Source organism: Novosphingobium profundi (genome assembly GCF_020524485.1).
GTDB lineage: Bacteria > Pseudomonadota > Alphaproteobacteria > Sphingomonadales > Sphingomonadaceae > Novosphingobium > Novosphingobium profundi_A.
Map to the genome: position 1 here is coordinate 56,628 of NZ_JAIVLF010000004.1, position 57,043 is coordinate 113,670.

The following is a 57,043-nucleotide window of genomic DNA, read 5'->3' on the forward strand; positions in this document are numbered from 1 at the left end:
TCCAGCCCCGCCGCCACATAATCGACGTTGTGCAGGTCCGCGAGCGCGCCGTTCATCGCATCGAACAGGGCGCTGCGCTCGGCCGCGTCGACTTCGGGCACCGAGGCATCCCAGAAGATGCGCCCCTCGACCATGTCCATGACGTAGAACCAGGTGCCGATCACGGCTTCGTCGGTACACAGGCCGAAGACGCGCGGGACGGGATAACCAGCGGACGCGAGCCCTGTCAGGACGCGCGCCTCGCGGTCCACCGCATGCGCCCCCTTCAGCAGCACACCGGGCGGCTTGCGGCGCAGCACGTAGCTGCGCGCAGGCGTGTCGAGCCGGTAGGTCGGGTTCGACTGGCCGCCCTTGAACTGGCGCACGCTGAGCGGCCCCTGGTAGCCTTCGATATGCGCCTCAAGCCAGGCTTCGAGGCGGGCCTCGTTGAAGCCGTAGCCTTCGCGCACTGCCGTGGTGCCAAGGTTGTCCTCGCCCTGCGTGCTCATGTGCGGCTCACGTGCTGCTTCTTGATCTTCTTGGCGAGCGACCACTTGTGGACCTCTGTGGGCCCATCGTAGATCCGGAAGGCGCGCACTTCGCGGAAGATCTGCTCGACCACGGTGTCGCCCGAGACCCCCGAGCCGCCCATCACCTGCACGCTGCGATCAGCAATGCGCATCAAGGCCTCGCTCACCGCGACCTTGGTCATCGAGCTTTCGGTGGTGCCGTGCGCGCCGGTATCGAGAACACCGGCGCACCAGTCGATCATCAACTCGCTCTGGCGCAGGTCGATCTCGTTCTCGGCGAGCATGAAGCCCACCCCCTCGTGGTCGACGAGGAGCTTGCCGAAGGCCTTGCGGGTGCAGGCATAGCGCGTCGCGATCTCGTGCGCGCGGCGGGCCGAGCCGTGCCAGCGCATGCAGTGCGACAGGCGCGCCGGCGAAAGGCGCACCTGCGCATAGCGAAAGCCCTCGCCCGCCTCGCCCAGCATTTGGTCGGCAGGCACGCGCAGGTTCTCGATGGCGACCACCGCGTGGCCGCCGGGCATCGAACTGTCGATGGTGTCGAGCACGCGCTCGATGCGGATGGCGGGATCGGGCAGGTCGGCAAGGAACATGCAGGCGCCTTCCTCGGCCTTGGCCATGACGATGCCGACCTTCGCCCCTTGCGCGCCGGTGATGAAGGCCTTGCGCCCGTTGATGACCCAGTGGTTGCCATCGAGCCGGCAGGTGGTCTGCATCATCGTCGGGTCCGAGCCCGCGCCGCCGTCCTCGGCCGGCTCGGTCATGAAGAAGGCGCTGCGCGCCTCGCCCGACACGAGCGGCGCGAGAAAGCGCGCCTTCTGATCGGGGCTGGCGACCTTGCCGAGCAGGAACATGTTGCCTTCATCGGGCGCCATCGTGTTGAGCGCAACCGGCCCCAAGGGCGAGAGCCCGGAGGCGCGCAGCACCTTGGCCGTATCGACCTGCGAGAGGTGCAAACCATCCGCAAGGATGTGCGGTGTCATCAGCCCCGCCTCGCGGGCCAGCGCGCGCATCTCGGCGACGAGGTCCTCGCTCGGGCCGTGGCCGTGCGTCTCGATGCGCGGATCGCTCTCGAAGGGAATGATCGTCTCGCGCACGAAGGCTTCGACCTTCTGGGCGAGCTCCTCTCCGGTTTGCGTCATGGTCTTGGGGTCCTTCGCGAATTCAGGGAATGGGAGGGGGCTCACAAGGTGGAGACGAGATGGCCGCCGTCGATCTCGAGCACCGAGCCGGTCATGTAGCTGGAGGCCTCAGAGGCGAGCAGGAGCAGTGCCCCGTCAAGCTCTTCGGGCTGGCCAAGACGCCGCTGCGGGATGCGGCGCAGCATGGCCTTGCCCGCTTCGCTTTCCCAGAATTCGGCGTTGAGATCGGTCGCGATATAGCCCGGGGCTAGCGCGTTGACGCGCACGCCATAGCGCGCCCATTCGAGCGCCAACGTGCGGGTAAGCTGGATCGCGCCCGCCTTGGAGACGGCATAGGAGACCACCCCGCCCGCCTGACGCAGGCCCAGGATCGAGGCGATGTTGATGATCGAACCACCCTTCCCGCGCGCTTTCATGGCACCTGCCACGGCCTGCGATACAAGGAACATGCCCTTGAGATTGGTGTCGATCACCGCGTCCCAGTCGGCCTCGGCGTGGCTCAGCGCGGCGCCATCGCGCACGATGCCGGCGTTGTTGACGAGGATGTCGACCCGCGAGAGGAGGTCGCCCAGCGCCGCGATACTGGCCGGGTTGGCCACGTCGAGCGCGACGGTTTCGCACAGGCCGCCCTGGCTGCGGATCTCCTCGGCCACGCCTTCCAGCGCCTCAGCCCGGCGCGCGCCGATCACGACCTCGGCCCCGCTGCGCGCCAGGACCTGCGCGAAGTGGGCACCCAGCCCGCCCGAGGCCCCGGTCACGAAAGCGACCTTTCCCGATAGATCGAACAGGTTCTCCATGCGCCTCACGCCCCGCCGTCAGTAGGACTTGGGAAGGCCGAGCACGCGCTCGGCAATGAAGCACATGATGAGCTCGCGGCTGACGGGCGCGATGCGCGGCAGCATCACTTCGCGCAGGTACCGTTCGACATGGTACTCCTTGGAATAGCCCATGCCCCCGTGGGTGCGCACGGCCTGGTCGCAGGCCTCGAAGGCGGCGTCGGCGGCGAGGAACTTGGCGCTGTTGGCCTCGGCCCCGCAGGACTTGCCGCCATCGTAGAGGCGCGCGGCGTGCCAGATCATCAGGTCGGCCGCCTCCAGCGCCATCCAGTTCTGCGCCAGGGGATGCTGGATCGACTGGTTCTTGCCGATCTGGCGGCCAAAGACGACGCGCTCGTTGGCATAGTCCACCGCCTTGGAGAGCGCCCGGCGCCCGACGCCCACGGCCTCGGCAGCGACCAGGATGCGTTCGGGGTTGAGGCTGTCGAGCAGGTAGCGAAAGCCCTTACCCTCCTCGCCGATGCGATCTTCCTCGGGCACTTCGAGGCCGTCGATGAAGATCGAGTTGGAATCAACCGCAGCCCGGCCCAGCTTCTCGATCCCCGTGATCGCGATACGGCGGCGGTCGAGTTCGGTGTAGAACAGGGTCATGCCATCGGTCGGCTTGGCGTACTGCTCGATGGGGGTGGTGCGGGTGAGAAGCAGTATGCGGTTCGCCTGCTGGGCGGTTGAGGTCCACACCTTCTGCCCGTTGACCACGTACTTCGTGCCCTGCTTCACCGCGCGGGTGGTGATGTGCGTGGTGTCGAGCCCGGCATCGGGTTCGGTCACGCCGAAAGCCACCTTGTCGCGCCCTTCGACAAGCGCGGGGATGAAGCGCTCCTTCTGCTCCTGCGTGCCGTGGTTGAGGATCGGGTGGGGCCCGAAGAGGTTGATGTGGATGGTCGAGGCCGCGGCCATGACACCAGCCGAATTCGCCACGGTCTGCATCATCAGCGCGGCATCGGTCACGCCCAGCCCGGCGCCGCCGAACTCCTCGGGCATGGTGATGCCCAGCCACCCGGCATCGGCCATGGCGGTGTGGAATTCGTGGGGAAACTCGTGCTTGCGCTCCTTTTCGAGCCACCAGTCATCGTCGAACCCGTCGCACACCGCGCGCACCGAGTCGGCGATCTGAACCCGTTCTTCGCTCCACTCGATACCGGCGGGGAGTTCGTCGATCCGCATTGTCGCTAGTCCTTGAACATGAGGGGCGCGCGTCAGGCGCGCGCGGGATAGGAGTTAAACAGGCCCGCCTTGGCGAGCCGGGAGGGAAGCGGGCGGCCCACGATCCGTTCGGCCAGGGCGACGACCTCGACGAGGCGCGCCAGGTCGATGCCGGTGGCCAGCCCCATGGATTCGCACAGAAGCACCAGCTCCTCGGTCGCGATATTGCCGGCAGCGGCCGCGTTGCCCGCAAAGGGGCAGCCGCCGAGGCCTCCGACCGAGGCGTCGAAGCGCGAGGCCCCCATTTCGAGCCCGGCCAGCGCGCAGGCAAGGCCAAGGCCGCGCGTGTCGTGGAGGTGGAGCGCGATGGGTTGGCCGGGCCAGCGTTCGCGCACGGCGCCCATCGCGCGGCGCACCGCATCGGGCGTGGCCGAGCCTATGGTGTCGCACAAGGTGACGTGGCTGGGCGCGTGTCCGCGCGCGGCGAGCAGATCGAGCAGGGGCGCTGTGCGTTCCACCACCCGGGCCGGGTCGATGGCGCCTTCGTAATTGCAGCCAAAGGCGGTGAAGATGTAGACTGGACCGTTGTTCAAGCCATGGGCTTCGAACAGGTCGAGCATCTGCTCCTGTTCGGCAAGGTACTGCTCGGGCGTGCGGTTGTTGTTCTTGAACAGGAACGTGTCCGAGGCGCTGGCGCTGAGCGTCGCCATCAGGTCGAGCCCGCTGTTGGCCGCGCGCAGGAACCCGTTCTTGCTCAGCCACATGCCGCGGTAGCGCACGCCCTCCTTGCGGTGCACGCGCTCCGCGATCTCTTCGGCATCGGCCATCTGCGGCATGACCTTGCGGCTGACGAACGAGGCGCAGTTGATCTCGGCAAGGCCGGTTTCGGCCAGCGCCTCGATGAGTTCGACCTTGGCGGCAACGGGAATGCCAGGCGGTTCGGCCTGAAAGCCTTCGCGCGGGCCTTCCTCGAGGATTTCAACGAAACGGGGCAGATCGCTCATGGGGATTCTCCTCGCCTACTTTCCGGTCCAGACCGGCGCGCGCTTCTCGCGGAAGGCGGCCAGCCCCTCGGCGGCGTCCTGGGTGAGCGGGATCAGCGCGACCTGGCCTTCCATGTGGGCGAGCGCCTGCTCCACGCTCATGTCGGCAATCGCGCGCAGGGCGTGCTTGCCAAGCCGGATCGCGGTGGGCGACTTGTCGACGAGGCGGGCGAGCAGCCAGTCCACCTTGGAGTCGAGTTCCTCAGGCTCCACCACGTAGTTGACGAGGTCGATGGACAGCGCCTCATCCGCGCTGATCGGCTCGCCGGTGAAACACATCTCGGCAAAGCGGCGGCGCGGGATCAGCGATTGCAGCAGCGCGGCAACCTGCATCGGAAACAGCCCCACCTTGACTTCGGGCAGGCCGAAACGCGCCGTGCTCGCCGCGACGGCCATGTCGGACATGGCGAGGAGGCCCATGCCGCCTGCCAGGCACCAACCCTGCACCCGCGCGATGAGCGGGACCGGCAGGCGCGCAGCCGCGCGCAGGAGATCGGCGTAGACAGTCGTCGGTTTGTGATGCTGCGGCCCGAAGCTCGCCGCCTCGCCGCCTAGGTCCGCGCCCGAACAGAACGCCTTGTCTCCGCTCCCTGTCAGAACCACCGCGCGGATCGGCGAGGCGTGGTCGATGGCTGCGAATTCGCGCGTGAGGGCGAGCATCGTCGGCTCGTCGATGGCGTTGCGCTTTTCGGGCCGGTCGATGGTGAGGCGAAGGACATTGCCTTCGATTTCGCGAAGGAGGCTCATCGTGCGGCTCCCCGATCAGAAATTGACATTGTCGCCGCCCTTCAGTTGCAGCATGGCGCGCGCTTCGTCGGGTGTCGCGATCTCGAGGCCGAGGTTTTCGAGGAGGCCGCGCACCATGCGCACCTGCTCGGCGTTGCTGGTGGCCATGCGGCCCTTGCCGCCCCACAGCGAATCCTCCAGCCCCACGCGCACGTTGCCGCCATTGACCACCGCCTGCGTCGCAATCGGCATCTGGTTGCGCCCGGCACCCAGCGCCGACCAGCGGTAGTCCTCGCCGAACAGGCGATCCGCGGTGCGCTTCATGTGCAGCACGTCCTCGGGGTGGCCGCCAATGCCGCCCAGGATCCCGAACACGCTCTGGATGAAGAAGGGCGGCTTGATCAGGCCGCGCTCGGCAAAGTGGGCGCAAGTGTAGAGGTGGCCGATATCGTAGCACTCGACCTCGAAGCGGGTGCCGTTCTCAGCGCAGCTGGTCAGGATCGTCTCGATGTCGTCGAAGGTGTTGCGGAAGATCCGCCCGCTCGACCCTTCGAGGTAGGGGCGCTCCCAGTCGTGCTGGAAATCCTTGAAGCGGCCCAGCATCGGGAACAGGCCGAAGTTCATCGAGCCCATGTTGAGCGAGGCGACCTCGGGCTTGTAGTGCATCGCGGGCGCAAGACGTTCCTGCGTCGTCATCAGGGTGGAGCCGCCGGTCGTCACGTTGATGACGACGTTGCTCGCCTGCTTGATGACAGGGAGGATGTGTTCATAGGCCGCGACCGACTGGTCGGGCTCGCCGGTTTGCGGGTTGCGCGCGTGGAGGTGGACAATCGAGGCCCCGGCCTCGGCCGCCTCGATTGCCGAATGCGCGATCTCGGAGGGTGTCACCGGCAGGTGCGGCGACATCGAGGGGGTATGGATCGAGCCGGTGATGGCGCAGGTCACGATCACCTTGCGCGACGTCTTGGCCGGATGGGGTTTCGCCGGGCTGGCTGTGGTGGTCATGTTCGGGTCCTCATCCCAGCTCGATGGCCTGTGCCATCAGCTCTTCACGATGGTCAGGGTGGGCGATCTGCGCCAGCGCAATGGCCCGCTCGCGCACCGACAGATTGCGCAGGTCCGCAACGCCATGTTCGGTCACCACGCGCTGCACGAACGTGCGCGAGATCGTCACGATCTCGGAATCGAGGCGCCTGACGATGCGCGAGGCGCCCTTGTTGGTGGTGGAGCGCAGGCCGATCACGCTGGTCGTGCCTGCAACCTGACCGGCTATGGCGAAATCGACGCTGCCGCCGATGGCGCCCGCCTGCTTGCCGCCCAACGTCTCGCAGTTGACCTGGCCAAAGAGGTCGATCTCCAGCGCCGAGTTGATCGAGAAGATGTTGCCGCGCTGCACGAAACTCTCGGGCGTGTGCGTGGAGGAGGCATCGGCCAGCGCGATGGCGGGATTGCCGTCCACCCAGTCATAGAAGGCCCGCGTACCTAGGATGTCGCCGACGAAGGCCTTGGGATCGGCCTTGCGGCAACATCCCGCCTCGATCAGCTGCATGGCGCTGTCGGTGACCATGGAGATGATCGAAAGGTCGCGGCAGCCCCGTTCGATCATCGCCTCCACCGCGGCGCCCGGAATGCCGCCGATGCCGAACTGGAGCGTGGCCCCGTCCTCGACGAAGCCAGCGATGGTACGGCCGATCTCCTGATCAATGGCATCAACAGGGCGGAACGGGAACTCGATCAGCGGGACTTCTTCCTCGACGATGATGTCGAAGGCATCGCCCGTCACGAGGCTGTCGCCCAGGGTTCGCGGCATCGCGGAATTGATCTGCGCGATCACGGTCTTGGCATTATTGATCAGCGCGCGCGCGACAGTGGCGTTGACGCCAAGGCTGTAGCGCCCCTCTTCATCGGGCGCGCTCACCTGGATGAGCCCGACGTCGATCGGCACCTCGTTGAGGAAGCGCCCGGTCTGCGCCCAGGTCAGCGGAAGATACTCCGCCTTCACGTCGGCGGCCGTCTTGCGCAGCAAGGTCCCGGGCATGAACCAGGTCTTGAAGCGGATCTTGCCCGCGGCGGGCCCTTTCAGGAAGTCGTAACCCGACAAGAGCATGCCCGAATAGACGGTGATCTCGTCCAGCGCCTCGGCGCGCTCCCACAGCGCGCAGGTCAGCGCCTGCGGCTCGGCCGAAAGATGGGGGAAGGCCACCGTCATGCCGCTCTCGACGTGCGCGAGCGCTTCACGGGCCGTCATCGTCTTCATCGCGTTCCTCTCCGGGACCGGTCGTGCTGCGCCGGTCGCGCTGTTCTTGCTCCTTCGTGGTTAGCGCGATTTGCAGGTCCCGCCACAGCCCTCCTGAACGGAAAGGAGTATTCCGGCAGGCGCAAAGACACGCTTGCCACCAAGCCACGGGGATACCCTGTGAAACGCCGCCGCGCGGGAAAGTCATTCGCGGCCAGTGCAACGGCCCGGCGCTTTATCGACCGCACAAGCTGGGGCACAACGAGGGCACAAACCGGACCTGCGCCCCAGCTCTGGGGCACAAGTCCTTAAAAGATGGATTGGCGAGAGTGACGACAAGTATCGCAGGGATCGGTCAAACCGAATTCTCGGTCCGGTCGGGGCGCAGCGAACTGCAGCTCGCGATCGAGGCGATCAAGGCCGCCGTGGCCGACGCAGGGATCGACATCGACGAGATCGACGGCCTGGTGCGCTACACCTGGGACAACACGACCGAGGCCGCGATCCTCAACGCGCTGGGCCTGCCCCGCCTCACCTACTATGGCGAGACCGAATTTGGCGGGGTCAACTGCTGCGGTGCGATCGCGCAGGCCTGCGCCGCGATCGAGGCGGGGCTCGCCTCGTGCATTGTCTTCTACCGCGCGCTGAACGCCCGTTCGGGCACTCGCTATGGCCGGGGCGACCGCATTCTTTCCGAAGAGAACGGCCAGCTCGTCAACCGCCAGATGGAGCCGCCGGGCGATGTCTACTCGGCGCCGTTCGGCCTCCTCGTGCCCGGGCAGCACCATGCGCTCTACGCGCGCGCCTACCTCGACCACTATGGCCTGAGCGATGATCAGTGCGCCGAGATGCTGGGCTCCATCGCCGTAACCCAGCGCGCCTATGCCAACGCCAATCCGCGCGCCCTCCTGCGCGAGCGAGAGCTGACCATGGAGCAGTACCTCGCCGGACGCATCATTTCCGAACCCTTGCGTCTCTACGACTACTGCCTCGAAACGGACGGGGCCATGGCCATCGTCATCACCTCGAAGGAAAAGGCGAAAAGCCTGCGTTCGCGTACCGTCGATGTGCTGGCCGCGCAGCAGTACGTCCACCCCGGCTCGGTCCCGATGTTCCTCTATGCCGAGGACACCCACCGCCTCGTGCCACCCGAAGCCGGGGAGATCCTGTTCCGGCGCGCAGGTGTCAGCGCGCAGGAGATCGACGTCGCCATGTTCTACGATGCCACCTCGATCATGGTGCCCATGGCGCTGGAGGATTTCGGCTTCGTCGAGCGCGGCGGGGCGCATGATTTCCTGACCTCGGGCGGCAATGGCCCGGGCGGACGCCTGCCCATCAACACCCATGGCGGGCTCCTGTCCGAGGGCTACTTCCACGGGCTCAACTCGATTGCCGAAGCCGTGCGCCAGCTGCGCGGTGAATCCCCCAACCAGGTCGATTGCGAGACTGCCTTCATGACACTTCGCGGTGCCAGCTCGATGATCCTGGGGCGCGCATGAACATCGTACGCCCTGCCGACGAGCTTCTCGATCAGCCGTTCTGGCGCCACCTGGCCGCAGGACAGCTCCACCTCAACGCCTGCGAGGCCTGTGGCGCGTTTCGCCATCCGCCTGGCCCCTGCTGTCCCAAGTGCCGCCACATCGGTGAGCACTGGGCCCCGGTTTCGGGCCGCGCGACGCTCCAGTCCTACACCACCGTGCGCCATCCCGTGCACGACCGGCTGACCAGCGCGGTGCCCTATGTCGTCACGCTCGTGCGCCTTGCCGAAGGGCCGCGCATGATCAGCGGCATCCCGCCCGGTGAACACTACGACCTCAAGGTCGGCCTGGAACTGGAGTGCAAGGTGATTTCCTACGACGCGCGCTTCGCCCTTCCCTTCTTCGTTCCCGTCGCACAGGTGCAGCCATGATCTCCTCGATGATCCCGTGCGATCCCGATGCCGCCCCGGCGCTGGAAGGTATCCGCGTCCTCAGCCTCGAATGCTTCATCGCTGGCCCCACCACCTCGATGTGGCTCGCCGACATGGGCGCGGAAGTCATCAAGATCGAGCAGCCCGGCCATGGCGAGCCCTGCCGCACGATCGCGCCCAAGAAGAACGACGCGCACGGGCAGCCCCGCAGCCTGGGTCTCCTGCGCGCCAACCGCAACAAGAAGAGCCTGACCCTCGATCTCAAGAGCGAGGAAGGCAAGGCGGTGTTCGAGAAGCTCCTGGCCGAGGCCGACGTCCTGCTCGACAACCTCAGCCCTGAGGCCGTCGCGCGTATGGGCTTCACCTGGGAGCGGCTGCAGGCGATCAACCCCAGGCTGATCTACACCACGATTTCGGGCTTTGGCCGCTCGGACATGTCGCAAGGGCCCTACCAGCACTGGCCCGCCTTCGACATCGTCGGGCAGGCCATGGCGGGCCTCATGCAGCGGCCCGAGCGTACCGGCACCGACCCGGCCTATCTCGGCTTCCCGCTGGCCGACATCCAGGTTGGTATCGTCGCGGTCACCGGCACGCTCCAGGCCCTGTTCCAGCGCACGCGCACCGGCAAGGGACAGCGTGTGGACGTGGCCATGTACGATGCCGCCCTTGCCATGAACGAGCTGGCCATGATCCTCAACACGGCGATGGGCATCGTGCCCGAGCCCGGCCTCCATGCGCTGAGCTATCCCTTCGGCACTTTCCGCGCGCGCGACGGCTCGGTCGTCATCGCGGTGCTGGGCGAAAAGATCTGGGCCCGCTTCTGCGAGGCAATCGGACGCCCCGAACTCGGCAGCGATGAACGCCTGCAAAGCGGGGTCGAGCGCAACGCCCATGCCCACTGGCTGACCCCCCTCATCAACGAATGGCTGGCCGAGCGCGACCGCGACGAGGTCGTGCCCTACCTCATCGCCAAGGGCGTTCCGGCGGCTCCCATCCAGGACGTGGATGACATCGCCAAGTGCCCGCAGGTGGCCGCGCGCGAGATGCTGATGGAAATCGAGGACCCGGCCTGGGGCCCGGTCCGGGTCACCGGACAACCGATCAAGACCAGCGGCTCGCCCCCGCCCCGCCGCGATCCGCCTCCCAGTCTGGGGCAGCACTCCGAGGAAATCCTGCGCGAAATCCTGGGCATGGATGCTGGCCAGATCGATGGCTTGCGCGCCGCCGGTATCGTGTAAGAGATCAGGACATGAGCGAACACACCCTCACCTTGCGCCATCCCGATCGCCTCTTCATCGGCGGCGAATGGATGGCCCCTTCGACCGGGCGGACCATTCCCGTCATCGCCTCGCACAACGAGAGCACCGTATATACGGTGGCCGAAGGCGTGGAGGCGGACATCGAACGTGCGGTCGCCGCCGCGCGCACCGCGTTCGACGAAGGGCCCTGGCCGCGCCTCTCCCATGCCGAGCGGGCCGACTGGATGCGCCGCATCGCCGACGCCTTCGAAGCCCGTTCGCGCGAATTCGCGCTCACCTGGACGCTGGAATCAGGCGTGCTCTTCTCGGCCGCGTGCGAGCGCATCGGCGGAGCCATGGCGCGTCCTTTCCGGATCTACGCGGACTACGCCGAGAGTTTTGCCTGGCGTGAGCGGCACCGGCATATTTCGGGCATGGAGGCGCAGCTGGTGCGCGAACCGGTCGGCACGGTCGCGGCCATCGTGCCGTGGAACGGTCCCGGTCCCCTCATGGCCCAGAAGTGCGCGCCCGCGCTGATCGCGGGCTGCACCGTCGTCGTCAAACCCTCGCCCGAGGCGCCGGGCGCAGCCTATCTCTTCGCCGAGATCTGCGAGGACATCGGCCTTCCCGCAGGCGTCATCAACGTCGTCATGGCCGACCGCGCCGCCTCCGAGGCGCTGGTGCGCCATCCAGGCATCGACAAGATCACCTTCACCGGCTCCACCGGCGCAGGCCGCGCCATCGCCTCGGCAAGTGGCGAGCGCATTGCCCGTTTCACGCTGGAACTTGGCGGTAAGTCGCCCGCCGTGATGCTCGACGACTACGACCTTGATGCCGCCGCTCAGACCATTGCCGCGGGCTGCAGCTTCCTGACCGGACAGGTCTGCCACAGCCTCACGCGGGTGATCGTCCACAAGGACCGCCACGACGCCATGGTCGCAGCGCTCGCGAAGGCGGTCGGCGCGCTCAAGGTCGGCGATCCCTTCGATCCGGCAAGCACCGTGGGGCCCCTCGCCACACAGCGCCAGCGCGAGGCAGTCGAGGGCTTCATCGCCAAGGCCGTGGAGGAAGGCGCCCAGCTTGCCGTGGGCGGAACGCGTCCCGAAGGGCTGGACACCGGCTTCTACGTAACCCCCACCGTGTTCGGCAACGTGCGCAACGATTCCACGCTGGGGCGCCAGGAGGTCTTCGGCCCCGTTCTCGCCGTGATCCCCGCCGAAAGCGAGGCGCACGCGATCCAGCTCGCCAACGACACGATCTACGGCCTCAACGCCTCGGTCTTCACGCGCGACCCTGAGGCATTCGGACGCGTGGCCGCGCAGATCCGTGCCGGGACCGTCGGCCACAACGCCTCGCGCACCGACGCCACGATCAGCTTTGGCGGCTTCAAGCAGTCAGGCCTTGGCCGCGAGGGCGGGATCGAGGGGCTGATGTCGTTCATCGAATCCAAGCTGATCGTACTGGATAGGCCCTATGTCGACTGAGCCCGAACAGAGCCCCGCCATCGCCGAGATCATGCGCGTCTACGAGGCCGTGCCCGAGTTCGAGCGGATCCGGCGCACCGTCCTCATGGGCGACCTGTGGGAGCAGGGCGAACTGCCCGCGCGCGAGCGTAGCCTTGTCACTTGCGCGCTGCTCGCCGCCTCCAACCGGCGCGATGAGTTGGAATCGCACGTGGCCAAGGCTATCGGGAACGGCGTGACACCCGATGAGTTACGCGGGTTGATCGTGCACCTTGCGTTCTACGCCGGTTGGCCTTCGGGCCTGCTGCTGGGACGCGCGGCCCTGCCCTATCTCGAAGCCTCCCCGCAGCAGCAGGGCTGACCCCCGCCGGTGTGCGGCCGGCCAAACAAGGATCCGAACCGTTATGCGACCCACCCGGGCATTCGCCGCCCGCCTGATCGGTACTCTTGTGGGAATGGGCGCGCTCGGCGCCCCGGCAGCCCAGGCGCAGGAACGCCCGCTCCCGCAGGTCCGCGTCGAACAGGGCGCGCTTTCGGGCGTGTCGCAAGGCAAGGTCGAGGCCTTCCTCGGCATCCCCTATGCCGCGGCGCCAGTTGGCGAGCGTCGCTGGAAGGCCCCTGCCCGCGCATCGGCCTGGGACGGCGTACGCGCCGCCGATACCTTTGGCGCCAGCTGTATCCAGCCCGAAGGCCAGGGCGACTACGGCCCCTGGACCCGCGAATATGTGGTCACGCAAAATTTCAGCGAGGATTGCCTCACCCTCAACGTCTGGCGTCCGTCTGCGCAGGCCACCGGGTCGTCGGACGAGACGCCGGCAAAGGCTCTTCCAGTCATGGTCTGGATCCACGGGGGCGCCTTCACCTCGGGCTCCTCCGCCGTGCCGATCTACGATGGCCACAACCTCGCCACGCGCGGGATGCTGGTGGTGACCCTGAATTACCGCCTCGGCGCCCTCGGGTTCCTTGCGAGCGAGGGCCGGAACGGCCTTTCGGGCAACTTCGGCGTGCTCGACCAGATCGCTGCGCTCGCATGGGTGAAGCGCAACATCGCGGCCTTTGGTGGCGATCCGGACAAAGTGACGATCGTGGGCCAGTCCGCGGGCGGGATGAGCGTCCACACGCTCCTGTCCGCACCCGCAGCCCGCCGCCTTTTCCGCCAGGCCATCGTTGAATCGGGCCTGCCCGCTCCCGGCATGGCCCGCTCCATCGCGGATGCCCGCGCAAACGGCAGCGCGTTCCTTGCCGGACTTGGTGTCTCCAGCGTGGCGCAGGCGCGCCAGCTTCCCGCCCAGAAGCTCGTCCCCGCCCCCGGCGGCGCACCTTTGCGTTTTGGCCCAGTCGTGGACGGCAAGGTGCTGCCCCGCGACCCCGGAACGAGCGAAGGCATCGCCGCGCTGGCCGACGTGCCGATGATCGTGGGCATGAACCGGGACGAGAACGTGACCCGGCGTCCCGTCGCCCCCGCGCTCTCCCAGGACGAATGGCACGAAGAGCTCAAAACCAACTTCCCCGATGCCAGTGCGGATCTTGCCGCACTTTATGCCGCCACCAGCGACACGGGCCGCGCTGCAGCGGCGCACCGGATGCGCTGGCAACGCGGGCTCGGCGCGCATCTCGTGTGGGCACGCGAACGCCACGCGCACGCGCGGTCTCCCTTCTACACCTATTTCTTCACGCATGCCGAACCGCCGGCCCGGGACGCCCGTGAAGCGGCGCGTTGGGGGGCCTTCCACTCCTCCGAGATCCCCTACCTGTTCGGCACGCTCGGCACGTCTCCGGCCCGGGATTTCGGTTTCGACGACTGGCGCGTGGCTCTGACCATGTCGGACCTGTGGTCCAGCTTCATCACGAGCGGCATGCCCACGTCCACGCTCACTCCGCACTGGCCCACCTTCGATCCGGCCAATCCGCGCGTTCTCGTAATCGAGGCACAGTCTCACACCGAACCTTTCCTCGACGAGAAGACGCGTCAGGTGCTCCTCGACTATGCGCAAGGAACCGGCACGCTCAGCATGTTCTGAGGGGCGAGCCGTACCCCGCTTCAGTACGCCGCGTTGAGCCCGGCGAAGAAGCTGCGCGCGCGTCCCGGGAAGCCATCGGTCAGGACGTGGTGGTGGTCGAACAGGTTGCGGGCACCTGCGATATTCGTGGGATCGTCGAGATCGCGGTGGGTCCAGGTGTAGTTGCCCCCAGCGAGAACACGGGCGACAGGCGCGCCGCGGCCGAGGCTTCCGCACCATAGTATTCACCGCTTCCCAGGTTTCGGCTCTGGCTGACCGCCTCGCCTTCGTAGATCATCGGGAAGGCGACGATCGCGTTACTGACGTGCGAATAGAACACCGCGCCGGCCAGTTCGACAGGTCAGAACCGGCGCCTTGCGCCCACTTCGTAGTGGGTGGCCCGCTCGGCCTTGAGGTCGGGATTGGAGACCGCCCCTCCGAACCGCGACCTGAAGCGCTCGGCCAGCGTCGGGGTCTGCTGGAGCTGGTTCTCCGCCGCCAGACTGTAGGTTTCCTCGCGGCTTGTCTGGTGCGGCTCGGTCACGCCCGTGGCATAGCTCAACTGCCACTCGGTGTTCGTGTCGCCGCCGGTCGAAACCGTGACACCGGGCATCAGGCGCACAGCATCATCGAGCGTCTGGAGCTGGAAGGTGCGCATCGCTTCAGCATCGAGCGTGTCGAGCGAAATGCCCAGTTCGTCCTCTTGCGTCCCTTCGACCAGGATCTGGCCCAGGCCGAAGGTGCCCGATGCATCCCCGCCTTCCTCGGCGCTAGCGGGAACGGACATGGCGCAGGCCAGCACGGCCGCAATTGCGGTGGACTGTCGCATACGAAGTGGCCCCACCTGTTGGAAATCGTCCGGTGCGATTCCGCGCTTGAGGCGGGGGAGGCAAATCTATATTACGGTGAATATTATATTCGTCAGAATATAGCTAGTTTTCGTATCAGGAGACCGAAGGATGGCCACGGAATGAGGAAGAACATAACAATTTCTTGGCTTTACCTCGCTGCAGGAGGCGCCCTTGCGCTTCATCTGACCACTCCGGCCGCCGCGCAGGACTGCGCAGATCCCGCGCTTCCGGCGGAATTTTCCAACTGGGCCAGCCCCGCCGCACAGGAGGCTGCCCCCGATGAAGGCCATCTGGACGACGCCGCGATCACCGTTGGCCAGGCCGTCGAGGTGACGCTCCGGCAAACTCAGCTGGTCACCTATCCGGTCCGCCCCGCCAAGCCGGTAGGCTCGGTCAGCCATGGCGGGCTCCTCCGCTTCCATGTCCCCAAAGCGGGGACCTACCGCATTGCGCTGGGCACACCGGCCTGGATCGATGTCCTGAAGGGCACAGAGCCCCTCGTCTCCTCGGCCCACGGCCATGGCCCCGAATGCTCGGGCATCCGCAAGATCGTCGATTTCGACCTCACGCCGGGGACCTACACGCTCCAGGTCTCGGCCAGCGCCAGCGCGCAGGTGTCCGTCCTCCTCGTCCCGGCCGCGTGAGGCGCGCACGTCGAACTTGGCCGACGCCTGTTCTACGAGGCCGATCTTTCCATCAACGGCACGATGTCCTGCGCGACCTGCCATGAACAGCACCACGCCTTTGCCGATGGCAACGCCACCCATCCCTGCGCGCTCGATGATCCGGGCCGACACAACGTGCCCGGGCATGCAGGAAATCATCGGCAGAATGCAGGTTGCGGGCCGCTTTCGCACCGGGCCGCTGAGCGACCTCGCCGTGACCACGCCCTATCTGCAAGACGGATCGGCCCCTGATCTCGCCTCCGCGATCGTGCAGCATCGGCAGGTGCCGACCTATTCCGCGCAGGGCATGGCCCGCCTGACCGCCTTTCTCGCCAGCCTTACCAACGAGGGGTTCCTCACAGATGCGCGCTTCGCGCTTCCCCAGACGGCGTGCGGCGTCCCGCTGTAAGGCCGGGCCCCTTGCGGGGAGCCCTCATAGAATCCGCCCGAGACGATAGGTGAGCGAGAAGAAGCCGGTCGGCTGGGTGCGGTGCTCGACCAGCGGGCTGCGGTGCACATCGCCCAAGAGCCGCGTAACCCCGAGGCTCCCGCTTGCGGAAAGCCGGTCGGTCAGGCGGTAGGAGGCCGTCAGCGAGGCCGAGGCGTCGATGAAGCCTGCCCCCGGCTCGAAGCGATCTAGGCCCGAGTTGATCGCTTCAAGCCGGTCGATCCCGAAATAGCGGTCGTTGTTCTTCGCATTGCCCCAGGTCGTGGCGAGCGCCGGGATCAAAGTCAGGCGCTCGGACATGGCAACCGGATAGGCCAGGCTTCCGTCCACCGTGGTGCCACGCGTGCCCCCGGCAAAGCCCTGGGTGCCGCCCAGATTGGCGATCACGCCGCCCAGTCGCGCCGTTGCGAAGATACGCGCGCCCGCACCGTAACTGACGTGGTCGACGCCCTCGGGGACATCCCGGCGGCGGTAACCCGGGGTCAGCGTAACGCTCGCGCCCAGCGTGACGTCGCGGGTCTTGATCGCCTTGGCGCCGAGCGTGGCGGCATCAGCCAGCTTGCCCTGCGAGGTGGTGAACATGGTAACGTCCGCGCCCTCTGCGGCAGCCAGCTTCACGGCGAGGTGGCCAAGCCCGCCGATCCCGACAACACCCACGCGCATGCCCCTGGCGATGTTCCAGTGGTGGAGCGGGGAGAAGGTGGTGACGCCCGCGCACAGAAGTGGCGCCATCGCCGCAAGATTGCCGGTCTGGGGCATGCGGATCGCAAAGTGCTCGGTGACGGTGATGCCCTGCGACCAGCCCCCTTGCGTCACACCGCCGGGCACGTCCGCCTTGGAGCCGTACGTCCAGGTCGCGCCGTTGAGGCAGTACTGTTCAAGGTCTGCGGTGCAGTTCGCGCAGCTCCCGCAGCTGTCGACCATGCAGCCCACGCCCGCCATGTCGCCCACGCGAAAGCGGGTGACCTGCGCGCCCACGCCCACGACCCGGCCGACAATCTCGTGCCCGGGCACGGTCGTCCCGCGCACCGGGCCCCACTCGCCGCGAATGGTGTGGATGTCGGAGTGGCACACGCCGCAGTACATCGTCTCGATGGCGACGTCGCGTGGACCGAGCGCGCGACGTTCGAGCGGGATCGCGCGGACCGCGCCGCCGCCTGCGGGGACGCCGTAGCCGGTCAGTGTACGCGCAGCCGTCAAATTTCCCGGGACGGCCTTCGCCGCAGCGCTGGCATTCGCGGCAAGCCCGACAGCCGCCGCGCCAGCCCCCAGCCCTGCCGCACCTTTCAGAAAGCCCCGCCGCCCCGCATCATGGCTGGCTTCGGGAGAGAGGAGATCGCCGGGCGCCGTGGCATCGCAGATCTTGCACACCGAACGTGTCCTTGCAGGCGGGCGCGCCACCGGGGTGCGCCGCGCGATTTCAGAGGAAAAGGTAAGGGGTCAGGCGAGACCCGCCGCGCTCCACAGCTTGTCATGGAACAGGGGCACCATCTCGGACGGCATATAGGGGCCAACTGTGCTGTTCGGTGCCAGATGCATCGCCTCGCGGCCTTCGCGGGTGTAGACCGGCCACTCGGGCAGGCCGGAGGCTGCTGGCGCGCCGGTCTTCGCGAACGTGACCCAGGCCTCGGACACCACCTTGGCCAGGGCGGCGGCTTCCTCGCCGCCGCCGGTCATGGTGCGGCCCGCCTTGGTCTCCACGTTGGCGAAGACGAAGGGGATTTCCATTGTGTGCGGCGAGAACAGCTTGCCATCCGCGATCGGGCTCATCCAGTCGAAGCGGTAGGCATGGACGGGCGCGCCGCCCTCCACGGCCGCGCGCGCATCGAGCACCGCGCTGCTGAGCGCACCCATCATGTAATCCGAGACAATCCGGAACCACAGCGCGGAAGGCGCGTAGTCCTGGAAAGCGGCCCTGTAGGTGGACAGCACCTTCGGAGCGTCGCTATCGAACATTCCGCCCACGCGCGCCTCGAGCCCTGCCGGATCGAGCGTGTAGGCGGCCTTGTCGCCGAGCATGAACAGCGACATCTCGGTACCCGTCTGGCCGACCATCAGCGGCACATCGTGGCTGCTCCGCGCGGCGACGGGATCGTAAACGTGCGCGGGCAGGACATCGTCTTCGAGTACCGGCCAGAAGCCGCTGGGAAAGCCCGGCGCGCGCATCGACATCGGTGTCTTCGCCATGACCGCGGACTCTGCCTCAAGCAGTTGCTCGAAGGTGATCTCGTGGAGTTTGTCGGCGGTCTCGGGCGTAACCTGGAGCGCTTCGAGAACCCCGCGTGCGACCTCGTCGGCCTCCGCATGGCTGGCAAAGCGCGTGAGCGGGCCGCTCTCGACCACGGCGCGATGGAACAGGCCCTTGGCCATCGGACTTCCCAGCAGGGTGTTGACCTTCCAGCCTCCACCCGATTCCCCAAAGATGGTAACGAGATCGGGGTTGCCGCCAAAGGCCGCGATATTCGCCTTCACCCATTCGAGCGCGGCGATCATGTCCTTGATGGAAAGGTTCGCGCTGTCGGCAAAGTCCCCGCCGAGCACGCGCGAGAAGTCGGTCAAGCCCGAGGCGCCGAGGCGATGGTTGATGGTGACGACCACCACGTCGCCGCGCGCGGCAAGGTTCTTCCCGTCGTAGATCGCGCAGGAGCCGCTGCCGCTCGTCCAGCCCCCGCCATGAAGCCAGACCATGACCGGCAGTGAGCCATCCGCGCCTTCGGGCGTCCACACATTTAGCGCGAGGCATTCGTCGCCCGACTGGACGTAGGCGGGCGGATCGAAGGCGGGCGTGACCGGCGAGCCGCCGGTCGGGTCCGAAGCCTGCTGCGGCGAGGACGGGGCGTAGCGCAGCGCTTCGCGCATCCCGTCCCAGGGCGCGACTGGCTGGGGCGGCGCAAATCGGTTGCGACCCGAAATGGCTTGCGCATAGGGAATGCCGAGGAAGCGGTAGACGTTCTCGACCCGCTCGCCGCGCACGGTGCCCGCCTTGGTCGCCACTTCGGGGGACGCGGATGCGGAAATCAGCGGCTTGGCCTGCGAGCAGGCAGCAAGCACCACGGCGGCCCCGGCTGCGCCCGTGGCAAGGGCGCCGCGGCGGCTCATGGCACCGAAAGGACGAAGCGAGCGATTGGACATGTCAGGCTCCAGGCATTGGCAAGGGATGCGGACAGGGGTTTGCGGCGTTGGCTTTGCAGAAATGCGAACCTATGACGGCCATGGCGCCCGCATCTGCCACTTGGTTGTGTCGGCAGCTCCCGGCCTCCCGCCAAGGGTGGCGCCGAGAGTAATGGATAAATGACCTTGGGTCGGATATAATGTGACCCTTGGTCAGTTATCAAGTTTAAAAGTGTTTCCGGGGAAGAAGTTGCATGCCGCTGGCTGAAAACAGGAAAAGGGCGCGTTCGGACGCAGAGAAGAAGGCGCGCAAAGCCGCGATCCTCGCTGCGGCGCGGGCGATGATCGGCAAGGACGGCTTTGAAGGCGTGACCATGAACGAGCTGGCGCGCCGGGCGGATCTTTCGAAGGGGACGCTCTATCTCTACGTCCGCAGCAAGGAAGAGCTGTTCCTGGCCCTGTTCGAGAACGCCCTGGAGGACCTTGTCGTGCGGATCGAGAGCGAGGCAGACGCTGCCAACCTGCTCGAGGTGATGGCCCGGGCCCCCCAGGAGGTACCGCTTTTCCTGCCGCTGCTGGCCCGGCTGATGTCCGTTATCGACATCAACGTCGCGGACGAGCCCCTGTTTGCCGCCAAGCGGCGCATGTTCGCGCTGGGGGCGCGGGTCGGCGAGGTGATCGCAAACCTGACCGGGGCCCCGCACGAAGAGGCACGCGATGCCGCTTCGGTGCTGATGCTGGCGATGCAGGGCGCGGCCCAGTCGGACCTTTCCGCGCAGCGCGATCCCGCCACGATCCCCGACGACCTCAAACCCGCCTACGCCGCCCACGCCTTCGCCCGGCGCTTCCCGGCTGCCGTGCGCCTTATCCTCGGCCCGCTGTTCCAGAACGCTACGGCGGCCTAGAACAGGCCAAAGGCGCGGCCGTGGCTGCATTTACATGCTGCGCTTCGCCGAACGGGCGATCTTGTCCTTGACGTAGATGGCCGCCGTTGGAGAAACCGAGTTGGGATCAACCTTGCGCACTTTCATCGCGTAGATTGCGACGCCAAGACTTGCACGGGGCGAGCGCATCGCGCACACCAAAGGCATGAGCACCCAAACCAGCTGTCCAACGCCCGAAGTGCCCGCCACCGCCGCGACGACCGACCTGACCTCAGGAATGGTGCGCATCGAAGGGGGCACCTTCACCATGGGCTCCGAGGATTTCTACCCGGAGGAAGCACCCAGGCGACAGGTGCGGGTGGACAGCTTCTGGATCGACGAGATACCGGTCACGAACCGTGAATTTGCGCGCTTCGTGGAGGCGACCGGTCACGTGACCTTTGCCGAAATCGCGCCTGACCCCAAGGACTATCCGGACATGCTTCCGGGCATGGACAGGCCCGGATCTCTGGTCTTTCGCAAGACCAGTGGGCCAGTCGACATGGGCAATCCCGGCAACTGGTGGCATTTCGAGTTCGGGGCGGACTGGCGCCATCCCCTTGGTCCCGGCGCCGACATCGAGGAGCTCGGGCTCTGGGATCATCCGGTCGTCCAGGTCGCCTACAGCGATGCCGAGGCCTATGCGAAGTGGGCTGGAAAGGAATTGCCGACCGAAGCCGAATTCGAATACGCGGCACGCGGCGGGCTGGACGATGCCGCCTATGCCTGGGGTGATGAGCTCGCGCCGGATGGACAGATGATGGCCAATTACTGGCAGGGCCTGTTCCCCTTCGCCAACACCATGGCCGATGGCTGGGAGCGGACCTCGCCCGTGCGCAGCTTTGCGCCCAACGGGTATGGGCTCTACGACATGATTGCCAATACCTGGGAGTGGACCTGCGACTGGTGGTCGCAGAACCCGGGCGCGGCGGCGCTGGCGAAGAAGAGCAAGGGCAGCTGCTGCACCATTGCAAATCCGCGCGGCGGCAAGCTCAAGGAGAGCTTCGACCCGGCGCAACCCAGGATCAGGATCGGACGCAAGGTGCTGAAAGGCGGCTCGCACCTATGTGCGGCAAACTACTGCCAGCGCTACCGCCCGGCCGCGCGCCATCCCGAGGCGATCGACAGTTCGACCACGCACATCGGCTTTCGCTGCGTCCTGCGCGGGGCCTGAACCCCAAAGTAGCCGACCGGGCCGACAGGAGCGACCTGCCAGCCCGGCTCACATGATTACCCCGCTCAGGGCTTCAGATGCGTCTCGAAGAAATCGAGCGTGCGCTCCTGCACGTCGATCTGGTGTGCGCGCTGCTGGATGGAGTGCCCCTCGCCCGGATAGTAGACGAGCTCCACCGGCTTGTTCAGCCGCGTGAGGCCGGTGTAGTACTGCAACGACATATCGGGCGGCACGCGGGTGTCCGCCTTGCCATGCAGCAGCAGGACCGGCGTTTCCACCTTGTCGAGCAGACGTACCGAGGACACCGCATCAAGATCGTCAAGATGCTCCTGCGCCTCTCCGAAGTAGGCGGCCGAGAAATCGGGAATGTCGGTCGTGCGGGCGAGAACCGCCATGTCGACCGGAGCCGCGCCGATCACCGCCGCCTTGAAACGATCCGTCTGCGTCACGCTCCAGGCCGACATGAAACCGCCATAGCTCCAGCCGCCAATGCCCAGATGCTCCGGATCGGACGTGCCATCGGCCACCAGCTTGTCGATGCCGTCCATCATGTCCTGGTAATCCGCTCCGCCCCAGTCGCTACCTACCGCGCGGGCGAACTCGGTGCCCTGCCCGTCCGAGCCGCGGATGTTGGGAAGCAGCACGGCGTAGCCATGGGTCGCAAGCATCTGCGCCCATTCATGCCAGCTTCCCAGCCAGCCGGACCACCAGGCCCATTCCGGGCCGCCGTGGATCTGCACCACCGTGGGGAGCGCTGTCTTGCCGTCGTATCCCGGCGGCGTGACGAGAACGCCGTAGATGGTGCGGTCATCGACCGTGCTGGTCCAGGAGACCTCGCGCACGTCGCCAATCGTCCAGTCGGCAACCTGCGGGTTGATCCGGGTAATGGCCGTGGCCTCGCCGTTGGGCGTCAGCGTCCAGATGTCGGAGGGACGCTCCGGGCTGCTCAGCGCGACGGCAATGCGCTGGCTGCTGGCGTCGAGAGCAAGGTCGTGCGCTTCCCCATCCAGCTGGGCCAGTGTTTCGATCCTGCCATCAAGCTTGATCCGGACGATCTTGGAGCGCGTCGCCTCGAAGGTTGTCGCGAGGATCGAGCGGCTGTCGGGCGCCCAGGTGAAATGGGTGAAGAGACCGGGATACTGATCGCCGAGATTCAGCGTCTCGCCACGGGTGAGGTCATGCACGCGCACGGCCGAACCGATGGGGTTGTCGCCGTGAACGACCGAGGAAAGCAGCTTGCTTCCGTCGGGCGACCAACTGATCGGACCGCGCGAATGGGCAATCAGGGTTTCGCCCAGCTTGCCGGTTTGCGGATCGAGCAGCGCGACACCAGTGCCGTAGAAGAAAGTGTTGATGTCGGTGTTGTCCGCCGTGCTTACCGCGATGTACGAACCATCGGGCGACCAGGCCAACTCCGAGATGTTGAGGCCATCGGGCGAGACCCGGCGCGCCTCGCCTGTCTCCAGATCGAGGATCCAAAGGCGTGTGAAGTGGCCCGGCTCTCCATAGACGACTTCGTCGCGGCCCGCCTCGGCATCGGCCTGCTCTTCGGGCGTTTCGGGATCGGCCGCGAGGAAGGCAAGACGGCGGCCATCGGGCGCAAACGCCAGCTTGGTGACCGAGCTGCGCAGGGCCGTGAGCGGGATGGCTTCACCGCCATCGACGGACATCATCCAGGCCTGCGTCGTGCCCTTTGCCTCGCCCTTCCCGGCGCGGGCGCCTTCGACCTCGGTGGTGAAACGGAACTCGGTGTTCTCGTCCTCGATGAGGGGATTGGCGCGGTCGGAGAGGAAGGCGATGCGCTGGCCACGCGGGCCCCACTGCGGCGACGTGCTGACGCCCTTGGCTCCGGCGAGGAGCCTGGCAGGCCTGCGGCCATCGGTCGGGACGAGCCAGATGGACTGGCGCTGTGAGCCTGCCGTCGCGATCTGGTTGGTCACGGTATAGAGGATGCTCTGGCCATCGGGCGACATGGCGATTTCCCGCATGTCCTTGAGGCCCACGATATCCTCGGGCGAAATCGGGCCGCCCTGTTCGGCCTTCGAGGTCTGTTCGGATGGCTCGGAAGGAGCGGCGAAGGCGACGGCCGGCCCCATCGCCAGCACGGCGGCGAGGACGGAACGGATCATGTAGTGCATTGGCGTACCCTTGTGGCGCCCCGGCTTCGTTGCGCAGGCTTGGCTGCGACGGGGCGCCCCGCGCATAAGACCGGAACTTGCGCGATGGGAAGGGTAAGTTGGCGTTTTCAAACAGATCGCGCGTCTTGTTCACAAGCTTGCGCCGATCCTTCTCCTGACGAGATCGAAACGCGCATGCCCAATTGCGCACATGACATCTGGCTCTGTGTGCACTAGAAATTTGCCGAAAGGGGGGAGTGTCGCAGGTGAACAATTCGAGCCAAGTCGCGCCAGGCGTCGGCCCAGCACCCGCCCCCCTCCAAGCCCCGCGGACACCGCAATGAGCTTGTCCAGCGCCATATTTGCCTCCCTAGGCTTGGTCCTGATCCTGTTTGCCGTCGCAGCAACGGTGGAGCGCATGGCGCGCCACGGACGCCTGCAGCGCCGTTCCCGGCGCGGGGCCTACACCCTCGCGCTCGGCGTCTACTGCACCAGCTGGACGTTCTACGGATCGACCGGCACCGCGGTGCAGTCGGGCTGGGCCTTCCTTCCCATCTATGCCGGACCGATCCTGCTGCTGCTGCTCGCACCAGGCTTCCTGCACCGCCTGGGACGCGCGGTGCTGCAGGAGCGCGCGACGACCGTCTCGGACTTCATTGCCGCGCGCTTCGGCCACGACATCGTGGTCGCCCGGCTCGTTACGCTGATCGCGCTCCTGGGGAGCATTCCTTACCTCGCCTTGCAGCTACGCTCCATCGGCAACGCGCTCTCTCTGGTCTCGGGTTCCGCGATTGCCGTTCCGGTCATGGTTGCAGCCAGCGTCCTCCTGACCCTGTTCGCTCTCCTCTTTGGCGCACGACGTTTCGAACTGGCGGGACGCAGCGAGGGACTGCTCTTTGCAATCGGGCTGGATTCCGCGTTCAAGATCGTCGCGCTAGGTGTCGTGGCCGTTCTGGCGCTCGTCCTGCTCGCAGGTGCGGAGCCGGCGCGTATTGCCAGTGGGGCCGCCCAGATGCGCGCCAATTTCGGTCCCGGCAACATCAGTCTCGACGTAATGACCGTTCTCCTCGTGTCGGTCTTCGCTATCGTGGCGCTGCCTCGCCAGTTCTACATGAGCTTTGTCGAGGCGCGCGCAGAGGACGACATGCTGCGCGCCCGTCATGGGCTGGCGGCCTATCTTGCCGCCATGGCGATTCTGATCGTCCCCATCGCTCTTGCCGGTCACGCCCTGCTGCCGGAAGGGACCTCGCCCGATCTCTACGTGCTGCGGCTGCCCGATTGGGTCGGATCCGAACTGGCCCTCGCCGCCGCACTCCTTGGCGGCGTGGGAGCCGCGGCCTCGATGGCCATCGTGGATACCACAGCGCTTGCGACCATGGTCTCGAACGACCTGCTCGCACGGGCCGTCTTTGCCGCCCCCGGAGCCGAGACACGGCGTCAGTCGGCCGGGGGTATCGGGCGGCGGATGCTGGCGCTGCGACGGCTCTCTATTGCAGCCATCATGGCCCTTGCGCTGGCCTTCGCCCTTCTCGTGAACCGTGACCAGTCGCTGGCCTCGATGGGGCTTGTCGCCTTTGCCGCCATGGCACAGTTCACGCCGCACCTGATCCTTGCCACTAACGGCCGGGACCGCGATCCCGTAGCCGCACGGGCAAGCCTGGCCGTCGGCCTCGTCGTCTGGGCCTACACGCTGGCCCTGCCCCCGATCCTTCCCGCAAGCTGGACCCTGTTTCTGGAGAGCGGCCCGTTGGCGCCGGAACATCTCTTCGGCATCGCGGCGACAAGCGCCTTTGTCCACGGTGTACTCTGGAGCCTGGGTCTCAATCTAGCCGTCTATGCCCTCATCGCCGCGCGCAAGATGCCGGCGCCCGCCCTGCCCAGCCTCTTTGCCCCCTCGCACCGGGTTACGAACCTGGGCGAACTGGAGCAGTTCGTCGCTAGTTTCATCGGCGAGGAACGGGCGCTTCGCGAATTTCCCTCCGGCGAACACGGCCAACCTGTCGATCGCCGTACGGCCCATCGCGCCCAGGCCTTGATCGGCGAAGTCGTGGGGGCGGCCTCGGCCCGCACACTGGTCGCCTCGGCGCTTGCCAGTGGGCAGATGTCGATTGCCGATGTGACCCGATTGCTCGACGAAGGCGGCCAGTCGCTGCGCTTCTCGCGCCAGCTTCTGGCTGCGACGTTCGAGAACATCGATGCAGGGATCAGCGTGGTCGATGCCGAACTCAATCTCATCGCGTGGAATTCACGCTACGAGGAAATCCTGAAATACCCGGCCGGGCTGGTGCGCGCGGGCATGCCCATCGAGATCCTCATCCGCCACAACGCCGAGCGCGGCGATTTCGGTTCGGACGACGTGGAGGCGGCCATTGCGCGGCGGCTCGACCATCTGCGTGCGCGGCAGAGCCACAGCTTCGAGCGGCGGCGTGACGATGGTCGCGTGGTCAAGACCGTGGGCGGCCCGATGCCGGGCGGAGGCTACGTCATGTCCTTCACCGACGTGACCGAGGAAGTGCGGGTACGCGATGAATTGGAACGCACGCTCGCCGAACTTGAACACCGGGTCGAGGAGCGCACCCACGAAGTCCGCGAGGCCAACCGCCTGCTCGCCCGCGCGACACAGGACAAGACGCGCTTCCTCGCCGCCGCCAGCCACGATCTTCTCCAGCCGCTCCATGCAGCCCGTCTGTTCACCGCGGCGCTGGGGCGCAAGGCACAGGCCGAAGTGGAGCCCCTCGTCGGGCGGGTCGACAGCGCCATCGTCGCCGCCGAGGAACTCCTGCGCGCGCTGCTCGACATCTCGCGCATCGATGCAGGCGGCGTCATTCCCGACCCCGAACCTGTCGCCCTCAAGCCCTTTCTCACCGATCTTGCCGAGAGCTTCCGGCCCAGTGCGGAGGCGAAGGGCCTGCGTCTGAAGATCGGCTCGCTCTTCGGGCAGGTCGAGACCGACCCCGGCCTGCTGCGCTCGGTCATGCAGAACTTCCTCTCCAACGCCATCCGCTATACGCAGCATGGCGGGGTCGTCCTGGGCGTGCGGACACGCGGTGACTGGCTGCGTATCGACGTCGTCGATACCGGGGTCGGCTTTCCCGAAGAGGCCGCCGAGACGATCTTTGGCGAGTTCACGCGGCTCGGCACAGTCGAGGCCGAGGGCCTGGGGCTGGGCCTGGCCCTGGTCGAGCGGATCGTGCGTCTGCTGGGCGGGCGTATGGAGGTTTCATCCAACGAGGGGCGGGGGAGTCGTTTCAGCCTGCTTCTCCCGATGGCGGAAACCGTGGCCTCTCCCATGCCTGAAACATCCTTGCCGCGCGAGATCACGGGCCCTGTTGCACGCCTGGCCGTGCTGGTGGTGGACAACGATACCCGGATCGTTGAGGCGACGGTCGCCCTGGTCGAGGAACTGGGCCACCGCGCCGTAGGCGTCACGGGCGTAAACCAGGCCCTGCCCTATGCAGGCGAGATCGACGCGGTCCTTGCCGACTATCGCCTGGACGGGGACGAAACCGGCATTGCCCTGATCGAAGCGCTGCGTGCCATTCGCCCCACCCTGCCCGCCGCCATCCTGACGGCCGAGCCGCAAGGGCCGGTTCGAGCTGCCGCCGAAGCGCTGGGCGTCCGGGTTCTCGCCAAGCCGGTGGAACCCGGTCGTATCGAGACCTTCCTGGCCAGTGTTTCAATGGTTGAGGTGCAGGCCCAGTGAGCGCGCAACCAGTGCAGCCTGGGTGCGGTTGCTGACATCGAGCTTGCGCATGATCGCGGTCATGTGCGCTTTCACGGTCGCCTCGCTGACGCCCAGGTTGTGCGCGATCTGCTTGTTGAGCTGACCGTCGAGAACGGCCAGAAGCACCTTGAGCTGGGTCGGCGTGAGCCCTGCAACGCGCTCACGGATCGGGTCGAGATCGCTGGGTTCGGCCTGTTTGCGCGGGGCCGGGGCCGCTCCTGAGAGCGCGGCTGCAATCGCGGCTTCGATCTCGGAAAGGTCGGCGTCCTTATGGAGGAAGCCCTTGGCCCCGAAGGCGCGTGCCTCTTCGGCGGCTGTCGCGCCTTCCGCGCTCGACACGACCAGAATCGGGACATCGGGCCGCTCGGCATGGAGCAGCGCGATCCCTGAGAAGCCGACAGCGCCAGGCATCTTGAGGTCCAGCAGGATCAGGGAGAGATCGGGGTGAGCCGCAACAGCACTCGAGGCGGCCACCAGGGTGCCCGCCTCGACGATCTGCGCATCAGGAGCGACCTGCCCTACCGCGAGGGCAAGGGCCTGGCGGAAAAGCGGGTGATCATCGGCAATAAGGATGCTGCGAGTCATCCCCCGTGCCTAGCACCAGCCTCTTCGCGCTGCATCCCTCTTGTGGTCCTCTCGTGGCTAGGTCGATCAGGCTGTGGCTGGCTGCGGGCGGTTCTCGATCAGGTTGTCGACCACCGAAGGATCGGCCAGCGTCGAGGTGTCGCCCAGGCTCGAGACATCGTTCTCGCCTATCTTGCGCAGAATGCGGCGCATGATCTTGCCCGAACGGGTCTTGGGGAGCCCCGGAGCGAACTGGATCACATCGGGCGTCGCGATGGGGCCGATCTCGTGGCGCACCCACTTGATGAGTTCGCGGCGCAGGTCCTCGTCCGCTTCGACCCCGCTGTTCGTGGTCACGAAGGCATAGATGCCCTGCCCCTTGATCTCGTGCGGCATGCCCACGACCGCAGCTTCGGCGACCTTGTGGTGCGCCACCAGCGCGGACTCGATCTCGGCTGTACCCATACGGTGGCCCGAGACGTTGATGACGTCATCGATGCGGCCCGTGATCCAGTAGTAGCCGTCCTCGTCGCGGCGGCAGCCGTCGCCGGTGAAATAGAAGCCCTTGAACGTGCTGAAATAGGTCTGGAAGAAGCGCTCATGATCGCCCCACACGGTGCGCATCTGGCCCGGCCAGCTGTCGGCGACGACAAGGCAACCCTCGCCCGCGCCGGTCATCTCCTTGCCGTCGTTGTCGAGCAGCAAGGGGCGCACACCAAACATGGGCTTGGAGGCCGAGCCCGGCTTGAGGTCGGTCGCGCCGGGAAGCGGGGTGATCATCACGCCGCCCGTCTCGGTCTGCCACCAGGTGTCGACGATGGGACAACGCCCTTCACCCACGACGTTGTAGTACCAGGACCAGGCCTCGGGGTTGATCGGTTCGCCCACCGAACCCAGCACCTTGAGGCTCTTGCGGCTGGTGGCCTTCACGTACTCGTCGCCCTCGCGCATCAGCGCGCGCAGAGCAGTCGGGGCTCCGTAGAAGATTTCGACCTCGTACTTGTCGACGATCTGCCAGAAGCGGCTTGCGTCCGGGAAGCTGGGCACGCCCTCGAACATCACCGTGGTCGCGCCGTTCATCAGCGGACCGTAGACGACGTAAGAGTGGCCCGTGACCCACCCGATATCGGCCGCGCACCAGTAGATCTGGCCGGGCCGGTAGTCGAAGACGTACTCGTGTGTCATCGAGGCCCAGACCGAATAGCCACCGGTGGTGTGGAGCACGCCCTTGGGCTTGCCGGTCGAACCCGAGGTGTAGAGGATGAAGAGCGGGTCTTCCGCGTTCATTTCCTCCGGTGTGCAGTCGACCGACTGCTCGGCAACGCTCGTTGCCCAATCGATGTCGCGGCCTTCGACCATGGGCACGTCCGCACCGGTATGGGCAAGCACGATGACAGTCTCGACGCCGGGGCAGTCCTCCAGCGCCTCGTCGACATTGGCCTTGAGCGCCACGCGCTTGCCGCCGCGCAGGCCCTGGTCGGCGGTGAGGACAATGGAGCTGTCGCAATCGATGATGCGCCCCGCAAGGGCGTCGGGCGAAAAGCCAGCAAAGACGATGGAGTGGATCGCACCGATGCGCGCGCAGGCCAGCATCGCGACGGCCGCTTCGGGCACCATCGGCAGGTAGATCGTGACGCGATCCCCCTTCTTCACGCCGCGCGCCTTCAAAAGGTTGGCAAAGCGGCACACGTCTTCGTGCAACTGGCGGTAGGTGATGCGGCGTTCCGGGTCGCTGGGATCGTCGGGCTCCCACAGGATCGCGATCTGGTCGCCGCGTTCGGCAAGATGCCGGTCCAGTGCATTGGCCGAGAGGTTGAGCGTGCCGTCGGGGAACCAGGAGATGCCGAAATCGGCCTCGTGGAAGCTCGTCTGCTTGACCACGCTGAAGGGCTTGATCCAGTCGATCCGCTGCGCCTCGTCGCGCCAGAAACCTTCCGGATCGTCGAGAGAGCGCTGGTACTTTTCCATGTAGGTATCTTGGTTGATGAGCGCATTCTTTGCCCAGTCCTCAGGGACGGGATAAAGGGCCTCGACCATGGGTATCTCCTCTCCGGTATGTTGCGCGCCGGTTAATCCGGGTTTGAGTGTTCTCTAGCACATTCCACGTTCTCCACCGACATTAGACAATGGTCGTAGTACTGCGCCAAAGGTCGGGATGGTGCCCGTCTCTCTTCTTCCAGAACATATCAGGGCCCGGGCACGTTCCCAAGAGAATGGACACGGCCAGGGCACTGGAGGAGAGGAGAGATGTCCATGAACAGGCGCTGGACCTGTGCCCTGCTCGCGGCGACGAGCCTGGCGGCCCCGCATGTGGCCCAGGCCGCGATCACCGAGCGTGAAGCGGCCCTGGAAGCCCGGCTTGAGCGGCTCGAGGCCGAGATGCAGCAATTGCGGGCGGACCTGGCCGCCGCGCGCGAGGATCAGGCTGCCGCGGACACCCGCACGCAGGAGGCGCTCGCAAGCGTTACCGCCCAGAACGCCGAAGTGGCGACCCGCGTCGCGGCTGCCGAAACGGCCCGCCCCAAGACCGAAAATGGCTTCACCGTGGGTGCCACCCGCTTCACGCTGGGCGGCTACGTTCGCGTCAACGCGATTGCCTCACGCTGGAGCGAGGGCGATGTAGGTGTCGGTGCACTGGGTAAGGAATTCTACCTCCCCCAGCACATTCCCGTGGGCGATGCGCCGTCGAGTACCGACATGACCATGATGGCCCGCCAGACCCGCTTCTCGCTGGGCGCGGCAACGCCCGTCGGCGACAAGGAGATCAAGGGCTACCTGGAATTCGACTTTGCGCTCGCCACTGCACCTGCGGGTGCGCAGCGCGCGACGAACCCCTACACGCCAACCTTACGCCGCGCGTTCCTCCAGTACGACCACTGGCTGATCGGGCAGGAATGGTCGACCTTCCAGAACACCGCCGTCCTGCCGGAATCGACCGACTTTGCAGGACCTATCGAAGGCACCGTGTTCAACCGCCAGACGCAGATCCGCTACACCACGCGGCTGAGCCCCGGACTGGAGCTGGCGGTCGCACTTGAGAACCCGCAGACCGAGATCCTGTCCAGTGGTTCGCCCGGCTATCTCGACCTCGACGAGGACCGCCTGCCTGATCTGGTCGGACGGCTCAACTGGTCCAATTCGCTGGGAAGTTTCGTTCTTGCCGGGGTCGTGCGCGAGCTGCGCTCCGAACTGGGTGGCGACAAGCACACTGCCGCAGGCTGGGGCATCTCGGGCTCGGGCAAGATCCCCTTCGGCCCCGACAACCGTCACGATCTGCGCTTCATGGCAACCTATGGGCAGGGCATCGGGCGCTACCTCGGGCTCGGCTTTGTGGGCGACGTGATGCAGCCCCAGGCGGGCGACGAGCTGGCCGTCATCGACAACTTCGCCGCGCTTGCCGCGCTCAAGTTGGGATGGGGTGGAACCCTGCGCTCGACGTTCATGGGCGGCTACCAGAGCGCCGACTACCCCAGCGGACTGCTCGTCCACGACATGGCTAACAAGCGGGCCTGGAGTGCGGCAGCTAACCTGTTCTGGACGCCGATCGAGCATTTCGACGTCGGTGTCGAATACCGCCACGCCCTGCGCGAGACGGTGTCGGGCGCGGACGGCGCGCTCGATCGCATGGAGTTCGCCGCCAAGTACAGTTTCTAAGAGGGACAACACGCGGCTGCCCGGCCCATCCTTATGCGGACCGGCGGCCATCACGGGAGAGTTTGCAATGGCCACGACATACAAAGAATACGATGGCTTGCCCAAGCACCACAAGGCCACGGGCAAGGAGAAGCTGGTCATCACCGCGTCCTCGCTGGGCACGGTGTTCGAGTGGTACGATTTCTATCTCTACGGACTTCTCGCCAGTTTCATCTCGCGCACGTTCTTTTCGGGCGTGAACGAGACCACCGGCTTCATCCTCGCGCTGGGCGCATTCGCGGCCGGTTTCGCGGTCCGCCCCTTCGGCGCGCTCGTGTTCGGGCGCGTGGGCGACCTTGTCGGGCGCAAGTACACCTTCCTTGTCACGATGGGCCTGATGGGCGTCTCGACATTCGCGGTCGGCCTCCTGCCCGGCTACGACACGCTGGGCATTGCCTCGCCGATTATCCTTGTCGCGCTGCGCGTGATCCAGGGCCTGGCGCTGGGCGGTGAATATGGCGGCGCGGCAACCTACGTGGCCGAGCACGCCCCTGCCAACAAGCGCGGCCTCTACACCAGCTTCATCCAGATCACCGCGACCTTCGGCCTGTTCGCCGCACTTCTCATCGTGCTGGGCGTGCGCACCGGCATGGGCGAGGATACGTTCGCAGGCTGGGGCTGGCGCGTGCCGTTCCTGCTCTCGGCGATCCTGCTGGCGGTCTCCATGTGGATCCGCCTGCAGCTCAACGAGAGCCCCGTCTACCAGAAGATGAAGGAGGAAGGGACGACCTCGAAGGCCCCCATCACCGAGGCCTTCGGCCAGTGGGGCAACCTCAAGTTCGTGCTGATCGCCCTTTTCGGCGCGGTCGCGGGCCAGGCGGTCGTCTGGTACACCGGCCAGTTCTACGCGATGTTCTACCTTGAAAAGATCCTCAAGGTGGACGGCGCGACGACCAACTACCTGATTGCCATTGCGCTGGCGCTGGGCACCCCGCTCTTCGTCTTCTTTGGCTGGCTCTCGGACCGTATCGGGCGCAAGTATATCATCCTTGGCGGCTGCCTGCTCGGCGCGGTGAGCTATTTCCCCGCGTTCCACGCGCTGTCCGAAGCGGCCAACCCGGCCCTTGCCCGCGCGACCGCCTCGGCCCCTGTCGTGGTGACCGCGCATGAAGGCGAGTGCTCGTTCCAGTTCGACCCCATCGGCAAGAACAAGTTCGACGCCAGCAGCTGCGACATCGCCAAGGCATTCCTGGCCAAGAACGGCATCAACTACACCAATGTCGAGGCTCCCGCAGGGACCACCGCCTCGGTCTCGGTGGGAGGCACCTCACTCGTCGCACCCGATCCCGCCCGGATCCAGGGTGAGGCACGCGCGGCCGCCATCACCGCCTACCAGAGCCAGGTCGACACGGCGCTTGCCAACGCGGGCTATCCGGCCGCGGCCAATCCGGATGAGATCGACACGGTTAAGGTCGTCGCGATCCTGTTCTACCTCGTGGTGCTCGTCACCATGGTCTACGGGCCCATCGCCGCGATGCTGGTCGAACTGTTCCCGACCAAGATCCGCTACACCTCGATGTCGCTTCCCTACCATCTGGGCAACGGCTGGTTCGGCGGCTTCCTCCCCACCACGGCCTTCGCGATGGTCGCTGCGACCGGCGATATCTACTACGGCCTGTGGTACCCTGTCGTCGTCGCGATCATGACGGTCGTCATCGGTGTCATCTTCCTGCCCGAAACGTTCCGTCGCAATATCGACGACTGATTGATCACGAAGTGAGAGCGTGATCCACTTCTCGCCGCCCCCGCAACCTGATTTCAATCAAGGTGCGGGGGCGGCGCCGCGCCTAAAGATATCGGTACACCCTCTCCAAACGGAGTATTCCAGATGTCCACTATTACAGCCGTCACCCTCCCCACCCGCTCAGGCCTCGATCTCGACGTACGGCCCGCAACCGAGGCCGATGCCGGGATCCTCTCGGAATTCTTCGACCGGGTGAGCGATGAAGACCGCCGCTTCCGCTTCTTTGCAGCGGCCGAACACGTCAGCGAAGCGCAGCTTGCGCCGATGGTCCACGCCGACCACTTCCGCACCGAATCCTGGCTGGGCTTCAACACCGCAACCGGCGAACTCATCGCTTCGGGCCTCCTCGCCTGCGACGGCCCGCTCGACACCGGTGAGATCGCGATCTCGGTAGCCAATGCCTACAAGGGCCAGGGCGTGGGCTGGGCCATGCTCGATTTCCTCGCCAATCAGGCCAAGGAGCGGGGGTGCCGCCGCGCCATCGCGATCGAAAGCCGCGACAACCACGCCGCCATCGAACTCGAACGCGAGAAGGGCTTTGTTCCCGAACCCTTCGATGGAGACCCTACCATGGTCGTACTGTCCAAGTCGTTTCGATAGGGGCACAACAAGAGAGGCCGACACCCCCTAGAAGAGGAGATCGGGGTGTCGGATGAGGAGGAGAGGACAACATGAGTGATGCCTATCGGCAGACCTGGGATCTGAGCATCAAGCATCCCGAGGCGTTCTGGAGCCAGGCCGCGCGCGCAATCGACTGGATTACGCCGCCCGACACCACCTACGATCCCGACCGGGGCTGGTTCGCCGGAGGCACGCTCAACACCGCCTGGAACGCAGTGGATCGCCACGTCGCCAACGGGCGCGGCGAGGATTGCGCCCTCATCTACGACAGCCCCGTTACCGACACCGTCGAGCGCTGGACCTATGCCGGGCTGCAGGACGAGGTCGGCCGGGTGGCAGCCATGCTTGACGCTCGGGGCGTCGGACGGGGCGACCGCGTCGTCATCTACATGCCCATGATCCCGCAGACCGTGTTTGCCATGCTGGCCTGCGCGCGTCTGGGCGCGATCCACTCGGTTGTCTTCGGAGGCTTCGCCGCGCACGAACTGGCCAAGCGCATCGACGATGCAACGCCGCGTGCGCTCCTTACCGCCTCGTGCGGGATCGAAGGCAGTCGCACCATCGCCTACAAGCCTCTCGTCGACGAGGCTCTTTCCAGCGCACGTCACGAGGTTGAAAGCGTCGTCGTGTTTCAGCGCCCGCAGGTGGCCGCCGAACTGCGCGCCCCGCGCGACCACGATTGGGCGGCTCTGCGCGAAGAAACCGCGCATCTCCCTGTTCCGCCCTGTGCGGAAATGGCGGCGAACGATCCGCTTTACATCCTCTACACCTCCGGCACGACCGGCACCCCCAAGGGGGTCGTGCGCGAGAATGGAGGGCACGCCGTCAACCTCGCCTGGTCGATGCCCGCGATCTACGACATAGGACCGGGCGATGTGTTCTGGGCCGCCTCTGACGTGGGCTGGGTCGTGGGCCATAGCTACATCGTCTATGCGCCGCTGCTGGCAGGCGCGACGACGGTCCTGTTTGAGGGCAAGCCGGTCGGCACGCCTGATGCAGGGACGTTCTGGCGCGTTATCCGGCGCCACAAGGTCAAGACCTTCTTCACCGCCCCCACCGCAATCCGCGCCATCCGCAAGGAAGACCCGGAGGCAAGTTTCCTCCAGGAAATCGGCACCGGCGATCTCAAGGTGATCTTCCTCGCTGGCGAACGCGCTGATCCCGAGACCATCTCCTGGGCCGAAGAGCACACCCGCCTGCCCGTGATCGACCACTGGTGGCAGACCGAACTGGGCGCGCCTGCCATCGCCACCTGCTTCGGCCTTGGCGACACGCGCCGCAAGCGCGGCAGTGCAGGCTTTCCGGTGCCGGGCAACGCCTTCGCGATCCTCGGTGAGGACGGCCAGCTCGTTCCCGATGGCCAGAGCGGCGCCGTCGTTATGCGTGAGCCCCTGGCCCCATGTGCCTTCCGCACGCTCTGGAACAACCCGGCAGGCTACGCGAAGAACTTCACGTCCTTCCCTGGCTTCTACGAGACCGGCGACGCGGGCCATTTCGACGCGGAGGGTTTCCTCCACATCATGGGCCGCACCGACGACATCATCAATGTTGCCGGGCACCGTCTCTCGACCGGGCAGATGGAGCAGATCGTCGCCACCGTCGAGGGCGTGGCCGAATGCGCGGTGATCGGTGCGGACGATGCGCTCAAGGGTCAGATCCCGATTGCCTTCGTGATCCCACGCGCAGGGGCAAGCGATCTGGAGAGCCTGGCGCCTCGCGTGATCGCCGAGGTGCGCAGCGAACTGGGCGCCGTGGCCGCACTAAAGACCGCTTTTGTCGTGCCCCAGCTGCCCAAGACCCGCTCGGGCAAGATCCTGCGCAACGTCCTTCGCAAGATCATGAACGGCGAAGACTTCCCGCCTCCCCCGACCATCGAGGATCCGGGCGCGCTCGACGCGATCCGTTCGGTCGTCTTCCCCAAGGCGGCGGCCTGAGACCGCAAATGAAGCCGAAATGAGAAAGGGCGGACCGCAAGGCCCGCCCTTCTTCGTTTGCCAACCCCTTGGGGACGCGGCGATCAGATGTGGATCGCGCGGCCGAAGGCGGCGAGCACGGATTCGTGCATCGATTCCGAGATCGTGGGGTGCGGGAAGACCGTCTGCATCAGTTCGGCTTCGGTCGTCTCGAGCGTCTTGCCCACGACATAGCCCTGGATCATCTCGGTGACTTCCGCACCCACCATGTGCGCGCCCAGCAGTTCGCCGGTCTTCGCGTCGAACACGGTCTTCACGAAGCCTTCCGGCTCGCCGAGCGCAATGGCCTTGCCGTTGCCGATGAAGGGGAACGTGCCCGCCTTCACGGTGTAGCCCGCTTCCTTCGCCTTGGCTTCGGTCATGCCGACCGAGGCGACCTGCGGGTGGCAGTAGGTGCAGCCCGGGATGTTGTTGCGGTCAAGACCGTGCGGGTGGACGTCCTTGTCGCCCAGCTCCTGCGCAATGGCTTCGGCGGCCGTGACACCCTCGTGGCTGGCCTTGTGGGCAAGCCAGGGGCCGGGGGTGCAGTCGCCGATAGCCCAAAGGCCCTTCACGCCGGTGCGGCCATAGTCGTCGATCTGGATGAAGCCGCGGTCGAGCTTGGCGCCGACCTTTTCCAGGCCCACGTTCTCGGTGTTGGGCACGATGCCCACGGCCGAAATCACGTGGCTGTAGGTTTCCTCGGTGACCTTGCCGTCCTTGGCCTTGATCTTGACCTTCACGTCCTTGGCGCCCGCCTTGACGTCCTGCACGGCGGTTTCGGTGAGGATCTTCATGCCCTGCTTGGTCAGCGCATTGTGCATGAAGGCCGAGACGTCCTTGTCTTCCACCGGCATGATGCGGTCGACCATCTCCACGATGGTCACATCGACACCCATGTCGTTGTAGAAGCTTGCGAACTCGACGCCAATCGCGCCCGAGCCCATGACCAGGAGCTTGGTCGGCATCTCGGTCGGGGTCATCGCGTGGCGGTAGGTCCACACGCGCTTGCCGTCGACGGGCGCATTGGGGAGTTCGCGCGCCCGCGCGCCGGTCGCCACGATGATGTGCTTGGCCGAGATGGTTTCCTTGCCCTTCTCGCCCGCGACTTCGATCTTGCCGTCGCCCAGCAGCGTGCCGGTGCCCATGTGGACGGTGATCTTGTTCTTCTTCATCAGGTGCGTGACGCCCTGGTTCAGCTGCTTGGCCACGCCGCGCGAGCGCTTGACCACGGCCTCGAGATCGGCGCGGATGTTGTCCGCCGCCAAGCCGTAGTTCTTGGCATGCTGCATCTGGTGGAACACCTCGGCCGAGCGCAGCAGCGCCTTGGTCGGGATGCAGCCCCAGTTGAGGCAGATGCCGCCGAGCAGTTCGCGCTCCACAATGGCGGTCTTCAGGCCAAGCTGCGCCGCGCGGATGGCCGAAACGTAGCCGCCGGGGCCGGAACCGAGGACGATGACGTCGTAGGTGTCTGCCACTGTCTTATTTCTCCTGTTCGATCTCGCGGGGCCTGCCCGCCTCGTCGATCGCGACAAAGGTGAACACCGCCTGGGTCACCTTCACGCGCTCTTCTTCATAGCGATGGCGGCGCCAGGCCTCGATGGCGATGGTCATCGAGGTGCGGCCCACCTTCTGGATGTCGCCGTAGACGGAGACTTCGTCCCCGATGCTCACCGGCTTGTGGAACTGCATCGAATCCATGGCGATGGTGACAGCACGCCCGCGCGAGAAGCGCGCGGCGATGAGGCCTGCGGCCATGTCCATCTGGCTCACCAGCCAGCCACCGAAGATGTCGCCATAGGCATTCGTGTCAGCGGGACGCGCGGAGACACGGATTACCGCCTCGCGCTTGTCTGCGATCATATCCTGCATGTCATGCTTCCTTGCGCCTGTCGGCCAGGGGCTTGGGGCGGTCGTTCGTATCGAGCCCGACGAAGGTGAACGTGCCGTTGGCCACTTCCACTTCCTCGTCACTGGCCCGGACCCGGCCGAAACCGCGCGTGCGCACCGTCATCGAGGTGCGGCCCACGCGCAGGACATCGGCGTAGACATTGAGTTCGTCGCCCACCTGCATCGCGCCCGGAAAGGCGAAATCGGTGGCGCCCACGACGACGGCCTTGAGGCCGGTGCGCCGGGTCACGAGGGAACTCGCGCCAAGGGCCAACTGGCACATCAGCCAGCCCCCGAAGACCCCGCCGTAGGGGTTGAGATCGGTGGGCATGGCGGTGACGCGGATGACCAGGTCACCCACCTCGCCATGCCCTGATCCCGTGTCCATCTCAGGCAATCATCCCGAGCGGGTTCTCGACGAAGTCCTTGAACGCGGCCATCAGGCGCGCACCGTCGGCACCGTCGATGGCGCGGTGGTCGAAGCTGCCGGTCGCGCTCATCACGGTGGCAACACCGAGCGAACCGTCGTCCATGACCCAGGGCTGCTTCTGACCGGCGCCAATCGCCATGATCATGCCCTGCGGCGGGTTCACCACCGCCGAGAAGGACTTGATGCCCATCATGCCCATGTTCGAGATCGAAGCCGTACCGCCCTGATATTCCTCGGGCTTGAGCTTGCCTTCCTTGGCGCGGGTGCCGAGGTCCTTGGTCATCTTCGCGATCTGCGAGAACGACTTGTTGTTGGCGTCGGGCACGATCGGAGTGATCAGGCCATTGGGGATCGAGACCGCGACCGAAATGTCGGCACGCTCGTACTTGATGAGCTCGGTCCCTGCGAAGGACACGTTGCACTCGGGAACCTCGACCAGCGCCATGCCGAGCGCCTTGACCAGCATGTCGTTGACCGAGACCTTGAGGCCGCGGCTCGCGAGGGTCTCGTTGACCTGCGCGCGCAGCGCCATCAGCGCATCGAGCTTCACGTCCACCGACAGGTAGATGTGCGGCGCTTCCTGCTTGGACTGGGTGAGGCGCTTGGCGATCGTCTTGCGCATGCCCGAGAGCGTCTCGATGGTGTGCGGCACGCGATCGTCCAGGATCGAGGCTGCGCTGGAGACGGCAGGTGCGGCAGCGGGCGCGGGAGCCGCGGCTGCGGCAGGCGCTTCGGCCTTGCCGGGCTCGGCGTTCTCGACGTCGGCCTTGACGATGCGACCGTTCGGGCCCGAACCCTTGATGGTGGCAAGGTCGAGGCCCTTGTCGGCCGCGATGCGGCGCGCAAGCGGTGAAGCCTTGATGCGGCTGTCGTCGGACTTGGCGGCGGCCGGAGCAGGGCTCGGCGAGGGAGCGGGCGCGCTGGCGGCAGGCGCCGGAGCGTCCTCTTCCTTGGCAGCGGGCGCCGGAGCGGGGGTTGCGGAGACGTCGGCGTCGGCCAGAGCGGAGGCATCCTCACCCTCCTCGGCCAGCAGCGCGATGACCGTGCCGACCTTCACGCCTTCGGTGCCCTCAGGCACGGCGATCTTGCCGATCACGCCTTCATCGACCGCCTCGAATTCCATCGTGGCCTTGTCGGTTTCGATCTCGGCCATGATGTCGCCCGAGCTGACGGTGTCGCCTTCCTTGACCAGCCATTTGGCCAGCTTGCCCTCTTCCATCGTGGGGGAAAGGGCGGGCATCTTGATCTCGATGGGCATGGAAGCTTTTTTGTCCCTTATTTCCGTGGGGAGGCGTTTCAGGTTGCCCCTTCATTGAACAAGTTGCAGCTTGCGCACAAGCTCCCAACAGGTGCTTTTTTCGCATATGGGATGGGTTGCGCGCAGGCTCAATACCCCTGATAAAGCGCGGTGAGAGGATGAATATGCGCGTATATCTGGTCATTGTGGACGAAAGCGACGAGGCTCTGGTGGCGCTGCATTACGCCGCGCGCAGAGCTGCAAAAACGGAAGGTGCACTTCACCTTCTTGCAATCGTACCCCCTCAGGAGTTCAACGCCTTCGCCGGCGTGCAGGCCACGATCGAGGAGGAAGCGCGCGCGCGGGCCGAGACTCTGGTGACGGCAGCAGCGGGCAACCTGCTCTCGCAAGGTGCGAAGATGCCGCTGATTTCCGTCGAGGTCGGTGAGGACATCAAGGTCGTGCGCAAATACCTTGAAGCCCACCCCGAAGTGTCCGCGCTGGTGCTGGGTGCTGCGCGCGAGGGAGGCCCCGGGCCCCTCGTCTCGCACTTCACCGGTTCGGGCCTTGCCCGCATGGCCTGCCCGGTTTTCGTCGTCCCGGGCAACCTGGACGACGCGGCCATCGAGCGCCTCGCCGACAACTAAGTCGCTGGCTGTCACACCCGGCATCGCGCCGACCGATTTCGTCGGGGCGATGCCAGTTGATGCTGGGATCAGCGCTTCTTGCCGCGTCCCTGGTGGCGGATGTTCGCAGGGCGTCCCCGCTTTCCGACAAGGTGTTTGCCACGGTGCTTGAGCGGCGCGGGCTTTCCGCGCGGCTCGATCCGGCCACCGCCCTCTTCCAGCTCGAACTTGAGCGCGCCGGTCAGAGGGTTCGCTTCGGCGAGGCGCAGCGGCAGGATCTGGCCAATGGCGTACGTCGTGCCGCTCCGCTCGCCTTCCAGAACCTGCTTCTTCTCATCGTAATCGAAGCGCTCGTCGCCCAGCGTCGAGACCGGAACCAGCCCATCGCCGCCGAGCGAAATGATCGTTGCGAAGAAGCCGAACTTCTGGACACCCGTGATGCGGGTCTGGAAGACCTCGCCCACGCGCGAGGCGAGCCAGGCCGCAACATAGCGGTCGATGGTTTCGCGCTCGGCTTCCATCGCACGGCGCTCGGCCTTGCTGATGGCATCGGTCACCCGGCCCAGATCCTCACGGTCACGCTCGGAGAGGCCGCTGGTTGCCGGGATGTCGCCCTTTGGGGCCGGTTGCTCGAGTTGGTAGGCATCGACGAGTGCACGGTGGACCAGAAGGTCGGCGTAGCGACGGATCGGCGAGGTGAAGTGGGCGTAGGAGCCCAGCGCAAGACCGAAGTGTCCGGCGTTGCGCGGACCGTAGTAGGCCTGGGTCTGGCTGCGCAGGACCGCTTCCATGATCAGCGCCTTCTCGGCCTCGTCGGAAATGTCCTTGAGCATGCGGTTGAACAGGCCCGGCGTGATGACCTGCCCCATCGCCAGCTTCATGTCGAAAGTGGCGAGGTAGTCCTTCAGGGCCACCAGCTTCTCGCGGCTCGGCGCTTCGTGGACGCGGTAGACGACCGGCGCGACCTTGGCTTCCAGCGCCTTGGCCGCCGCGACGTTGGCCGAAATCATGAAGTCCTCGACCACGCGGTGCGCATCGAGACGCTCGCGCGTGGCGATCTCGGTGATGCGCCCTTCCGCGTCAAGCTGGACGCGCCGTTCGGGCAGTTCCAGTTCGAGCGGGTCGCGCGCCTTGCGGGCCGCGGCAAGTGCCTTCCAGCAGGCCCACAGACCCTGGAGGTTGGCCCCGGCGCGGTCCTCATCGATACGGGCCTGCGCTTCCTCGTAGGCGATCACTTCGTCGATGCGCACGATGGCGCGGGTGAAGCGCCAGTCGATGACCTTGCCCTGCGCATCGATCGTCATGTGGCAGGCCATGGCCGCACGGTCCTCGCCCGAGCGCAGCGAACAGACGTCGGCACTCAGGACCTCGGGCAGCATGGGCACGACACGGTCGGGGAAATAGACCGAGTTGCCGCGCTTGCGCGCTTCCCTGTCGATGCTGCCGCCCGGACGCACGTAGAATGAGACGTCGGCAATCGCGACGAGCGCGTCGAAGCCCCCGTCCTCGCGCGGCTGCGCCCAGATCGCGTCGTCGTGGTCGCGCGCATCCGAGGGGTCGATGGCCACGATCGGAAGATGGCGCAGGTCCTCGCGGTCCACGTGGCTGAGCGGCAGCTTCGCAGCGGCCTCGGCCTCGCCCAGCGTCTCTTCCTCGAAATGGTTGGGAATGCCGTGCTTATGGATCGCGATCAGGCTGAAGGCCTTGGGCGCGAGCGGTTCGCCAAGCACTTCGGTGACCTTGACCGCCGCGCGCACCGACTTGCCGATGGGCTCTGCCAGCACGAGCTCGCCCGCTTCTGCGCCGCCCAGATCGCTGATCTTGGAGGACTGGCGAATGCGCTTGTCCACCGGCTGCAGCCAGCCCTGCCCCGACTTGTCGATCTCCACCACGCCCAGCATCTGCTCGGAGCGCAGGGCGAGCTTCTTCATCGGGTAGCCACGCCAGCCCGAACCTGTTTCCTCGGTCCGGGAAAGTACACGGTCACCTTTCTTGAGCGCCCCCATCGGGTTGCGCTTGCCCTTCGCTTCGACAAGGCGAATGCGCGGCGGAGGGCTCGCGTCCTCGGGGTGCCAGGTGTCGGGCACGGCGATCGCCTCGCCCTCGTCAATGTCGATCACCCGCAGCACAGTTACCTTGGGTAACCCGCCCATGCGGTGGTATGCGGTGCGCTTGCCGTCGATCAGGCCTTCCTCGGCCATGTCCTTGAGCAGTGCCTTGAGCTGGATCTTTTCCTGCCCTTTCAGCGCGAAGGCGCGCGCGATCTCACGCTTGCCGGCGGGGCCGTCAGCGTTCTGGATGAAGTCGAGGATCTGCTTGCGCGTCGGCAGCCCCGGTTCGGGCCGTTTCTTGAATGCCATAGCCTTGCCATGGGACACACAGGGCCCGAATGCAATGGGGAGCGACGCGTTGGGACCGCGTCAGTCCTGCTGGAGCGGATGAAAGGCCCCGCCCGGCACCGCCGCCGCAATCGGGCTTTGGGCACCGCTCGGCGAAATGGCACTGACGCCCAGGATCCAGTCGTCCCCGCGAAGACCTTCCAGTTTGACGGCGGTCTCGGAGGTTGCCTTGATGACGGGCTCAGCCTCCCAGTCCGCCGCGTTGGTCGCACGCTTCCAGACCGAATAGCTCGCCGCGCCCACGACCGGCTCCCAGTTCACATCGGTCCAGGTCTTCACCGCCGCATCGGCATGGGGCGCGGGCGGCATCGGCGCCTTCGCCAGGGCGCCAAGCGCCGCGATGTTGAGATCGGTGACCTTGGCGAGATAGGGAAAATCCATGTACTCGACCGTGTCCCCGTAGAAGGTGCCGCCCTCGGTCCGCAGGTCCTGGTGCTGGTGATCGTAGTTCTCCACCGCCACGGTGAAGCGTACGGCCGGATAGCCCAGCTCCAGGAATGGCGTCTGGTCACCGCCACGCCCCATGCGGTCCGCGCGCCAGATCTCGCGCACGTCAAAGGCGGGGTCGAGATCGGGCGCAAGGCCGGTAATGAAACGCGAAAGATTGCGTCCCGGACTGTCATTCTCGCCGCCAAAACGCCGTCCGGCGCTGCGCGTCTCGTCGGTCGCATCGGCGCGGGGCCCCTCGGAGAAGAGGCGCACATGGGCATCGTCGCAATAGCCGTCCGAGCCGCACGAGCCGCCCACGATATCGTTGTTGAGAACCGCCTTCACCGTCCAGCCCTGCGCCTTGGCGTAGTCGGCCAGCACCTTGCCGCCCAGGAGCCCCTGCTCCTCTCCGGAGAGCGCGGCGTAGACGATCGTTGTCGGAAACTTGAGCTGGGAGAGCGCGCGCGCGGCCTCGAGAACAAGCGCCACGCCCGAGGCATCGTCGTTGGCGCCGGGCGCATCGCTGGTTGCGTCCATGACATCGCTTACCCGGCTGTCGATGTGCCCTTGCACGATGACGACCTCATCGGGGCGCTCGGTCCCACGCTGGATCGCGACCACATCGACGATGCGCGTCGGTTCGGGGACGCGGCGGCCGGTGACCGTCTGTTCCGGCTGAACGATGTCGAGGCAGTTCCCGCACGCCGACCCGATCTTTGCGAACTCGCGCGCGGCCCAGGCCCGGGCCGCACCGATCCCGCGCACCGGATCGCTCGCCGAGGACAGGGTGTGGCGGGTTCCGAACGAAACGAGCGTCTCGACATCGCCGCGCAGACGCGTCTGCGAAGCCGGCTCCGCGTGGGCGGTCATAGGGGAAAGGATAGCGCCAAGCGCGAATGCGGGCAGGAAGAAGCGAGCGTTCATGGCGCGCACTGTTCCGCGCGCCAACGCAGAAAGCAAGCCTTGGCCGCAGCTGTCGCTCAGGTCAGTAGTCGTCGGGTTCCGGGCCGTAGCGGTTGTCGCCATCGCTCGAGCCCATGATGCCAAAGACCACGACAAGCAGCAGGGGTACCATGCCCAGGAGGACCGCGGGCGAACTGTTGAGGCCCTGAAGGTCCGCCTGCATGGTTTCGGGATGCGCGAAGTCGAGCTTTTCGAACGCTGCCCTAACAAGGGGGATGCTGGCGATGCCGCCCCCAATCCCAACGAGCTTGAGCGCAACGGCGAGGCCCGCGATCCAGCCCGGCTTGCCCGAATCGTGGAGGCGGCGAACGAACGCGGCCGCCAGCAATCCGGTCGCGACAAGCGACGCAATCGCGTTGACCCAGATCGTGCCGACAAGGGTCGATGCCATGCGTGTCTTGAACGCATTAGCCATCGCGGCTTCATTTCCGCTGCCCGGATTCGACGAGATGGTGTTGATGCCGTCCAGCACCATCGCACCGCCCACGATCAGACCGTAGATCCACGATACGGCGAAATAGAGCACCACGAGAAACGCGGTGTAAATCCAGAAGGTCGTGCGCGAATCCCGACCCGTGAACGTGACGAGGTTCGAAAGGCAATGCCGGATCGGCTCTATCACGTTCATGGATCGGTCCCTGTTTGCGCTGGCTCTAGTAAGCGCGCGCGACGTAGATGCGTTCGGCCGCGGGCTCGCCGGTAAAGATGCACGCGCCGCTGACCGGCTCGGCGTCCATAGGCGTGTTGCGCATGGTGAGCTTGAGCGCCTTAAGGCGCTGCACGATCTCTTCCAGCTGCACACCGGTGGGGCGCGACCACTGCACTTCGGCCCAGCCCGGGTACTTCTTGCTGGGAGCGAAGAAGGCCTCGAGTTCCTCGAAGGTGGAAACGCGCGAGATATTCGCGTCGCGCTTGGCCTTGGCTTCGGCGAAGAGCGAAGCCTGGAGGTCTTCCAGTTCGCCCGCGGCGACGCCGAGGAAGGCCTCGCGCGCCATGGCCTTGAAATTGACCTTGCCCGCCTCGTTCCAGAGGTTGTCGCGACGAACGACAGTGATCTGGCCGTTCTCGGCATCGCGCCCACCGATCTCCAGGATCAGCGGCACACCCTTCTTGACCCAGCCCCAGCGCTTGAGTGCGGCCTTGCCCGGACGCTTGTCGAGCAGGACGCGAATCTTCTCGCCCATGGCCTGGCGTGCGCCAAGCGCCTTGCGCAGGTCCTCGCAGTAGGCAAGCAGCGCGGCATCTTCCGGCTTGTCACGCAGCATCGGGAGAATGACGATCTGGTGCGGCGCCACGGCAGGCGGCACACGCAGGCCATCGTCGTCGCCATGGGTCATGATGAGACCGCCGACCATGCGGGTCGAGGTGCCCCACGAGGTCGTGTGGCACAGCTGCTGCTGGCCTTCGCGATCCTGATAGCTGATGCCCGCCGCCTTGGCGAAGCCGGTGCCCAGGTAATGCGAAGTGCCCGCCTGGAGCGCCTTGCCGTCCTGCATCATGGCTTCGATCGAGTAGGTCGCATCCGCGCCCGGGAAACGCTCGTTCTCGGGCTTCTCGCCGGCGATCACGGGCATGGCAAGAACGTCTTCGGCGAACTCGCGGTACATCTCGAGTGCGCGCAGCGTCTCTTCCATCGCGCCAACGCGGTCGGCGTGGGCGGTGTGTCCTTCCTGCCAGAGGAACTCGCTGGTGCGCAGGAACATGCGGGTGCGCATTTCCCAGCGCACGACATTGGCCCACTGGTTGGTCATCAGCGGCAGGTCGCGCCAGGACTGGATCCAGCGGCCCATGGCCTGGCCGATCACGGTTTCCGAGGTCGGGCGCACGATCAGCGGCTCTTCGAGCTTGGCCTCGGGATCGGGGACCAGGCCACCCTTCCCGTCCGATACCAGACGGTGGTGGGTCACCACGGCCATTTCCTTGGCGAAGCCATCGACGTGTTCGGCTTCCTTGGAGAAGTAGGACAGCGGGATGAACAGCGGGAAATAGCAATTGTCGACGCCGGCATCCTTGATGCGGTCGTCCATCAGGCGCTGCATGCGCTCCCAGATGCCGTAGCCCCAGGGTTTGATCACCATGCAACCACGGACACCGGATTCTTCGGCCAGTTCGGCCTCGGCGATCACTTCCTGGTACCACTGCGCGAAGTCGTTTTCACGCTTGGTGTTCAGGGCATGGCGGATAGCGGACACGGGCAATCTTTCTGTATCTGCATTAAAGGCGGCCGAATGGCCGCCCTTGGGTGAAAAATCAGTGTGCCGGAATCACCGGCACCATGCCCATGCGCAGATACTTATTTGCCGAGCGCGTCAAGCCTCTTCTGCATTTCGGCCATCTGATCTCGCAGCGCAGCAAGGTCCTTGTCCCCATCTTCCGACTTTGGAGCGGGGGTTTCGGGCTTCTCGGCACCGGGCATGAAGGCGGCCGATGCGGCGCGGAACATGGCCATGTTCTGCTCGGCAAGCTTGGCCAGCGGGTTGTTGCCGAGGCTGTCCTCGAAAGTCTTGGCGAGCTTGGACTGGTTGGCCCGGAAATTTTCCATCGAGGCTTCGAGGTAGTGCGGGATCAGCGACTGCATCGAGTTGCCGTACATGCCGATCAGCTCACGCAGGAAGTTGACCGGGAGCATCTGCTCGCCGTTCGATTCCTCTTCCATGATGATCTGCGTGAGGATGGTGTGGGTGATGTCGGTCCCCGACTTGGCGTCGAGCACCTTGTAGTCCACACCTTCGCGCGTCATCTTCGCGAGATGGTCGAGCGTGATGTAGCTCGACGAGCGGGTGTTGTAGAGACGCCGGTTCGCGTACTTCTTGATAATGACCGTGCCGTCGTCCTTGGATGCCTTGTCAGCCATGCGCAATCCTCAGTTATCTATGGATGAACCGTACCACCCGGATATATCGCGTTGCAACAGGATTTGCTGCGCAGCAATAGACGGTATTAACCGCTTTTAACGCCCGAAACGACGCCCCAGCGAGGTCAGCAATTCATATTGGCTGAGGCCAGAGACTTCGGCTGCCTCCGGCAGCGAATAGTCGAGCGTCAGCCAGTCGCCCTCACGGACATGGGGTGCCGCGCCCAGATCGACGACCGTTAGGTCCATGCTGACCCGCCCGAGGACCGGCAGAGCCGCGCCCTCGCCATCGCGAAACATGCCCTTGCCCGACCAGCAGCGCAGGAAGCCATCGGCGTAGCCCAAAGCCAGCGTGCCCACCCGCATGGCGCGCGGCGCGGTAAAGGTCGCGTTGTAGCCCACGCTCTGCCCCGCTTCGAGGTCCCGGACCTGCAGCACAGCCGCCTGCGGGCGCACGACCTGGCGCAGGTGCGGTGCCATATCGGCACGCGGCAAGCCTCCGTAGAGCCCCAGGCCCGGCCGGGTCAGGTCGCCATGATAGGCCTTGCCAAGACCGATCCCGGCGCTGTTGGCAAGGCTGGCACGGCGATGCGTGAGGGCGCCTCGCGCCTCCATCCAGCGCGTGCGCTGCATCTCGTTAAGCGGGGTCTCCTCTTCGGAGGCAACAAGGTGCGAGAGCAGGACATCGACATCGAGCCGGGCCACTGCCGGGTCGCCCAACTCGTCCATGGCGACACCGAGACGGTTCATGCCAGTATCGACCATGAGATCGCAGCGACCGCCGCCCGAGGCGAGCCAACGCCGCGCCTGGGCCAGGGAGTTGATTACCGGCTTCACACCGCACGCCTGCGCGAAGGCGGCGTCGGCCTGCGTCAACGGGCCATGCAGGACCGACACCATGCCGGGATCAACCGCCGGAACCGCATCGGCCACCTCGCCCCAGTGCGCCACGAAGAAATCACGGCACCCTGCCCGAAGCAATAGCGGCACGGCATGGCGCGCGCCGGTACCGTACGCGTTCGCCTTTACCGCCGCGCCCGCCCGCGCTGCCCCGGAGAGCCTGTCGAGCGCCTTCCAGTTTGCAATCAGGGCATCGTCATCAAAATCGAGGCGCAAAGGCGCCTGGGGCCGTTCAGGGTGCATCGTGTCCAAAGTCGCGCGGAGGCCCGCCTCGCAGGCCCCAAAGGGAAATTAGCAGGGCAAACGCCACCACGATCCAGGTATACCACAGACCCTGATACGGATTCCCGCTGCTGGCGACCATGTAGCTGGAAATGAGCGGCAGGAAACCTCCGAAATAGCCTGTCCCGATATGATAGGGGATAGACATCGAACTGTAGCGGATCTGGGGCGGGAACATCTCGGCGAGCAGAGCCGCGACTGGCCCGTAGGTCGCCCCGGAGAGCGCCATCAGGAGAAGCAGCATAGCCCCGATCCGGATGGCGTCCCAGGCGCCCGGCCGCACCGTCTCGAAGTTGTAGCCGGCCTCTTCCAGCCAGCCTCTGAGGAGCGCCTTGCGCTCGGCAGCCGACGGGAACGTGTCGAGGGTGATGGCGCGCTCCCCGATGCGAAGTTTCAGCGCATCACCGGGGACGACCGAATAGGTGACGCCCAGCCCGGTGAGATCGCCCAGGAGGCTCGCGCAGGGCGTTGCCTGCTCCTCGGCAAAAGGGCTGTAGCGGCATCCCGCGCCCTCGACCTGCACGGGGACGGCGGCGTTGGTCCTGACGAGGTCGGGATTGGCACTCTGGCCCATGATCCAGAAGGCCGGGAACAGCAGCACGAGCGTCAGGGCATAGCCCCAGACAATCGGCTTCTTGCGCCCGATCCGGTCAGACAGCGCGCCGAAGATGACAAAGAAGGCCATGCCAAGCGCTGCACTCGCGCCGATGATGATTTCGGCCATGGTGCTCTCGACCCGCATGGCTCCTTTGAGAAAGCCAAGCGCCGAGAACATCGCGGTATACCAAATCACGGTCAGTCCGGCCGCGATCCCGAACAGCGCGATGAAGATGCGCTTGCGGTTGCCGGGATAGGTGAAACTCTCCTTGAAAGGATTGCCTGCAATTTCGCCCTCGGCGCGCATGGCCTGGAAGACGGGGCTCTCCGAGAGCTTGAGGCGCATCCACAAGGAAATGCCCAGCAGCACGAGCGAAAGCAGGAAGGGCACCCGCCAGCCCCACTCCAGCCACAGCGCCTCGGGCATGAGCGCCTTGCAGCCGAGTACGACGACGAGGCTAAGGACGAAGCCGCCTACCACGCTCGCCTGGATGTAGCCGGTAAAGTAGCCACGGCGCTCCGGGGGCGAATGCTCCGAGACGTAGATTGCCGCTCCGCCGTACTCGCCGCCAAGCGCCAGCCCCTGCAAAACGCGCAGGCACAGCACGATCGCAGGCGCGGCAAGTCCGATCGAGGAGGCCGAGGGAATGAGCCCCACACCCGCCGTCGCGATGCCCATGAGGGTAACCGTGACGAGAAACGTGTATTTGCGCCCCAGCCTGTCACCCAGGAAGCCGAACAGGATTGCGCCCAGCGGCCGAAACCCGAAGCCAACCGCAAAGCCGGCCCAGACGAGCAGTGTCTCCAGCGTTTCATTGCCCGAAGGGAAGAACGTCTGGCCGATGATCGCGGCCAGCGTGCCGTAGATGAAGAAATCATACCATTCGAACACCGTCCCCATCGACGATGCGGCAATCACGAGCCGAATATCGGAAGCGCTTGGCTGTGTGTCTGCTGCGTGCAGATGCGTCCCTGCCATGAACCGGACCTCTCCCCCCAGAGCCTGTTCTCAGGCCTCTCTCCGGGCAAAGAGTAGCGTTACTCGGCGAGAGAGGAAAGGGCCTCTTGCGCCGCATCCCAGGCGAGTAGCACCGCCCCGTGCCGCCCCGGGTAGTCCGGAACAGCCGCGAGCGTATCGAAACCGGGCCAGCTGGGCATCGGCCCCTCACCCGAAAGCCAGCTTCGGATCTCGCTGCGGGCCCTGGTCAGTTCGGCCGCGCTCTGTCCCTGGGCTCCCTTGGCAAAGATCGCGGCCGAAGCCTGCCCGATGGCACAGGCCTGCGCGGATATGCCGACACGGGCAATGCGCTCATCCGGGCCACTGTCGAGGCCAAGCTTGAGCTGGCTGCCGCAGGTTGGGGAACGCGCCTCAGTCACGTACGGCAGGTCGCTTGCCAGAGGATAGGCCGCCAGGTCCATGGCAAGAGCGAGCACATCGGGTGTGTAGAGGACCGTTGCCGACATCAGGCGCCCTCCCCTTCATCCAGCATGGCTGCGCGACGCTCCGAGATCATCTGCACCATCGCTTCGCTGCTGGCGTTGATGAAGGGGTAGGTGCGCGACTGGGTGACCCAATCAGGTCGGCCGGCAACGCCCCAGACAGTGTCATAGCCCAGCATCAGAACCGAGAAGGCCAGGACGATGATGATGATGCCCTTCATCGCCCCGAAGCCGAAACCGAGCACCCGGTCGATGGGACCCAGCACCGACTTGCGGCTCTGCGATCCGGCCCACTTCGCCACCATCTTGACCACGATGTAGGGCACCAGAAGCAGCAGGGCGAAGGCCAGGATGCTCACGCTCGAGCTATCGCCAAGGTAGCTCTCGAGCTGGTAGGTAAGCGGCGTGTGCAGCATGCGGATAGCAAAGATCGCAAAGATCCACGCCGAGAGAGCCAGGACTTCCTGGACAAAGCCGCGCACGAATCCCGTCGCCGCGCCAAGAGCAACGAAAAGCAGGGCGGCCATGTCGAAACCAGTCATGGGATCAGTGTCCTAGGCATCGGTCAGGATGCGGTCAACGAGATTGGGCAACATGCCAAGCCCGGTAAAGGTCAGCCCCTTGCCGCCCTCTCCGCCCGCATCCTGCTCGGCCGCCGAGGACGGACCGAAGGCCTTGGCAAACCCCAACTTCGCCGATTCGCGCTGTCGGATCGCTGAATGGGCCACGGGCCGGATTTCACCGGCGAGCGAGACCTCACCAAACCACACCGCGTTGCTCGACAGGGGCTTGTCGCCCAGCGCGGAAACGAGCGCTGCGGCCACAGCCAGATCGGCCGCAGGGTCGGAAAGCCGGTAGCCACCTGCGACGTTGAGATAGACTTCAGCGCTAGAGAAATTGAGACCGCAGCGCGCCTCCAGTACCGCCAGCAACATGGCCATGCGCCCGTTGTCCCAGCCCACGACCGCGCGGCGCGGCGTTGCCCCGCTCTGGAGGCGCACGATGAGGGCCTGGATCTCGATCAGGACCGGTCGGGTTCCCTCCATCGCGGGGAATACGGCGCTGCCCGCCATCGGCTCTTCCCGGCCCGACAGGAACAGCATGGAAGGGTTGCCGACCTCGGCAAGTCCTGCACCTTCCATTGCGAAGACGCCGATCTCATCGACCGGACCAAAGCGGTTCTTGAGGCTGCGCAGGATGCGATACTGGTGGCTGCGTTCACCCTCGAAGCTCATCACGACATCGACCATGTGCTCAAGCACGCGGGGCCCCGCGATGTTGCCGTCCTTGGTGACATGGCCAACCAGGATCAGGGTCACGCCGTTTTCCTTGGCGTAGCGGATCAACTCGAACGCGCAGCCACGGACCTGGCTGACCGTCCCCGGCGCACCCTCGATCTGGTCGGAGTGCATGGTCTGGATCGAATCGATAACGAGCAGCGAGGGCGTGTCCATGTTGCCCAGCGTTGTCAGGATATCGCGAACGGACGTCGCTGAGGCCATCAGGATCGGCGCCTTGGAGAGCCCCAGACGCTCGGCACGAAGCCGCACCTGACCTGCTGCCTCCTCGCCGCTGACATAGACCGCGCTGCCGCCCGAAGTTGCGATGTGCGCCGAGACCTGGAGCAGCAAGGTCGACTTGCCGATGCCCGGATCGCCGCCCATCAGGATCGCCGAGCCCGGGACGAGCCCTCCGCCCAGCGCACGGTCGAACTCGGCAAGACCACTGGCGCGGCGCACCGGCAGTTCGCCGGGAGCGTCGAGCGGGGTGAACACGATCGGCCGCCCGCCCGAAGACAGGTCGTGCTTCGAGGAGAAGACCGTCTGCGGCGCCTCCTCGACCAATGTGTTCCATTCGCCGCAGTCGGCGCACTGTCCCTGCCAGCGTGTCGCGACGGCGCCACAGGCCTGGCAGGCATATCTACGTTTGGGCTTTGCCATGGCACCGGGCGTAACCGGAACGGAGCAAGAACGCAATTGCCTTTCCCGCGCATCGGGTCCACGCTAAGTCCATGCGCCAGAAAGAACTGCGAATTGCGCTCGTTTGCTATGGAGGGGTCAGCCTCGCCGTCTACATGCACGGGGTGACCAAGGAGCTCTGGCATGCCCTGCGGGCAAGCCGTTCGTTCTGGTCGGACGATCCGGCCGATCTGGGCACAGGCGCCGTCTACCGCCAGTTGCTCGAACGGATCGAGGATGCCAGCGGGCTGAAGCTGCGGGTCATGGCGGACGTGATCGCCGGGGCGAGCGCGGGCGGCATCAACAGCGTGTTCCTCGCCCAGGCAATCCATTCGGGCCAGTCGCTCGAACCGCTGACCAACCTGTGGTTGGAATGCGCGGACATCGACCGCCTGCTTCACCCCGACGCTCGCCCGCTTTCGGCCGCCACCAAGTTCTGGGCACAGCCACTTGTCGCCTTTCTCCTGAAGCGCCCGGACGGCGCCATCGCTTCCAGCGTCGCCCCGGAAACCCGCGCCGAGGTGCGCGAGAAGCTCTCGCGCCTGATCCGCTCGCGCTGGTTCGAGGCACCGTTCTCGGGCGAAGGGCTCTCCAATACGCTCGCCTCGGCATTGGAAGCCATGGCGCGCGCACCGGGCGGCGCTCCGCTTCTGCCCAACGGGCACCCGCTCGACCTCTTCGTGACGGCGACCGACTTCAAGGGCCACCTCGAAGCGCTCAAGCTGCATTCGCCCCCGCTCGTGCTGGAGAGCGAGCATCGCCTCACCATCGACTTTCACGCACGAACGCCTGTGCATCGCGGCATGCCGCTTGCCCCCATCCCCGAACTGGTTTTTGCCGCGCGCGCGACCTCGAGCTTTCCGGGCGCCTTTCCCCCTCTTCAGCTTGCCGAGATCGATGAACTCGCTCGAGAACGCGAGATCGAATGGGAAGAGCGCGAAACCTTCCTTGCCCGGATCATGCCCGAGCACACCCGGCGCGGCGATCTTGCCAATGTCGCGCTGATCGATGGCTCGGTGCTCGTCAACGCGCCCTTCCGAGATGCCATGAGCGTCCTTCGTACGCGCCCGGCTGCACGCGAAGTGGATCGCCGCGTTGTCTACATCGAGCCCACGCCCGATGCCTTCGGCGAAGCGGCACGGCGCGAGAACGAACCGCCCGGCTTCTTCCCCGTCATCTTCGGCTCGCTATCCTCGATCCCGCGCGAGCAGCCGATCCGGGACAACCTGGAGGCAATCCAGCTCGATTCGCGCGAGACGGCTATGCTGCGCGAAATCATCGAGGCCCTGCGTCCCGAGATCGAGGAGACGGTGGAGCGCCTGTTCGGGCACACCCTCTTCCTTGACCGGCCGACCCCGGCGCGCCTCGCGAGCTGGCGTAGCAAGGCGCACAAGGCCGCGCAGGAGCAATCGGGATTTGCCTACCACAGCTACGCGCAGGTCAAGCTGACCGGCGTCCTCGAAAAGATGGCCGAGCGCATCGTCGAAAGCGCGCCCGGCGCCGAGCACGTCACGCTCCGGCGCGTGAGCAAGCACCTTGCGCGCTATCTTGCCGAAACCGGGCTCGACCGGCGTGAGGCGCTGCGCGATGGCAATTCGCCGCGCCTGATTGCTTTCTTCCGCAAGTTTGACCTCGCTTATCGCACCCGCCGCCTGCGTTTTCTGGCACGGAGAGTCACGCAGGAGAGCGAACAGGACGAGGGCGTGCGCGAGGTGGACCGCGATCAGGCCCGTGATGCCATCTACACTGCCCTCAATCTCTACCAGGAGGCGAGCAGCTGCACCGCACAGGACGGCGACTTTGCGCAGAAGGCGCCGCAGATCCTCGCTGATCCGGAGGCTGTCCTGGCCGATCTTGAACGCTGTTGGTCGCTGCACGATATCGATGGGAAAGTGGACGCCATCCTGGCCGAGGCGCTCTCGCAAATGCCGCGCGTGCTGCGTCGGCGCATGCTTCTCGCGTACCTGGGCTTTCCCTTCTACGACGCCGCGACCCTGCCCATGCTGCGCGGCGAAGGACTGAACGAGTTCGACCCGGTCCAGGTCGATCGCATCTCGCCCGAGGACTGCACCGCGATCCGGCCCGACGGTTCGCCCTCGCCCTTGCGCGGGACCGAGTTCTACACATTCGGCGCTTTCTTCAGCCGTGCCTATCGCGAGAATGACTATCTGTGGGGACGACTTCACGGCGCGGAACGCATGATCGACCTCGTCGCCTCTGCCGTTCCGAAAGACCATGCGCTTGGCCGCAGTGAGATCGACGCGATCCGGCGCGAGGCGTTTCTGGCCATCCTCGACGAAGAAAGGGACCGGCTTCAAGCCGATCCCTCCCTTGTCGATCAGATCCGCAACGAGGTCCTCGCGCGGCTGTAACACCTTGCGCCAACCTTAGTCGGTGAGGTCGCTCCAGGCGTCCTTTATGCGGTCGAAGAAGCCCTTGGACTGGGGGCATTCGTCCCCTGTCTCGGTTTCCTGAAGCTCGCGCAGGATTTCCTTCTGGCGCGCACTCAGCCGGGTCGGGGTCTCGACGGTAATCTCGATGACGAGATCGCCACGGCCACGGCCCTGCAGCACGGGCATGCCCGCACCGCGCTTGCGCAGCTGCTTGCCCGACTGGATCCCGGCGGGAATGTCGAGCGCGATCATCTCGCCGTCGATGCCCGGGATCTCGATCGAGCCGCCCAGCGCCGCCGTCGTGAAGGTGATCGGAACGCGCGTGAGCAGTGTCGTGCCCTCGCGCTCGAACACCTTGTGGCGCTTGACGTGCAGGAAGATATAGAGATCGCCCGGAGGCGCCCCGAACGGCCCGGCTTCACCCTTGCCGGCAAGGCGGATGCGTGTGCCGTTGTCGACGCCGGGCGGGATGTCCACCTCGATCGTCTGGGGCTTGTCGACGCGGCCTTCGCCGCCACACGCCCGGCACGGTTTCTCGATGACTTCGCCGCGCCCATGGCAGGTCGGGCAGGTGCGCTCGACAATGAAGAAGCCCTGCTGCGCACGGACCTTGCCGTGCCCGTTGCACATCGAACAGCCACGCTTGCCGGTGCCCGGCTCCGCGCCCGAACCCTCGCAGGGTTCGCAAGGCTGCGACACTTCAATGGTGATCTCGGTCTTGCGGCCGTTGAACGCGTCCTCGAGCGAGATCTCCATGTCGAAAGGAAGATCCGCGCCCCGACGCGCCTGCTGACGCCCGCCTCCGGCACCGCCCCCAAAGGCACTGCCGAAAATGGATTCGAAGATATCGCCGATGTCGCCGAATTCGGCGCCCATGCCGCCGCCACCGTGGCCGCCGCCACCGCCCATGCCCTGCTGGAACGCAGCGTGGCCAAAGCGGTCGTAGGCCGCGCGCTTCTGCGGGTCCTTCAGGACGTCATAGGCTTCGCTGCACTGCTTGAAGCGGGCCTCGGCCTCGGCATCGCCCGGGTTCTTGTCCGGGTGAAAGCGCATCGCCATGCGGCGGTAGGCCGACTTGATCGTCTTGTCGTCGGCATCGCGCGAGACTTCGAGAAGTTCGTAATAGTCGATTTCGGTTGCTGACACTGTGGTCTCACCTCCTTCGATGCTGCAAGGCGCCACCGGTGTGGATCACACCGATGACGCCTTCACAGTTTCATCCGGACTGTCAGCCCTTGTTGTTTTCGTCGACTTCCGAGAATTCGGCATCGACCACGTCATCGTCCGCCTTGGGGGCTTCGCCACCCTCGGCGCCGCCAGCGGCCTGTTCCTTCTCGTAGATCGCCTGGCCCATCTTCATGGCAACCTGGGTCAGCGCTTCGGTCTTGGCCGTGATCTCGGCCGCATCGTCGCTTTCCAGAGCGGTCTTGGCTTCGGCAATCGCGGCTTCGACCTCTTCCTTCAGACCGGCGTCGATCTTGTCGCCGTTCTCGGAGAGCTGCTGCTCGGTCGCGTGAACGAGGCTTTCGCCGTTGTTCTTGGCTTCGGCCGATTCACGACGCTTCTTGTCCTCGTCCGCGAACTTCTCGGCGTCCTTGACCATCTGGTCGATGTCGGCGTCCGAAAGACCGCCCGAGGCCTGGATGCGGATCTGCTGTTCCTTGCCCGTGCCCTTGTCCTTGGCGGACACGTTCACGATGCCGTTGGCGTCGATGTCGAAGGTCACCTCGATCTGCGGGACGCCGCGACGTGCCGGGGGAATGCCGACGAGGTCGAACTGGCCGAGCAGCTTGTTGTCCTGCGCCATCTCGCGCTCGCCCTGGAACACGCGGATCGTCACCGCCTGCTGGTTGTCCTCGGCGGTCGAGTAGACCTGGCTCTTCTTGGTCGGGATCGTCGTGTTGCGGTCGATCATCTTGGTCATGATGCCGCCCAGCGTTTCGATGCCCAGCGACAGCGGGGTCACGTCGAGCAGGAGCACGTCCTTGACGTCGCCCTGAAGCACGCCGGCCTGGATCGCGGCGCCCATGGCAACCACTTCGTCCGGGTTCACGCCGGTGTGCGGGTCCTTGCCGAAGAAGTCCTTCACGACTTCACGGACCTTGGGCATGCGGGTCATGCCGCCCACGAGAACGACGTCATCGATTTCCGAAGCCGAGACGCCGGCATCGGCGAGCGCCTTCTTGCAGGGATCAAGCGTACGCTTGATGAGGTCGGCGACCATCTTTTCCAGGTCCGAACGGGTGACCGTCTCGACCAGGTGAAGCGGGGTCGTCGCGCCGCCTTCCATCCGCGCGGTGATGAAGGGCAGGTTGACTTCGGTCGAGGCCGTGGAGGACAGCTCGATCTTGGCCTTCTCGGCCGCTTCCTTCAGGCGCTGCAGGGCCAGCTTGTCGGTGCGGAGATCCATGTTCTCCTTGGCCTTGAACTTGTCGGCCAGCCACTCGACGAGCTTGGTGTCGAAGTCTTCACCGCCCAGGAACGTGTCGCCGTTGGTCGACTTCACCTCGAACACGCCGTCGCCGATCTCGAGGATCGAGACGTCGAAGGTGCCGCCGCCAAGGTCATAGACGGCGATGGTCTTGCCGTCGTTCTTGTCGAGGCCATAGGCAAGCGCGGCCGCGGTCGGCTCGTTGATGATGCGCAGCACTTCAAGACCTGCAATCTGACCGGCGTCCTTGGTCGCCTGGCGCTGCGCGTCGTTGAAGTAGGCGGGCACGGTGATCACGGCCTGCGTCACGGTCTCGCCAAGATAGCTCTCGGCGGTTTCCTTCATCTTCTGCAGCGTGAAGGCGGAAACCTGCGACGGGCTG

Annotated in this window: 49 protein-coding genes (2 of these 49 only partly in view); 17 read left to right on the forward strand and 32 right to left on the reverse strand. The window is 65.8% G+C overall.

Annotated elements, in window-relative coordinates; all coding sequences use genetic code 11:
* The 8 genes in view from LC060_RS10600 to LC060_RS10635 are tightly spaced (at most 41 nt apart) and all read right to left on the reverse strand, a layout consistent with a single transcriptional unit that may run on beyond the window.
* Nucleotides 1-488, reverse strand: the beginning of a protein-coding gene (locus LC060_RS10600) for a phosphotransferase (RefSeq protein WP_226635403.1). The gene continues 586 nt to the left of window position 1, outside the view; the window shows 488 of its 1,074 coding nt (coding positions 1-488); the start codon lies at nucleotides 486-488; the stop codon falls past the left edge of the window.
* The gene (locus tag LC060_RS10605; RefSeq protein ID WP_226635405.1) at nucleotides 485-1,648 is read right to left on the reverse strand and encodes an acyl-CoA dehydrogenase family protein; all 1,164 of its coding nucleotides are present in this window, start codon (nucleotides 1,646-1,648) and stop codon (nucleotides 485-487) included. The genes LC060_RS10600 and LC060_RS10605 overlap by 4 nt, the downstream gene beginning before the upstream one ends.
* A gap of 41 nt (nucleotides 1,649-1,689) precedes the next feature.
* Nucleotides 1,690-2,445 carry an SDR family NAD(P)-dependent oxidoreductase gene (locus LC060_RS10610; RefSeq protein WP_226635407.1) on the reverse strand — a complete coding sequence of 252 codons (756 nt, stop codon included), beginning with the start codon at nucleotides 2,443-2,445 and terminating at the stop codon, nucleotides 1,690-1,692.
* 18 nt (nucleotides 2,446-2,463) lie between these two features.
* A complete protein-coding gene (locus tag LC060_RS10615; RefSeq protein WP_226635409.1) occupies nucleotides 2,464-3,651 on the reverse strand; it encodes an acyl-CoA dehydrogenase family protein in 1,188 nt (395 codons plus the stop codon).
* Nucleotides 3,652-3,683: 32 nt separating this feature from the next.
* On the reverse strand, nucleotides 3,684-4,634 hold the full coding sequence (locus LC060_RS10620; protein WP_226635411.1) for a hydroxymethylglutaryl-CoA lyase: 951 nt from the start codon (nucleotides 4,632-4,634) through the stop codon (nucleotides 3,684-3,686).
* A 15-nt stretch (nucleotides 4,635-4,649) separates the two neighbouring features.
* Nucleotides 4,650-5,420, reverse strand: coding sequence for an enoyl-CoA hydratase-related protein (locus LC060_RS10625; RefSeq protein WP_226635412.1), 771 nt, complete (start codon nucleotides 5,418-5,420; stop codon nucleotides 4,650-4,652).
* Nucleotides 5,421-5,435: 15 nt separating this feature from the next.
* Nucleotides 5,436-6,404 (reverse strand): 3-keto-5-aminohexanoate cleavage protein, encoded by a 969-nt coding sequence (locus LC060_RS10630; RefSeq protein ID WP_226635414.1) that lies wholly within the window; start codon nucleotides 6,402-6,404, stop codon nucleotides 5,436-5,438.
* Nucleotides 6,405-6,414: 10 nt separating this feature from the next.
* Nucleotides 6,415-7,656, reverse strand: a complete 1,242-nt coding sequence (locus LC060_RS10635) for an acetyl-CoA hydrolase/transferase family protein (protein ID WP_226635416.1) — start codon at nucleotides 7,654-7,656, stop codon at nucleotides 6,415-6,417.
* Nucleotides 7,657-7,964: 308 nt separating this feature from the next.
* Between LC060_RS10635 and LC060_RS10640 the strand changes: the two genes are divergently transcribed.
* Genes LC060_RS10640 through LC060_RS10665 form a run of 6 tightly spaced genes read left to right on the forward strand, consistent with a single transcriptional unit; the run spans nucleotide 7,965 to nucleotide 14,266 of the window.
* Complete coding sequence (locus tag LC060_RS10640; RefSeq protein ID WP_226635417.1) at nucleotides 7,965-9,134, forward strand: thiolase C-terminal domain-containing protein; 1,170 nt, start codon at nucleotides 7,965-7,967, stop codon at nucleotides 9,132-9,134.
* Nucleotides 9,131-9,544 (forward strand): Zn-ribbon domain-containing OB-fold protein, encoded by a 414-nt coding sequence (locus LC060_RS10645; protein ID WP_226635419.1) that lies wholly within the window; start codon nucleotides 9,131-9,133, stop codon nucleotides 9,542-9,544. The genes LC060_RS10640 and LC060_RS10645 overlap by 4 nt, the downstream gene beginning before the upstream one ends.
* Complete coding sequence (locus tag LC060_RS10650; protein ID WP_226635421.1) at nucleotides 9,541-10,782, forward strand: CaiB/BaiF CoA transferase family protein; 1,242 nt, start codon at nucleotides 9,541-9,543, stop codon at nucleotides 10,780-10,782. The genes LC060_RS10645 and LC060_RS10650 overlap by 4 nt, the downstream gene beginning before the upstream one ends.
* An 11-nt stretch (nucleotides 10,783-10,793) precedes the next feature.
* On the forward strand, nucleotides 10,794-12,266 hold the full coding sequence (locus LC060_RS10655) for an aldehyde dehydrogenase (RefSeq protein ID WP_226635422.1): 1,473 nt from the start codon (nucleotides 10,794-10,796) through the stop codon (nucleotides 12,264-12,266).
* Entirely contained in the window at nucleotides 12,256-12,606 is a 351-nt protein-coding gene (locus tag LC060_RS10660; RefSeq protein ID WP_226635424.1) for a carboxymuconolactone decarboxylase family protein, read from the forward strand. The genes LC060_RS10655 and LC060_RS10660 overlap by 11 nt, the downstream gene beginning before the upstream one ends.
* Nucleotides 12,607-12,649: 43 nt before the next feature.
* The gene (locus LC060_RS10665) at nucleotides 12,650-14,266 is read left to right on the forward strand and encodes a carboxylesterase/lipase family protein (protein ID WP_226635426.1); all 1,617 of its coding nucleotides are present in this window, start codon (nucleotides 12,650-12,652) and stop codon (nucleotides 14,264-14,266) included.
* Nucleotides 14,267-14,345: 79 nt separating this feature from the next.
* On the opposite strand, the gene LC060_RS10670 is transcribed toward LC060_RS10665, so the two are convergent.
* Both LC060_RS10670 and LC060_RS10675 read right to left on the reverse strand, forming a co-directional pair.
* Nucleotides 14,346-14,585, reverse strand: a complete 240-nt coding sequence (locus tag LC060_RS10670) for a hypothetical protein (protein ID WP_226635428.1) — start codon at nucleotides 14,583-14,585, stop codon at nucleotides 14,346-14,348.
* Nucleotides 14,586-14,606: 21 nt separating this feature from the next.
* Nucleotides 14,607-15,074 (reverse strand): Plug domain-containing protein, encoded by a 468-nt coding sequence (locus tag LC060_RS10675; protein ID WP_226635430.1) that lies wholly within the window; start codon nucleotides 15,072-15,074, stop codon nucleotides 14,607-14,609.
* A 141-nt stretch (nucleotides 15,075-15,215) separates the two neighbouring features.
* On the opposite strand from LC060_RS10675, the gene LC060_RS10680 reads away from it, so the two are divergent.
* Entirely contained in the window at nucleotides 15,216-15,740 is a 525-nt protein-coding gene (locus LC060_RS10680; protein WP_226635432.1) for a hypothetical protein, read from the forward strand.
* A 106-nt stretch (nucleotides 15,741-15,846) separates the two neighbouring features.
* Complete coding sequence (locus LC060_RS10690; protein WP_226635434.1) at nucleotides 15,847-16,170, forward strand: hypothetical protein; 324 nt, start codon at nucleotides 15,847-15,849, stop codon at nucleotides 16,168-16,170.
* 24 nt (nucleotides 16,171-16,194) lie between these two features.
* On the opposite strand, the gene LC060_RS10695 is transcribed toward LC060_RS10690, so the two are convergent.
* Both LC060_RS10695 and LC060_RS10700 read right to left on the reverse strand, forming a co-directional pair.
* A complete protein-coding gene (locus tag LC060_RS10695) occupies nucleotides 16,195-17,580 on the reverse strand; it encodes a MipA/OmpV family protein (RefSeq protein WP_226635435.1) in 1,386 nt (461 codons plus the stop codon).
* A 69-nt stretch (nucleotides 17,581-17,649) separates the two neighbouring features.
* Nucleotides 17,650-19,341, reverse strand: coding sequence for a carboxylesterase/lipase family protein (locus LC060_RS10700; protein WP_226635437.1), 1,692 nt, complete (start codon nucleotides 19,339-19,341; stop codon nucleotides 17,650-17,652).
* 233 nt (nucleotides 19,342-19,574) lie between these two features.
* Between LC060_RS10700 and LC060_RS10705 the strand changes: the two genes are divergently transcribed.
* Nucleotides 19,575-20,225 carry a TetR/AcrR family transcriptional regulator gene (locus LC060_RS10705; protein ID WP_226635439.1) on the forward strand — a complete coding sequence of 217 codons (651 nt, stop codon included), beginning with the start codon at nucleotides 19,575-19,577 and terminating at the stop codon, nucleotides 20,223-20,225.
* Nucleotides 20,226-20,255: 30 nt separating this feature from the next.
* Here the strand turns inward: LC060_RS10705 and LC060_RS10710 are convergent, their stop codons facing one another.
* On the reverse strand, nucleotides 20,256-20,393 hold the full coding sequence (locus LC060_RS10710) for a hypothetical protein (RefSeq protein WP_226635448.1): 138 nt from the start codon (nucleotides 20,391-20,393) through the stop codon (nucleotides 20,256-20,258).
* An 88-nt stretch (nucleotides 20,394-20,481) separates the two neighbouring features.
* On the opposite strand from LC060_RS10710, the gene LC060_RS10715 reads away from it, so the two are divergent.
* On the forward strand, nucleotides 20,482-21,417 hold the full coding sequence (locus LC060_RS10715; protein WP_226636502.1) for a formylglycine-generating enzyme family protein: 936 nt from the start codon (nucleotides 20,482-20,484) through the stop codon (nucleotides 21,415-21,417).
* A gap of 65 nt (nucleotides 21,418-21,482) precedes the next feature.
* On the opposite strand, the gene LC060_RS10720 is transcribed toward LC060_RS10715, so the two are convergent.
* The gene (locus tag LC060_RS10720; RefSeq protein WP_226635450.1) at nucleotides 21,483-23,555 is read right to left on the reverse strand and encodes a S9 family peptidase; all 2,073 of its coding nucleotides are present in this window, start codon (nucleotides 23,553-23,555) and stop codon (nucleotides 21,483-21,485) included.
* A 319-nt stretch (nucleotides 23,556-23,874) separates the two neighbouring features.
* Here LC060_RS10720 and LC060_RS10725 point away from each other — a divergent pair, with 319 nt between their 5' ends.
* Nucleotides 23,875-27,237, forward strand: coding sequence for a PAS-domain containing protein (locus tag LC060_RS10725; RefSeq protein WP_226635452.1), 3,363 nt, complete (start codon nucleotides 23,875-23,877; stop codon nucleotides 27,235-27,237).
* On the opposite strand, the gene LC060_RS10730 is transcribed toward LC060_RS10725, so the two are convergent.
* Both LC060_RS10730 and acs read right to left on the reverse strand, forming a co-directional pair.
* Nucleotides 27,211-27,843 (reverse strand): response regulator transcription factor, encoded by a 633-nt coding sequence (locus tag LC060_RS10730; RefSeq protein ID WP_226635453.1) that lies wholly within the window; start codon nucleotides 27,841-27,843, stop codon nucleotides 27,211-27,213. The genes LC060_RS10725 and LC060_RS10730 overlap by 27 nt on opposite strands.
* Before the next feature lie 66 nt (nucleotides 27,844-27,909).
* Entirely contained in the window at nucleotides 27,910-29,859 is a 1,950-nt protein-coding gene (gene acs, locus LC060_RS10735; protein WP_226635455.1) for an acetate--CoA ligase, read from the reverse strand.
* A 210-nt stretch (nucleotides 29,860-30,069) separates the two neighbouring features.
* Here acs and LC060_RS10740 point away from each other — a divergent pair, with 210 nt between their 5' ends.
* The 4 genes from LC060_RS10740 to LC060_RS10755 all read left to right on the forward strand — a co-directional run bounded on the left by LC060_RS10740 (nucleotide 30,070) and on the right by LC060_RS10755 (nucleotide 35,814).
* Nucleotides 30,070-31,476, forward strand: a complete 1,407-nt coding sequence (locus LC060_RS10740; RefSeq protein WP_226635457.1) for a DcaP family trimeric outer membrane transporter — start codon at nucleotides 30,070-30,072, stop codon at nucleotides 31,474-31,476.
* Between the two features lie 67 nt (nucleotides 31,477-31,543).
* The gene (locus tag LC060_RS10745) at nucleotides 31,544-33,220 is read left to right on the forward strand and encodes an MFS transporter (RefSeq protein WP_226635459.1); all 1,677 of its coding nucleotides are present in this window, start codon (nucleotides 31,544-31,546) and stop codon (nucleotides 33,218-33,220) included.
* Between the two features lie 123 nt (nucleotides 33,221-33,343).
* The gene (locus tag LC060_RS10750; RefSeq protein ID WP_226635467.1) at nucleotides 33,344-33,859 is read left to right on the forward strand and encodes a GNAT family N-acetyltransferase; all 516 of its coding nucleotides are present in this window, start codon (nucleotides 33,344-33,346) and stop codon (nucleotides 33,857-33,859) included.
* 71 nt (nucleotides 33,860-33,930) lie between these two features.
* The gene (locus LC060_RS10755; protein ID WP_226635469.1) at nucleotides 33,931-35,814 is read left to right on the forward strand and encodes an AMP-binding protein; all 1,884 of its coding nucleotides are present in this window, start codon (nucleotides 33,931-33,933) and stop codon (nucleotides 35,812-35,814) included.
* A gap of 83 nt (nucleotides 35,815-35,897) precedes the next feature.
* On the opposite strand, the gene lpdA is transcribed toward LC060_RS10755, so the two are convergent.
* Genes lpdA through LC060_RS10775 form a run of 4 tightly spaced genes read right to left on the reverse strand, consistent with a single transcriptional unit; the run spans nucleotide 35,898 to nucleotide 39,410 of the window.
* Entirely contained in the window at nucleotides 35,898-37,310 is a 1,413-nt protein-coding gene (gene lpdA, locus LC060_RS10760; RefSeq protein ID WP_226635471.1) for a dihydrolipoyl dehydrogenase, read from the reverse strand.
* A 4-nt stretch (nucleotides 37,311-37,314) separates the two neighbouring features.
* The gene (locus LC060_RS10765; protein WP_371710868.1) at nucleotides 37,315-37,704 is read right to left on the reverse strand and encodes an acyl-CoA thioesterase; all 390 of its coding nucleotides are present in this window, start codon (nucleotides 37,702-37,704) and stop codon (nucleotides 37,315-37,317) included.
* Nucleotide 37,705: 1 nt separating this feature from the next.
* Nucleotides 37,706-38,110 carry an acyl-CoA thioesterase gene (locus LC060_RS10770; RefSeq protein ID WP_226635473.1) on the reverse strand — a complete coding sequence of 135 codons (405 nt, stop codon included), beginning with the start codon at nucleotides 38,108-38,110 and terminating at the stop codon, nucleotides 37,706-37,708.
* A 1-nt stretch (nucleotide 38,111) separates the two neighbouring features.
* Nucleotides 38,112-39,410 (reverse strand): pyruvate dehydrogenase complex dihydrolipoamide acetyltransferase, encoded by a 1,299-nt coding sequence (locus tag LC060_RS10775; RefSeq protein WP_226635475.1) that lies wholly within the window; start codon nucleotides 39,408-39,410, stop codon nucleotides 38,112-38,114.
* Nucleotides 39,411-39,574: 164 nt separating this feature from the next.
* Here LC060_RS10775 and LC060_RS10780 point away from each other — a divergent pair, with 164 nt between their 5' ends.
* Complete coding sequence (locus tag LC060_RS10780) at nucleotides 39,575-40,036, forward strand: universal stress protein (RefSeq protein ID WP_039395529.1); 462 nt, start codon at nucleotides 39,575-39,577, stop codon at nucleotides 40,034-40,036.
* Between the two features lie 68 nt (nucleotides 40,037-40,104).
* Here the strand turns inward: LC060_RS10780 and rnr are convergent, their stop codons facing one another.
* From rnr to radA, 10 genes are all read right to left on the reverse strand, one after another.
* Entirely contained in the window at nucleotides 40,105-42,375 is a 2,271-nt protein-coding gene (rnr, locus tag LC060_RS10785; RefSeq protein ID WP_226635476.1) for a ribonuclease R, read from the reverse strand.
* A 60-nt stretch (nucleotides 42,376-42,435) separates the two neighbouring features.
* Entirely contained in the window at nucleotides 42,436-43,767 is a 1,332-nt protein-coding gene (locus LC060_RS10790) for a M20/M25/M40 family metallo-hydrolase (protein WP_413465105.1), read from the reverse strand.
* Nucleotides 43,768-43,828: 61 nt separating this feature from the next.
* Nucleotides 43,829-44,434 (reverse strand): DUF805 domain-containing protein, encoded by a 606-nt coding sequence (locus LC060_RS10795; protein ID WP_226635477.1) that lies wholly within the window; start codon nucleotides 44,432-44,434, stop codon nucleotides 43,829-43,831.
* Nucleotides 44,435-44,459: 25 nt separating this feature from the next.
* Entirely contained in the window at nucleotides 44,460-45,998 is a 1,539-nt protein-coding gene (gene proS, locus LC060_RS10800; RefSeq protein WP_226635478.1) for a proline--tRNA ligase, read from the reverse strand.
* A gap of 101 nt (nucleotides 45,999-46,099) precedes the next feature.
* Entirely contained in the window at nucleotides 46,100-46,660 is a 561-nt protein-coding gene (phaR, locus tag LC060_RS10805; RefSeq protein WP_039393723.1) for a polyhydroxyalkanoate synthesis repressor PhaR, read from the reverse strand.
* Between the two features lie 96 nt (nucleotides 46,661-46,756).
* Nucleotides 46,757-47,803 (reverse strand): alanine racemase, encoded by a 1,047-nt coding sequence (locus LC060_RS10810; protein WP_226635479.1) that lies wholly within the window; start codon nucleotides 47,801-47,803, stop codon nucleotides 46,757-46,759.
* A complete protein-coding gene (locus LC060_RS10815; RefSeq protein ID WP_226635480.1) occupies nucleotides 47,793-49,418 on the reverse strand; it encodes an MFS transporter in 1,626 nt (541 codons plus the stop codon). The genes LC060_RS10810 and LC060_RS10815 overlap by 11 nt, the downstream gene beginning before the upstream one ends.
* Before the next feature lie 59 nt (nucleotides 49,419-49,477).
* On the reverse strand, nucleotides 49,478-49,903 hold the full coding sequence (locus LC060_RS10820; protein ID WP_226635481.1) for an iron-sulfur cluster assembly scaffold protein: 426 nt from the start codon (nucleotides 49,901-49,903) through the stop codon (nucleotides 49,478-49,480).
* The gene (locus tag LC060_RS10825; RefSeq protein WP_226635482.1) at nucleotides 49,903-50,421 is read right to left on the reverse strand and encodes a CvpA family protein; all 519 of its coding nucleotides are present in this window, start codon (nucleotides 50,419-50,421) and stop codon (nucleotides 49,903-49,905) included. Before LC060_RS10825 ends, LC060_RS10820 begins: the two co-directional genes overlap by 1 nt.
* A gap of 12 nt (nucleotides 50,422-50,433) precedes the next feature.
* Nucleotides 50,434-51,819 carry a DNA repair protein RadA gene (gene radA, locus LC060_RS10830; protein WP_226635483.1) on the reverse strand — a complete coding sequence of 462 codons (1,386 nt, stop codon included), beginning with the start codon at nucleotides 51,817-51,819 and terminating at the stop codon, nucleotides 50,434-50,436.
* Between the two features lie 71 nt (nucleotides 51,820-51,890).
* On the opposite strand from radA, the gene LC060_RS10835 reads away from it, so the two are divergent.
* Nucleotides 51,891-54,209: a patatin-like protein gene (locus LC060_RS10835; protein WP_226635484.1), complete on the forward strand. Its 2,319-nt coding sequence runs from the start codon at nucleotides 51,891-51,893 to the stop codon at nucleotides 54,207-54,209.
* A gap of 15 nt (nucleotides 54,210-54,224) precedes the next feature.
* Here LC060_RS10835 and dnaJ read toward each other — a convergent pair whose 3' ends face one another.
* Both dnaJ and dnaK read right to left on the reverse strand, forming a co-directional pair.
* Nucleotides 54,225-55,376: a molecular chaperone DnaJ gene (dnaJ, locus tag LC060_RS10840; protein WP_226635485.1), complete on the reverse strand. Its 1,152-nt coding sequence runs from the start codon at nucleotides 55,374-55,376 to the stop codon at nucleotides 54,225-54,227.
* An 82-nt stretch (nucleotides 55,377-55,458) separates the two neighbouring features.
* On the reverse strand, nucleotides 55,459-57,043 hold the 3' portion of the coding sequence (dnaK, locus tag LC060_RS10845) for a molecular chaperone DnaK (protein ID WP_226635486.1). The gene runs 329 nt beyond the window's last position; the window shows 1,585 of its 1,914 coding nt (coding positions 330-1,914); its start codon lies off the right edge, out of view; the stop codon is at nucleotides 55,459-55,461.

Bases quoted from the DNA above. Each gene is read 5' to 3' on its own strand.
- LC060_RS10625 (WP_226635412.1), bottom strand. From the start codon at position 5,420: ATGAGCCTCCTTCGCGAAATCGAAGGCAATGTCCTTCGCCTCACCATC.
- LC060_RS10660 (WP_226635424.1), top strand. From the start codon at position 12,256: ATGTCGACTGAGCCCGAACAGAGCCCCGCCATCGCCGAGATCATGCGC.
- LC060_RS10645 (WP_226635419.1), top strand. From the start codon at position 9,131: ATGAACATCGTACGCCCTGCCGACGAGCTTCTCGATCAGCCGTTCTGG.
- LC060_RS10770 (WP_226635473.1), bottom strand. From the start codon at position 38,110: ATGGACACGGGATCAGGGCATGGCGAGGTGGGTGACCTGGTCATCCGC.
- LC060_RS10705 (WP_226635439.1), top strand. From the start codon at position 19,575: ATGCCGCTGGCTGAAAACAGGAAAAGGGCGCGTTCGGACGCAGAGAAG.
- LC060_RS10610 (WP_226635407.1), bottom strand. From the start codon at position 2,445: ATGGAGAACCTGTTCGATCTATCGGGAAAGGTCGCTTTCGTGACCGGG.
- LC060_RS10835 (WP_226635484.1), top strand. From the start codon at position 51,891: ATGCGCCAGAAAGAACTGCGAATTGCGCTCGTTTGCTATGGAGGGGTC.
- LC060_RS10720 (WP_226635450.1), bottom strand. From the start codon at position 23,555: ATGCACTACATGATCCGTTCCGTCCTCGCCGCCGTGCTGGCGATGGGG.
- rnr (WP_226635476.1), bottom strand. From the start codon at position 42,375: ATGGCATTCAAGAAACGGCCCGAACCGGGGCTGCCGACGCGCAAGCAG.
- LC060_RS10605 (WP_226635405.1), bottom strand. From the start codon at position 1,648: ATGACGCAAACCGGAGAGGAGCTCGCCCAGAAGGTCGAAGCCTTCGTG.
- acs (WP_226635455.1), bottom strand. From the start codon at position 29,859: ATGGTCGAGGCCCTTTATCCCGTCCCTGAGGACTGGGCAAAGAATGCG.
- LC060_RS10815 (WP_226635480.1), bottom strand. From the start codon at position 49,418: ATGGCAGGGACGCATCTGCACGCAGCAGACACACAGCCAAGCGCTTCC.
- LC060_RS10790 (WP_413465105.1), bottom strand. From the start codon at position 43,767: ATGAACGCTCGCTTCTTCCTGCCCGCATTCGCGCTTGGCGCTATCCTT.
- LC060_RS10810 (WP_226635479.1), bottom strand. From the start codon at position 47,803: ATGCACCCTGAACGGCCCCAGGCGCCTTTGCGCCTCGATTTTGATGAC.
- LC060_RS10615 (WP_226635409.1), bottom strand. From the start codon at position 3,651: ATGCGGATCGACGAACTCCCCGCCGGTATCGAGTGGAGCGAAGAACGG.
- LC060_RS10680 (WP_226635432.1), top strand. From the start codon at position 15,216: ATGAGGAAGAACATAACAATTTCTTGGCTTTACCTCGCTGCAGGAGGC.
- LC060_RS10725 (WP_226635452.1), top strand. From the start codon at position 23,875: ATGAGCTTGTCCAGCGCCATATTTGCCTCCCTAGGCTTGGTCCTGATC.
- LC060_RS10710 (WP_226635448.1), bottom strand. From the start codon at position 20,393: ATGCGCTCGCCCCGTGCAAGTCTTGGCGTCGCAATCTACGCGATGAAA.
- LC060_RS10715 (WP_226636502.1), top strand. From the start codon at position 20,482: ATGGTGCGCATCGAAGGGGGCACCTTCACCATGGGCTCCGAGGATTTC.
- LC060_RS10620 (WP_226635411.1), bottom strand. From the start codon at position 4,634: ATGAGCGATCTGCCCCGTTTCGTTGAAATCCTCGAGGAAGGCCCGCGC.
- LC060_RS10665 (WP_226635426.1), top strand. From the start codon at position 12,650: ATGCGACCCACCCGGGCATTCGCCGCCCGCCTGATCGGTACTCTTGTG.
- LC060_RS10820 (WP_226635481.1), bottom strand. From the start codon at position 49,903: ATGTCGGCAACGGTCCTCTACACACCCGATGTGCTCGCTCTTGCCATG.
- phaR (WP_039393723.1), bottom strand. From the start codon at position 46,660: ATGGCTGACAAGGCATCCAAGGACGACGGCACGGTCATTATCAAGAAG.
- LC060_RS10690 (WP_226635434.1), top strand. From the start codon at position 15,847: ATGGCAACGCCACCCATCCCTGCGCGCTCGATGATCCGGGCCGACACA.
- LC060_RS10635 (WP_226635416.1), bottom strand. From the start codon at position 7,656: ATGAAGACGATGACGGCCCGTGAAGCGCTCGCGCACGTCGAGAGCGGC.
- LC060_RS10630 (WP_226635414.1), bottom strand. From the start codon at position 6,404: ATGACCACCACAGCCAGCCCGGCGAAACCCCATCCGGCCAAGACGTCG.
- LC060_RS10650 (WP_226635421.1), top strand. From the start codon at position 9,541: ATGATCTCCTCGATGATCCCGTGCGATCCCGATGCCGCCCCGGCGCTG.
- LC060_RS10780 (WP_039395529.1), top strand. From the start codon at position 39,575: ATGCGCGTATATCTGGTCATTGTGGACGAAAGCGACGAGGCTCTGGTG.
- LC060_RS10730 (WP_226635453.1), bottom strand. From the start codon at position 27,843: ATGACTCGCAGCATCCTTATTGCCGATGATCACCCGCTTTTCCGCCAG.
- LC060_RS10750 (WP_226635467.1), top strand. From the start codon at position 33,344: ATGTCCACTATTACAGCCGTCACCCTCCCCACCCGCTCAGGCCTCGAT.
- radA (WP_226635483.1), bottom strand. From the start codon at position 51,819: ATGGCAAAGCCCAAACGTAGATATGCCTGCCAGGCCTGTGGCGCCGTC.
- LC060_RS10675 (WP_226635430.1), bottom strand. From the start codon at position 15,074: ATGCGACAGTCCACCGCAATTGCGGCCGTGCTGGCCTGCGCCATGTCC.
- LC060_RS10755 (WP_226635469.1), top strand. From the start codon at position 33,931: ATGAGTGATGCCTATCGGCAGACCTGGGATCTGAGCATCAAGCATCCC.
- LC060_RS10655 (WP_226635422.1), top strand. From the start codon at position 10,794: ATGAGCGAACACACCCTCACCTTGCGCCATCCCGATCGCCTCTTCATC.
- LC060_RS10825 (WP_226635482.1), bottom strand. From the start codon at position 50,421: ATGACTGGTTTCGACATGGCCGCCCTGCTTTTCGTTGCTCTTGGCGCG.
- LC060_RS10775 (WP_226635475.1), bottom strand. From the start codon at position 39,410: ATGCCCATCGAGATCAAGATGCCCGCCCTTTCCCCCACGATGGAAGAG.
- LC060_RS10700 (WP_226635437.1), bottom strand. From the start codon at position 19,341: ATGTCCAATCGCTCGCTTCGTCCTTTCGGTGCCATGAGCCGCCGCGGC.
- LC060_RS10765 (WP_371710868.1), bottom strand. From the start codon at position 37,704: ATGCAGGATATGATCGCAGACAAGCGCGAGGCGGTAATCCGTGTCTCC.
- LC060_RS10795 (WP_226635477.1), bottom strand. From the start codon at position 44,434: ATGAACGTGATAGAGCCGATCCGGCATTGCCTTTCGAACCTCGTCACG.
- LC060_RS10740 (WP_226635457.1), top strand. From the start codon at position 30,070: ATGTCCATGAACAGGCGCTGGACCTGTGCCCTGCTCGCGGCGACGAGC.
- LC060_RS10745 (WP_226635459.1), top strand. From the start codon at position 31,544: ATGGCCACGACATACAAAGAATACGATGGCTTGCCCAAGCACCACAAG.